53 protein-coding genes and 1 pseudogene (2 of these 54 cut by a window edge) are annotated in these 56,000 nt (G+C 67.1%); 39 read left to right on the top strand and 15 right to left on the bottom strand.

Annotation, left to right across the window (positions count from 1 at the left end; genetic code table 11):
* The 7 genes and pseudogenes from JI75_RS05370 to JI75_RS05340 all read left to right on the top strand — a co-directional run.
* Positions 1–12 carry the 3' end of an LCP family protein gene (locus tag JI75_RS05370; protein WP_240993135.1) on the top strand. 1,161 nt of this gene lie to the left of the window's left edge, so the window shows 12 of its 1,173 coding nt (coding positions 1,162–1,173); its start codon lies off the left edge, out of view; the stop codon is at positions 10–12.
* Between the two features lie 131 nt (positions 13–143).
* Positions 144–1,709: an amidohydrolase gene (locus JI75_RS05365; protein WP_039689354.1), complete on the top strand. Its 1,566-nt coding sequence runs from the start codon at positions 144–146 to the stop codon at positions 1,707–1,709.
* Positions 1,710–1,809: 100 nt separating this feature from the next.
* Positions 1,810–3,576 carry a phosphotransferase gene (locus tag JI75_RS05360; RefSeq protein ID WP_039689352.1) on the top strand — a complete coding sequence of 589 codons (1,767 nt, stop codon included), beginning with the start codon at positions 1,810–1,812 and terminating at the stop codon, positions 3,574–3,576.
* A gap of 244 nt (positions 3,577–3,820) precedes the next feature.
* Positions 3,821–5,062 (top strand): annotated as a pseudogene (locus JI75_RS05355) (amino acid permease); the annotation flags it as partial.
* A gap of 64 nt (positions 5,063–5,126) precedes the next feature.
* Positions 5,127–5,915 (top strand): NTP transferase domain-containing protein, encoded by a 789-nt coding sequence (locus JI75_RS05350; protein ID WP_052241630.1) that lies wholly within the window; start codon positions 5,127–5,129, stop codon positions 5,913–5,915.
* Positions 5,916–6,009: 94 nt separating this feature from the next.
* Complete coding sequence (locus JI75_RS05345; RefSeq protein ID WP_052241629.1) at positions 6,010–6,648, top strand: class I SAM-dependent methyltransferase; 639 nt, start codon at positions 6,010–6,012, stop codon at positions 6,646–6,648.
* Between the two features lie 60 nt (positions 6,649–6,708).
* Positions 6,709–7,137 (top strand): FKBP-type peptidyl-prolyl cis-trans isomerase, encoded by a 429-nt coding sequence (locus JI75_RS05340; RefSeq protein ID WP_039689348.1) that lies wholly within the window; start codon positions 6,709–6,711, stop codon positions 7,135–7,137.
* Between the two features lie 96 nt (positions 7,138–7,233).
* Here JI75_RS05340 and JI75_RS05335 read toward each other — a convergent pair whose 3' ends face one another.
* A complete protein-coding gene (locus tag JI75_RS05335) occupies positions 7,234–8,679 on the bottom strand; it encodes a dicarboxylate/amino acid:cation symporter (protein ID WP_082019770.1) in 1,446 nt (481 codons plus the stop codon).
* 337 nt (positions 8,680–9,016) lie between these two features.
* On the opposite strand from JI75_RS05335, the gene JI75_RS05330 reads away from it, so the two are divergent.
* From JI75_RS05330 to JI75_RS05315, 4 genes are read left to right on the top strand one after another with little or no spacing between them, the layout of a single operon-like run.
* Entirely contained in the window at positions 9,017–10,621 is a 1,605-nt protein-coding gene (locus JI75_RS05330; RefSeq protein ID WP_052241628.1) for a lipopolysaccharide biosynthesis protein, read from the top strand.
* A 42-nt stretch (positions 10,622–10,663) separates the two neighbouring features.
* Positions 10,664–11,098: a zinc ribbon domain-containing protein gene (locus JI75_RS05325; protein ID WP_052241627.1), complete on the top strand. Its 435-nt coding sequence runs from the start codon at positions 10,664–10,666 to the stop codon at positions 11,096–11,098.
* Between the two features lie 59 nt (positions 11,099–11,157).
* Complete coding sequence (locus JI75_RS05320; protein ID WP_052241626.1) at positions 11,158–12,078, top strand: DUF5685 family protein; 921 nt, start codon at positions 11,158–11,160, stop codon at positions 12,076–12,078.
* On the top strand, positions 12,075–12,914 hold the full coding sequence (locus tag JI75_RS05315; RefSeq protein WP_039689346.1) for a J domain-containing protein: 840 nt from the start codon (positions 12,075–12,077) through the stop codon (positions 12,912–12,914). The genes JI75_RS05320 and JI75_RS05315 overlap by 4 nt, the downstream gene beginning before the upstream one ends.
* 20 nt (positions 12,915–12,934) lie before the next feature.
* Here JI75_RS05315 and sdaAA read toward each other — a convergent pair whose 3' ends face one another.
* On the bottom strand, positions 12,935–14,545 hold the full coding sequence (sdaAA, locus tag JI75_RS05310) for an L-serine ammonia-lyase, iron-sulfur-dependent, subunit alpha (protein ID WP_039689344.1): 1,611 nt from the start codon (positions 14,543–14,545) through the stop codon (positions 12,935–12,937).
* A 284-nt stretch (positions 14,546–14,829) separates the two neighbouring features.
* Between sdaAA and JI75_RS09315 the strand changes: the two genes are divergently transcribed.
* The 4 genes from JI75_RS09315 (at position 14,830) to JI75_RS05290 (ending at position 19,750) form a co-directional block, all read left to right on the top strand.
* Positions 14,830–16,572 carry an ABC transporter ATP-binding protein/permease gene (locus JI75_RS09315; RefSeq protein WP_240993134.1) on the top strand — a complete coding sequence of 581 codons (1,743 nt, stop codon included), beginning with the start codon at positions 14,830–14,832 and terminating at the stop codon, positions 16,570–16,572.
* Positions 16,550–18,208 carry an amino acid ABC transporter ATP-binding/permease protein gene (locus tag JI75_RS09310; RefSeq protein WP_039689340.1) on the top strand — a complete coding sequence of 553 codons (1,659 nt, stop codon included), beginning with the start codon at positions 16,550–16,552 and terminating at the stop codon, positions 18,206–18,208. The genes JI75_RS09315 and JI75_RS09310 overlap by 23 nt, the downstream gene beginning before the upstream one ends.
* A gap of 30 nt (positions 18,209–18,238) precedes the next feature.
* Positions 18,239–18,664, top strand: coding sequence for a nitrous oxide-stimulated promoter family protein (locus JI75_RS05295; protein WP_082019769.1), 426 nt, complete (start codon positions 18,239–18,241; stop codon positions 18,662–18,664).
* A gap of 132 nt (positions 18,665–18,796) precedes the next feature.
* Positions 18,797–19,750 (top strand): magnesium transporter CorA family protein, encoded by a 954-nt coding sequence (locus JI75_RS05290; protein ID WP_039689338.1) that lies wholly within the window; start codon positions 18,797–18,799, stop codon positions 19,748–19,750.
* Here JI75_RS05290 and JI75_RS05285 read toward each other — a convergent pair.
* Genes JI75_RS05285 through JI75_RS05265 form a run of 5 tightly spaced genes read right to left on the bottom strand, consistent with a single transcriptional unit; the run spans position 19,743 to position 23,122 of the window.
* Positions 19,743–20,387, bottom strand: coding sequence for a histidine phosphatase family protein (locus JI75_RS05285; protein WP_052241625.1), 645 nt, complete (start codon positions 20,385–20,387; stop codon positions 19,743–19,745). The two genes, JI75_RS05290 and JI75_RS05285, sit on opposite strands and share 8 nt — an antisense overlap.
* Complete coding sequence (locus tag JI75_RS05280) at positions 20,378–20,725, bottom strand: hypothetical protein (RefSeq protein ID WP_039689336.1); 348 nt, start codon at positions 20,723–20,725, stop codon at positions 20,378–20,380. Before JI75_RS05280 ends, JI75_RS05285 begins: the two co-directional genes overlap by 10 nt.
* Entirely contained in the window at positions 20,722–21,492 is a 771-nt protein-coding gene (locus tag JI75_RS05275) for an adenosylcobinamide-GDP ribazoletransferase (RefSeq protein WP_039689334.1), read from the bottom strand. Before JI75_RS05275 ends, JI75_RS05280 begins: the two co-directional genes overlap by 4 nt.
* Positions 21,489–22,040 carry a bifunctional adenosylcobinamide kinase/adenosylcobinamide-phosphate guanylyltransferase gene (locus tag JI75_RS05270; RefSeq protein ID WP_039689332.1) on the bottom strand — a complete coding sequence of 184 codons (552 nt, stop codon included), beginning with the start codon at positions 22,038–22,040 and terminating at the stop codon, positions 21,489–21,491. The genes JI75_RS05275 and JI75_RS05270 overlap by 4 nt, the downstream gene beginning before the upstream one ends.
* A complete protein-coding gene (locus JI75_RS05265) occupies positions 22,034–23,122 on the bottom strand; it encodes a nicotinate-nucleotide--dimethylbenzimidazole phosphoribosyltransferase (protein WP_039689330.1) in 1,089 nt (362 codons plus the stop codon). The genes JI75_RS05270 and JI75_RS05265 overlap by 7 nt, the downstream gene beginning before the upstream one ends.
* Before the next feature lie 148 nt (positions 23,123–23,270).
* On the opposite strand from JI75_RS05265, the gene cbiD reads away from it, so the two are divergent.
* The 14 genes from cbiD to JI75_RS05195 are packed head-to-tail and all read left to right on the top strand — an operon-like array spanning position 23,271 to position 37,904.
* Positions 23,271–24,824, top strand: a complete 1,554-nt coding sequence (gene cbiD, locus JI75_RS05260; RefSeq protein ID WP_240993133.1) for a cobalt-precorrin-5B (C(1))-methyltransferase CbiD — start codon at positions 23,271–23,273, stop codon at positions 24,822–24,824.
* Positions 24,821–25,642 (top strand): precorrin-4 C(11)-methyltransferase, encoded by an 822-nt coding sequence (gene cobM, locus JI75_RS05255; RefSeq protein WP_082019767.1) that lies wholly within the window; start codon positions 24,821–24,823, stop codon positions 25,640–25,642. The genes cbiD and cobM overlap by 4 nt, the downstream gene beginning before the upstream one ends.
* Positions 25,639–26,682, top strand: coding sequence for a cobalt-precorrin 5A hydrolase (locus JI75_RS05250; RefSeq protein WP_039689328.1), 1,044 nt, complete (start codon positions 25,639–25,641; stop codon positions 26,680–26,682). The genes cobM and JI75_RS05250 overlap by 4 nt, the downstream gene beginning before the upstream one ends.
* A 28-nt stretch (positions 26,683–26,710) precedes the next feature.
* Entirely contained in the window at positions 26,711–27,448 is a 738-nt protein-coding gene (gene cobJ / locus JI75_RS05245) for a precorrin-3B C(17)-methyltransferase (protein ID WP_039689326.1), read from the top strand.
* Entirely contained in the window at positions 27,445–28,245 is an 801-nt protein-coding gene (gene cobK / locus JI75_RS05240) for a precorrin-6A reductase (protein ID WP_039689324.1), read from the top strand. The genes cobJ and cobK overlap by 4 nt, the downstream gene beginning before the upstream one ends.
* A complete protein-coding gene (cbiE, locus tag JI75_RS05235; protein ID WP_039689322.1) occupies positions 28,242–29,471 on the top strand; it encodes a precorrin-6y C5,15-methyltransferase (decarboxylating) subunit CbiE in 1,230 nt (409 codons plus the stop codon). Before cobK ends, cbiE begins: the two co-directional genes overlap by 4 nt.
* Positions 29,465–30,883, top strand: a complete 1,419-nt coding sequence (locus tag JI75_RS05230; RefSeq protein WP_039689320.1) for a cobyrinic acid a,c-diamide synthase CobB — start codon at positions 29,465–29,467, stop codon at positions 30,881–30,883. Before cbiE ends, JI75_RS05230 begins: the two co-directional genes overlap by 7 nt.
* Before the next feature lie 2 nt (positions 30,884–30,885).
* Positions 30,886–31,872, top strand: a complete 987-nt coding sequence (gene cbiB, locus JI75_RS05225) for an adenosylcobinamide-phosphate synthase CbiB (RefSeq protein WP_039689318.1) — start codon at positions 30,886–30,888, stop codon at positions 31,870–31,872.
* A 52-nt stretch (positions 31,873–31,924) separates the two neighbouring features.
* Positions 31,925–33,442, top strand: a complete 1,518-nt coding sequence (locus JI75_RS05220; RefSeq protein ID WP_039689316.1) for a cobyric acid synthase — start codon at positions 31,925–31,927, stop codon at positions 33,440–33,442.
* Positions 33,439–34,092: a precorrin-8X methylmutase gene (locus JI75_RS05215; protein WP_039689314.1), complete on the top strand. Its 654-nt coding sequence runs from the start codon at positions 33,439–33,441 to the stop codon at positions 34,090–34,092. The genes JI75_RS05220 and JI75_RS05215 overlap by 4 nt, the downstream gene beginning before the upstream one ends.
* On the top strand, positions 34,089–34,853 hold the full coding sequence (cobI, locus tag JI75_RS05210; RefSeq protein ID WP_082019766.1) for a precorrin-2 C(20)-methyltransferase: 765 nt from the start codon (positions 34,089–34,091) through the stop codon (positions 34,851–34,853). Before JI75_RS05215 ends, cobI begins: the two co-directional genes overlap by 4 nt.
* Positions 34,854–34,870: 17 nt before the next feature.
* Positions 34,871–36,130: an MFS transporter gene (locus JI75_RS05205; protein WP_052241624.1), complete on the top strand. Its 1,260-nt coding sequence runs from the start codon at positions 34,871–34,873 to the stop codon at positions 36,128–36,130.
* Positions 36,131–36,166: 36 nt separating this feature from the next.
* Positions 36,167–37,282 carry a GAF domain-containing sensor histidine kinase gene (locus tag JI75_RS08800; RefSeq protein WP_052241623.1) on the top strand — a complete coding sequence of 372 codons (1,116 nt, stop codon included), beginning with the start codon at positions 36,167–36,169 and terminating at the stop codon, positions 37,280–37,282.
* Complete coding sequence (locus tag JI75_RS05195; protein WP_052241622.1) at positions 37,275–37,904, top strand: response regulator transcription factor; 630 nt, start codon at positions 37,275–37,277, stop codon at positions 37,902–37,904. Before JI75_RS08800 ends, JI75_RS05195 begins: the two co-directional genes overlap by 8 nt.
* A 100-nt stretch (positions 37,905–38,004) precedes the next feature.
* On the opposite strand, the gene JI75_RS05190 is transcribed toward JI75_RS05195, so the two are convergent.
* The 7 genes from JI75_RS05190 to JI75_RS05160 all read right to left on the bottom strand — a co-directional run bounded on the left by JI75_RS05190 (position 38,005) and on the right by JI75_RS05160 (position 44,808).
* Positions 38,005–38,697: a cytochrome c3 family protein gene (locus JI75_RS05190; RefSeq protein ID WP_052241621.1), complete on the bottom strand. Its 693-nt coding sequence runs from the start codon at positions 38,695–38,697 to the stop codon at positions 38,005–38,007.
* Positions 38,694–39,605, bottom strand: coding sequence for a 4Fe-4S binding protein (locus JI75_RS05185; RefSeq protein ID WP_082019765.1), 912 nt, complete (start codon positions 39,603–39,605; stop codon positions 38,694–38,696). The genes JI75_RS05190 and JI75_RS05185 overlap by 4 nt, the downstream gene beginning before the upstream one ends.
* Positions 39,602–39,871, bottom strand: coding sequence for a chaperone NapD (locus JI75_RS05180; protein ID WP_039689310.1), 270 nt, complete (start codon positions 39,869–39,871; stop codon positions 39,602–39,604). Before JI75_RS05180 ends, JI75_RS05185 begins: the two co-directional genes overlap by 4 nt.
* An 8-nt stretch (positions 39,872–39,879) precedes the next feature.
* A complete protein-coding gene (locus tag JI75_RS05175) occupies positions 39,880–40,209 on the bottom strand; it encodes a hypothetical protein (protein WP_039689308.1) in 330 nt (109 codons plus the stop codon).
* Positions 40,206–42,743 (bottom strand): molybdopterin-dependent oxidoreductase, encoded by a 2,538-nt coding sequence (locus tag JI75_RS05170; protein WP_039689306.1) that lies wholly within the window; start codon positions 42,741–42,743, stop codon positions 40,206–40,208. The genes JI75_RS05175 and JI75_RS05170 overlap by 4 nt, the downstream gene beginning before the upstream one ends.
* A gap of 65 nt (positions 42,744–42,808) precedes the next feature.
* Complete coding sequence (locus tag JI75_RS05165; RefSeq protein ID WP_039689305.1) at positions 42,809–43,399, bottom strand: 4Fe-4S dicluster domain-containing protein; 591 nt, start codon at positions 43,397–43,399, stop codon at positions 42,809–42,811.
* A 251-nt stretch (positions 43,400–43,650) separates the two neighbouring features.
* Entirely contained in the window at positions 43,651–44,808 is a 1,158-nt protein-coding gene (locus JI75_RS05160; RefSeq protein ID WP_039689303.1) for a beta-ketoacyl-ACP synthase 3, read from the bottom strand.
* Between the two features lie 176 nt (positions 44,809–44,984).
* Between JI75_RS05160 and JI75_RS05155 the strand changes: the two genes are divergently transcribed.
* From JI75_RS05155 to JI75_RS05110, 10 genes are all read left to right on the top strand, one after another.
* On the top strand, positions 44,985–45,446 hold the full coding sequence (locus JI75_RS05155) for a MarR family winged helix-turn-helix transcriptional regulator (protein WP_052241620.1): 462 nt from the start codon (positions 44,985–44,987) through the stop codon (positions 45,444–45,446).
* Positions 45,447–45,560: 114 nt separating this feature from the next.
* Entirely contained in the window at positions 45,561–45,779 is a 219-nt protein-coding gene (locus JI75_RS05150; RefSeq protein WP_039689301.1) for an acyl carrier protein, read from the top strand.
* Between the two features lie 12 nt (positions 45,780–45,791).
* The gene (locus JI75_RS05145) at positions 45,792–46,760 is read left to right on the top strand and encodes a nitronate monooxygenase (protein WP_039689299.1); all 969 of its coding nucleotides are present in this window, start codon (positions 45,792–45,794) and stop codon (positions 46,758–46,760) included.
* Positions 46,761–46,775: 15 nt separating this feature from the next.
* Positions 46,776–47,774 carry an ACP S-malonyltransferase gene (locus JI75_RS05140; protein ID WP_052241619.1) on the top strand — a complete coding sequence of 333 codons (999 nt, stop codon included), beginning with the start codon at positions 46,776–46,778 and terminating at the stop codon, positions 47,772–47,774.
* A gap of 30 nt (positions 47,775–47,804) precedes the next feature.
* Entirely contained in the window at positions 47,805–48,572 is a 768-nt protein-coding gene (gene fabG / locus JI75_RS05135) for a 3-oxoacyl-[acyl-carrier-protein] reductase (RefSeq protein ID WP_039689295.1), read from the top strand.
* Positions 48,569–49,858 (top strand): beta-ketoacyl-ACP synthase II, encoded by a 1,290-nt coding sequence (gene fabF, locus JI75_RS05130; protein ID WP_039689293.1) that lies wholly within the window; start codon positions 48,569–48,571, stop codon positions 49,856–49,858. Before fabG ends, fabF begins: the two co-directional genes overlap by 4 nt.
* Positions 49,859–49,867: 9 nt before the next feature.
* On the top strand, positions 49,868–50,341 hold the full coding sequence (gene fabZ, locus JI75_RS05125) for a 3-hydroxyacyl-ACP dehydratase FabZ (RefSeq protein ID WP_039689291.1): 474 nt from the start codon (positions 49,868–49,870) through the stop codon (positions 50,339–50,341).
* Between the two features lie 28 nt (positions 50,342–50,369).
* The gene (locus JI75_RS08940) at positions 50,370–52,868 is read left to right on the top strand and encodes an acetyl-CoA carboxylase carboxyl transferase subunit (RefSeq protein WP_039689289.1); all 2,499 of its coding nucleotides are present in this window, start codon (positions 50,370–50,372) and stop codon (positions 52,866–52,868) included.
* 213 nt (positions 52,869–53,081) lie between these two features.
* Complete coding sequence (locus JI75_RS05115; RefSeq protein ID WP_039689287.1) at positions 53,082–53,999, top strand: serine O-acetyltransferase; 918 nt, start codon at positions 53,082–53,084, stop codon at positions 53,997–53,999.
* A gap of 119 nt (positions 54,000–54,118) precedes the next feature.
* On the top strand, positions 54,119–55,615 hold the full coding sequence (locus JI75_RS05110; RefSeq protein WP_039689285.1) for an alanine/glycine:cation symporter family protein: 1,497 nt from the start codon (positions 54,119–54,121) through the stop codon (positions 55,613–55,615).
* Between the two features lie 126 nt (positions 55,616–55,741).
* Here the strand turns inward: JI75_RS05110 and JI75_RS05105 are convergent, their stop codons facing one another.
* Positions 55,742–56,000, bottom strand: partial view of a 6-pyruvoyl trahydropterin synthase family protein gene (locus JI75_RS05105; RefSeq protein ID WP_039689283.1) — the 3' portion only. It continues 161 nt past the right edge of the window; the window shows 259 of its 420 coding nt (coding positions 162–420); its start codon lies beyond the right edge, outside the window; its stop codon occupies positions 55,742–55,744.

Genomic DNA, 56,000 nt, shown 5'->3' with positions numbered 1-56,000 from the left:
CCCGGCAAGTAGCCCTTCAGGTCCGCCGACCCCCGGCATCGGGGGCCGGCGCGCTTCCGACGCGCGCGATACGGGTGGCTTTGCCGCCGCATAGGCCCGGAGTCTTTCCGGCTTGGCGGCCCTTTCAGGGAAGGGATGGCTGTATGAAGGTCTACGAAGGCGCGATCCTCACGGTCGATGCGAACGACACGGTCGCACGCTACCTGGTGGAAGAGGGCGGCACGATCCGCTACGTGGGAGACGAGCTCCCCGAACGGTACGCGGGCGCGCCCCGCGAGCGTCTGGGCGAGCGCGCCCTTTGCCCCTCGTTCGTCGATACGCACCAGCACTTCGCGAGCCTTGCGACGTTCAACGCGGGGCTCAACGTCATGGAGGCGCGATCGAACGACGAGATCAAGCGCATGGTGGCCGAATTCTCCCGCACGTATGAGGGCAAGATCCTGATCGCGTTCGGGGCTTCGCCGTACTCGGTTGCCGAAGGCCGCCTCCTGTCGCGGTCCGAACTCGACGAGGCGTGCCCCGACAAGCCGGTGATGATGGTCAAATACGACGGGCATGCCTGCGTGGTGAATTCGATGCTGCTCGGCCTGATCGAGAAGGACGTGAGAGGTCAGCGCGGGTACCATCCCGACACCGGGGAGATGAACCAGGAGGCGTTCTTCAAGGCGCTCGACCGCATTACCGGGTCGATCTCGATTCCCCAGCTGGTCGGGAACATGCAGCGCGCGATGGACTACCTCGCCGCGCGCGGGATCGGCATGGTGCACACCGTCAGCGGGGTCGGGTTCCCGGGCGATATGGACATCTCGATCGAGAAATGGGTGGGCCGCAGCGCCCAGAGCGGTTTCCAGGTGCGCGTGTTTCCCCAGTCGCTCGAGGTGAAAACGGCTCTGAAGCGGGGGCTTCCGCGCATCGGGGGCTGTTTCGCCTGCGCCTTGGACGGTTGCTTCGGCAGTCGCGACGCGGCTTTGAGGGAGCCCTACGAGGGCGCAGACGATGCGGGCGTGCTGTACTACACCGACGAGCAGCTGATCGGCTTTTGCTGCGAGGCGAACCGGGCCGGGCTCCAGATCGAGATGCACGCCATCGGGGATGCGGCCTTCGACCAGGCGACCCGGGTGCTGAAAGCCGCGCTGGACGACTTTCCCCGCCAAGACCATCGGCACGGCATCATCCACGCGTGCCTTCCCACCGAATCGGGCATGCGGATCTGCGCGGACTACGGCATCCACCTTCCCATGCAGACGAGCTTCATCGATTGGCCCCAAGAGCCCGATTCGTACCTGGCTTCGATCATGGGGGAGCGGCGGGCCTCTCGCCTCAACCCGCTGCGCACGCTGTGGGATGCGGGCATCACGATGTCGGCCGGCTCCGATGCGCCCTGCACCGATCCCGACCCCATCCTGTGGATGCAGCGCGCCTGCAACCACAGCGTCGAGGGCCAGTCCCTCACGCCGCGCGAGGCCCTGCGCATGTGCACGTACAACGGGGCGTGGACGACGTTCGACGAGGATCTGCGCGGCTCCCTCGAGGTGGGAAAGGTCGCGGACATGGTGGTGCTGTCGGAGAATCCCTACGAGATTCGCGCTTCTGAGCTGGGCAGGATCAAGGTCGAGCGGCTTTTGCTGGGCGGGCTTGCCTACCGTTGCCAATCGCAAGGCTTCCTCTCGGCCGTGGTGAAGGGGATCGCCGGTAAAAGCAGGATCTAACTTCATGCGGTAGAATGCGGCCTCTTCGCGTATAATGTTCAAAAATGTTTCAAGATATTGTTTTATGAACTAACTGAACGCTATACCGAACGAGGACGTTATGCTCAACCGCAACCAGTTCAAAGTGCTTGTCTGCTTCAAGCTTTCCGACCGGCCCACCCAGCGCGACGTTTCCATCGAAACGGGGCTTTCCCTGGGCACGGTGAACCATGCCTGCCTCTACCTGCGCGAGGAGGGTCTGCTCGACCATGATTCCCATGTCACGCCCGCGGGGGAGGAACTGCTCGAGCGGTACCGCGTGGGCAACGCGGTGATCCTGGCGGCCGGGGCCTCGACCCGTTTCACGCCGCTTTCCTTCGAGAAGCCCAAGGCCATGTTCGAGGTGCGCGGAGAGGTCCTGATCGAGCGGCTGGTGCGCCAGCTGCGCGAGGCGGGCATCGACGAGGTCGTGGTCGTGGCGGGCTACATGAAGGAGTGCTTCTTCTACCTCGAGGAAGAGCTGGGCGTGAAGCTCCTGTTCACCGACGAGTACGTCCATCGCAACAACCATTCCTCGCTCTTCGCCGCACGCGCGCACCTCGGCCGCACCTACGTTCTCAGCTCCGACGAGTACTACGAGCGCAACATCTTTTGCCCCTATGCGTTCGACACCTACCTCTCGGCCGCACCCAGCACGGGGCGCGCCGAGCGGTTGATCCCGCGTCTGAACACGAAGTCCCGCATCTCGTCGATCCAGATGGGCAAGGAGAGGGGAATCGCCCTGCAGGGCCCCGCCTGCTTCTCGCCCGAGTTCTCGCGGCGCTTCATGCAGATCATCGCCGACGAGTACGACCTGCCCGAAACCGCCGACAAGCTGTGGGAGGAAGTGCTGTCCGATCATCTGGGCGAACTCACCGCCTATATCGAGCCTTACGGGGAGGGCGTCATCTACGAGTTCGACTACGTGACCGACCTCACTGCGTTCGACGAGGACTTCTTCGTCAACGTCGATTCGCGCATCCTCGATAACATCTGCCGCACGCTCGCATGCGAGCGCACCGACATCACCGACGTCGAGCCCATCAAAGCGGGCCTGTCGAACCTGTCGGTGCTGTTCGGCGTCCGTGGGAAGAAGTACGTCTACCGCCATCCGGGCAACGGAACCGAAGAGATCATCAGCCGCGCCTCCGAGGCCCATTCGCTTGCGGTGGCCAAGAAGCTGGGGCTCGACGACACGTTCGTGTTCGAAGATCCTGCCGAGGGCTGGAAGATATCCGAGTTCATCGAGGGATGCTCCGAGTTCGACGCCTCCGATCCCAAGCAGGTCGAGCGCGCTATGGAAATGATCAGGACGCTTCACGAAAGCGGCGAGGAATCCCAGTGGAGCTTCGATTTCTACGAGAACGGGAAGGGCCTGAAGCGCCTCTTGGCCGAACGGGCCTACCCGCTGCCGCGCGGCTTTCACGAGCTGGAGGTGCGCATCGACGAGCTGCGGGGGCTCATGGAGCGAGACGAGGTGCGCCGCGTCCTTTGCCACAACGACTTCTACGCGCCCAACATCCTCGTGCGGGGCGACGACATGTGGCTCATCGACTGGGAGTACTCCGGTATGAGCGACCCGGTGTGCGACATCGCCAACTTCGTGGCCCAGGGCCCCGCCTGCGGCATCGATGCGGCGCTTGGCACCTACGGCGTCTACCTCGGGCGCACGCCGAACGACGACGAAGCCCGCCATTTTCTCGGCTGCGTGGCCGTGGTCGGCTGGTACTGGTACGTCTGGGCCATCTACAAGGAGGCCCGGGGCCATCCCGTCGGCGACTGGCTCTATCTATGGTACAAGGCGGCCTCTAAATTCGCCGCCGCCGCTTGCGACAGGTATGCGAGGTAATTCGATATGAACGACAATCAGATGGGGGTGTCCGCCGCGGCCGAGGGCCGGGCGGCCAAGGGTTTCGCGGCCCGCGAGGCGCTATCGGCTGCGGGAAGCGTGCAGGGCGACGAGTACTTCGCCAAGCGGTCCTTGAAGAAGGGATCGGTCGGCTGGATCCTGCTGGTGAGCCTGGGCGTGTCCTACACGATCTCGGGCGACTTCTCGGGATGGAACTACGGTATGCAGAACGGCGGCTGGTGGGGCATGGTGGGGCATGCTGTTCGCCTTCACCGTCATGGGGCTCATGTACCTGTGCACGGTGTTCGGTCTGGCCGAGCTGTCCAGCGCCATTCCCACGACGGGCGCCGGGTTCGGGTTCGCGCGCGCGGCCATGGGACGGGTGGGCGGTTTCGTCACCGGGTTGGCCCTGGTCATCGAATACGTATGCGCCCCCGCCGCCATCGCGACCTTCATCGCGAACTACATCCTGGAGCTGGGGCTTTTGCCGGGCGTGGAGCCTTTCGCGCTGGTCGTGGCCGCCTACGTGGTGTTCACGGGCCTGCATATGTTCGGGGTGGGCGAGGCGCTGCGCCTCATGCTGATGATCAGCGGCATCGCGATCGTCGCCCTCATCCTGTTCGCCATCGGCGTCGCTCCGACGTTCGACTTCTCCAACATCGCCTACGGGGCGGGCGGCGGCAACCTCACGCTTCAAGGGGCGCTCATGTGCCTTCCGTACGGCATCTGGTTCTTCCTCGGCGTCGAAGGCGTTCCCCTGGCAGCCGAGGAGTCGAGCGATCCGCGCCGCGACATGCCGCGCGGCCTTATCGGGGCCCTGACGGTTCTGGCCCTCACCGGGTTCTCGGTGCTTCTTTTGGCGGCCGGTTCGGCGGGCGTGGCGGCCATCGGGCCGAGCGATGCGCCCTTGGTCGACGCGCTGCGCCTGGCGGGCAACCCCTTCCTGGCCACCGTGCTGAACTGGGCGGCCCTGGCCGGACTCGTGGCTTCGTTCTTCAGCCTGATGTACGCCGGGTCGCGCCAGGTGTTCGCGCTCGCCCGCTCGGGCTATCTTCCCAGCTTCCTGGCGCTTACCGGCAAGCGCCACACGCCCTGGGTCGCGCTGCTCGCATCGGCGGGGCTGGGCCTTGCCATCGTGTCGGTCATGCACGACGGCGCGCTCATCCTCAACGTCGCGGTGTTCGGAGCCTGCGTGTCGTACGCGCTGATGAATCTGTCGCATCTCATCCTGCGCCGCAACTCGCCCGATATGGAGCGCGGGTACCGCACGCCCGGGGGCACGGCCACCACGCTCGTCGGCCTCGTCCTCTCGTGCGTGGCGGTGGTATCGACGTTTTTCGTCGACATGTTCGCCGCCGCATGCGCCGTCGCCGTGATCGTGGCGGGGCTGGGTTATTTCCGCCTGTACGCCTGCCGGCACCTGGTGGCGAATTCTCCCGAGGAGGAGTTCGCCCGTCTTGCTGCCGCCGAAGCGGAACTTCGCTAGAATAGCGGACGTGATTGCGCGACGGGCCGAGTCCGCATCGATCGGGCTCGGCGAAGGGAGAGACATGGCTGGATTATCGCCTCGGCAGTTCGAGCTTTTGGAGGAGAAGTACGAGAAGGGCCTTGCGACCGAGGAGGATCTGGCCGCGCTCGAGCCGTACCGGGCCCGGCGGGCGGTTCTGTTCGCATCGGGGTTCGGGAGCCGCATGCTGCCCATAACGATCAACACGCCCAAGCCGCTGGTGCGCGTGAAGGGACGCCGCATCATCGAGAGCCTGCTCGACGCCCTGGCCGCCATCGACGTCGAGGAGATCTACATCGTCGTGGGGTATCTGGCCGACGAGTTCGAGCTTCTGAGGAAGGACTACCCGAACATCACCCTTATCAGGAACGATCTGTACGACACCACGAACAACATCTCGTCGGCCGTGTGCGCAAGCGGGCATTTCCGCAACGCGTACGCCTTCGAAAGCGATCTCATGCTGTCGAAGCCGGGGCTGCTGAAGAAGTACAACTACGAAAGCTGGTATCTGGGCGTTCCGGTCGAATCGACCGAGGACTGGTGCCTGGACACCGAGGACGGCTACGTGGTAGACCTGCATAAGGGCGGCCGAGACTGCCACCACATGTACGGCGTGTCGTACTGGACGGCCGAGGCGGGCGAGCGCTTGGCCGAGGACCTGCCGCGCGAGTTCTCCCGCGACGAGAACCGCCAGCGCTTTTGGGACGACGTGCCTTGCGTCATCTGCCGCGATCGGTATCGCGTGCGGGTGAGGGAGTGCGCGTTCGGAGACATCGACGAGATCGACTCGTTCGCCGAGCTTCAGCAGATCGATCCCGCCTACCGCATCTAGGGCCCAGTTCGCCCCCAAGCGCGGAGCCCTCCGATCCGGAGGGCTTCGGCGCAGCTTGACCCCGCATCGTCGAACAGACCGAGGAGGCATCGGCATGGAACCGATCGTACCTGCGCATCCCGAGGGAAACCCCGCCTGCCCGGACGGGGAGGGCGGGCGCGCCATGCTTTCCCGCATGAACGCGGGAAAGCACGAGCAGCTGGCTAACTGGGGGCTCGACCACCTGTCGCTTTCGGGCGCGCGGCGCGCGCTCGATCTGGGCTGCGGAGGGGGAGCGAACCTGGGCCGCCTGCTCGCGCGCATGGCTTTCGGCGGCTTCGCGGCGGGTCTGGACTATTCCGAATTGAGCGTCGAGGTCTCGCGTGAGACGAATGCGACGGCTATCGCCGAAGGCCGCTGCGAGGTGGTTCTGGGCGACGTGTCGCGGCTGCCCTTCGAGGATGGGTCGTTCGACGTGGTCACGGGGTTCGAGACCGTGTACTTCTGGCCCGACGTCGAAGGCGCGCTTTCCGAGGCGCTTCGCGTCCTCAAGCCGGGCGGCGTGCTTCTCATCTGCAACGAGGTCGATGGGGAGGACCCTGCGATGGTCGAGTTCGCGCGCACCGTCGAAGGGATGAGCGTCTACACCGCCTCCGAGCTGGAGTCCTTCATGTCGAAGGCCGGTTTCTCGGACGTGCGGGCCGATCGCGATCCCCAGACGGGGCACATGTGCGCAATCGGTATGCGCCCGTAGCCCGCAGCCTCGTTTCCTGTACACTGGGCGAATCTGTTTTTCAAACGAAAGGGGCTCTTCATGGGCAACGAGGGCAAGAAGGTCAAGGCGCACTACATCGGGACGCTCGACGACGGCACCCAGTTCGACTCGTCGTATTCGCGCAACGAGCCGATCGAGTTCACGGTCGGCGCGGGGATGATGATCCCGGGGTTCGACAAGGCCGTGGCCGAGATGGAGGTGGGGCAGACCACATCCGTCCACATCCCGGCAGCCGAGGCGTACGGCGAGGTCGATCCCAACGCCGTGCAGACCATCCCGGTCGCCCAGCTTCCCGGAGCGGAGAACTGCACGGTGGGGCAGCGCGTCATGCTGAGCGGCCCGGGCGGGATGCCCATGCCCGCGATGGTGGCTGCGCTTGAAAACGACACCATCACGTTCGACTTCAACCACGAGCTCGCAGGCAAGGACCTCAACTTCGAGATCACCCTGGTCGAGGTCGTCGAATAACCCGATCGACTTCGGGTGAGGGCAGGCGCTTTTCCTGCAAATGAAAACCCCCGGTAGCTTGGGTGCTATCGGGGGTTTTTCGCGTTGTGCGGACCTCTATTTTCCGTGGGGCAGAGGGTCGTCCACGTCGGCGAAGCGGTCGAGGTCGCCCGAGGCTCCGATCTCGGATCCGGCGGGCGCTTCCACGTACGCTTCGGCGGTATGGGGGTCTTCGGACAGCGGCAACGCCCCCATGTCGACGGCCTCGATCTGGTCGTTTCTGAACACGTCGCGATCGAGCATGCCCGCGGCGTTGGCGACGCAGGTGGTGACCACGCCGTCGCCGGTGACGTTGATGGCGGTGCGGCCCATGTCGAGGATGCGGTCGATGCCCATGATCATGGCGACGCCCTCGGCGGGAAGCCCGATGCTCGAGAACACCATGGCCAGCATGATGGTTCCCGAACCGGGGACGCCGGCGGTGCCGATGGAGGCCGCCGTGGCCGTCACGATGACGGACAGGAGCGCTGAGGTGGCCAGGTCGATGCCGAAGGCCTGGGCGCAGAAGATGACGGCGGCTCCCTGCATGATGGCGGTGCCGTCCATGTTGATGGTCGCGCCCAGGGGGATGGTGAACGAGGCCACCTTGGGGTTGACGCCGATGCGCTTCTCGAGCGTCTCCATGTTCAGGGGGATGGTGGCGTTCGAGGAGCTGGTGGTGAACGCGAACAGCATGACCGGCCAGAACTTCTTCAGGAAGTGGACGGGGTTCAGGCGCGTGAACAGGAACAGGATCAGCATGTACACGATGAACAGCTGAAGTAGCAGGCCGCCGTAGACGGTGAGGACGAACTTCAGCATGGGGACGATGCCCGAGATGCCGAGGTTGGTGAACGTACGGGTGATGAGGAAGAAGATGCCGACGGGGGCGATCTTCAGCAGCAGGGCGATCATCTTCATCATGATCGCGTTGAACTGCGTGAAGAAGCGGTTGACCGTGCCGACCTTATGGCCGACGCCGCCCAGGATGAAGCCCAGCAGCAGCGCGAAGAAGATGATCTGCAGCATGGTTCCCTTGGCCAGGGCGTCGAAGACGTTGGTGGGGATGATGTTCAGAAGGACGTCCTGGAAGGGCTGTGCCTCGACCGCCTTGGGCTCGACCGTGACGATGGAGCCCATGTCCAGCCCCAGGCCGGGGTTGGTGAACGAGGCCAGCACCATGGCGATGAGGATGGCGATGGCCGTGGTCACGAGGTACATGGCGATGGTCCCGCCGCCGATCTTGCCCAGCATCTTGGGATCGGCCATGGATGCGGCGCCCACGACGATCGAGCAGAACACCAGGGGCGCGACGAGCATCTGCATCATGCGCACGAATCCCTGCCCGATGACGTAGCAGACGCCTTCGATGAAGTACGTGCTGACGAAATCGCCCTTGACGACGACCCCGTTCAGAATGATTCCCAAAGCCGCACCGGCGAGAAGCGCAAGCAGAATCCAGGTCGTGTCGTTGAGCTTTTTCTTCTGCTTGGGCTCTTGGGTGCTTGATGTCGCAGCTGACATGCTGTAACCGTCCTTTCCGGAAGAACCGTGGCCGCTTCTCCGGTCACGCGTCGCCCTTGTTGTGCAAACGCAACCATTCTAAGGTACGAATAGCGCTCCAAGGCAGGTGAATCGGATTTTTCGGCGTGGAAGGCGCGGCTTTGCCCCTGCGCGCCGCATCCGGGCCCCTTGCCGTCGGGTCCGCGGCGCTTTCGGGCCCTCGGGGGCTTTCTCGGGCTCGCGCGCGGCACCGCGCGGTTCCGGTCGCGCGTTTGGTGGTTCTGCGGGGGTTTCCGGCGCCCGCGCGGCTCCCTATATAATGGAGGGGAACGAATCAGCACGGCATATCTCGAAGGGCATGGCTTTGACCGAAGATTTCCCCCGCACCAGGAACCGCCGGACCGCGCGCCGCCGCATAAGGCGGCCCAATCCGGTCGTCGCCTTGATGAATGCCTGGTGGGATCGTCTTCTGGGCGCCGCTTCGGGAGGCGGGTTCTCGGATGCGGCCGAAGAGTACGAAGCCCACAGCACCTCGCGCGACTACGTGTGGAACACCGTCGGCCTCATATCCTGGGGTGCGCTGTTCCCGGTGCTCACCATCGTGGTGACCCAGATTTCCGGCGCCGAGCGGGCCGGCATGTTCTCCATCGCCTTCGTCACGGCCAACCTGCTGTACTTCCTGGGCAACTACGGTGTGCGCACCTACCAGATCTCCGATCTCGAAGGGCGCCACTCGTTCAAGGACTACCAGGTGAACCGCGTCATCACTTGCATTCTGATGGTGGTCGCCGGCGCGGCGTGGTGCGCATGGCGCGGCTACGACCAGGCGATGACGGATCTGTGCGCGGCGGTCATCCTGTTCAAGATGGTCGATGCCCTGGCCGATGTGTACGAGGGGCGTCTCCAACAGGCCGACAAATTGTATCTGGGGGGCATCTCGCAGACCATCCGCTCGCTTCTGGCCCTCGTGGTGTTCGTCGTGCTGCTCGTCATCACGGGCAACCTCACGGCAGCGTCCATGGGCATGTTCGCAGCCGCCGCCCTGACGTTTCTGTTCGTGACGTTTCCCCTGGCCCTGCTGGAGACCCCGAAATCGGAGCCTCTGCGGGCCAAGGGCGTGTCCGACCTGTTCAGGGCCTGCGCGCCCTTGTTCTTCGCGCTGTTCATGTATGCGCTGGTGGACAATATGCCCAAGTTCGTGATGGACGGCGTGCTCGCCTACGACAACCAGCTGTACTTCAACGCGCTGTACTTCCCGGCGCAGGCGGTCCTGCTCACGGTCGGCTTCATATACAAACCGCAGCTCGTGCGCATGGCCGAGCTGTGGGCCGACGTGTCGCACCGCCGGCGGTTCGACATCATGATCTTGGCGATGGTCCTCGTTATCGTGGCCGTCACGCTTCTGGGCGTCGGGGCTATGAACTGGTTCGGCATCACGCTGCTCAGCCTCATGTACGGCCTGGATTTCTCCCAGTACGCCGACCTGGCCTTCATCATGCTGGCCGCCGGCGGGGTGACGGCGGGGATCGATTTCCTCTACCAGGTCATCGTCATCCTGCGCCGTCAGCGCGTGGTGACCGAGCTGTACTTCATCACGTTCGGCTTCTCGCTTCTGGTGCTGCTGCTGATGGTGAACATCACGGGCCTGGAAGGGGCGGTGATCGGGTACCTCGTCATCATGAGCATCCTGTTCGTGCTCCTGGTCCGCGAATACGTGTCGGTGCGCATCGCGTACGAGCGCGAACCCGAGTTCGAGGCGCTCGACGTGAAGCACGCGCCCGAGGCGAACTCGCATGCGCTTTCGGCCAGCGTGGTGGGCGATGCGCTGCTCTCCGACGACCGCGAGCGCGCCCGCCGCAAGCTGAGGGCGCGGCAGGAGGGCCTGGACGCGTCCGACCCGCGCTTCAACGAACGGGAAGATGCGCGCATGAGGCTCACCAAGCGCGGAAGGCATGCGAACTGACGGATCCGCCCTTGAAGGCGGCTGAATGCGAGGTGGTTTGACATGGCAGGGAACAATCAGCGGTTCGACTCGTTCGCGCGGCGGATGAGAGACGGCCTCATCGCCCTCAACCAAGGGCGCTACGGCATCGACGAGCTGGGCAAGTTCCTGCTGGGTGTGGCGATCGTGTGCATGATCGCCTCGCTTTCGCGCATCAGGCTGTTCTGGTTTCTGTCCACCGCCCTTCTGCTGTGGCAGCTGTTCCGCATGTACTCGCGCAACTATCCGGCCCGTGCGCGCGAGAACTCCTGGTTTATGGGCAAGACCGAGCGGCAGCGGGCCTGGTTCTCGCTTCTCGACAAACGTTGGACCAACCGCCGCACCACGCGCTACATCAGATGCCCGCACTGCAAGAAGGTGTTCTCGCTGCCGAAGGGGAAGGGCAAGATCCGCGCGACCTGCCCGCATTGCCACGAGCAGTCCATCCACACGACGTAACCGGCCCGCGCCGTCTTCGCGGCGGGGCCCCTTTCCCTATAGAAGGCAGGTCGAAAGCAGTGTTCGGCATCGTCATCCCCAGCAACGACGCCCTGTCCGAGGACGAGCGGGCCCGGTACCGGCAGGTGTACTGCGGTGTGTGCCATGCGCTGAAGGACCGATCGGGGCAGATGAGCCGCCTGTCGCTTAGCAACGACCTGACGTTTCTGGCGCTCGTGCTCTCGTCGCTGTACGAAGACGACGAGGTCTCCGATAAGGCGGCATGCGCGTTTCACCCCCGCGAGGGCCGCCCGCTTGCGCGATCGGCCTGCATCGACTACGCGGCCGATATGAACGTGGTCATGGCCTACCGCAAATCGCTCGACGATTGGGCCGACGACGCAAGCAGGGCCGCGCTTCTGTACGCGAAGACGCTCGAGCGGCGCTATCGGGACATCGAGGCCCGTTGGCCCGTCCAGTGCCGCGTGGTCGAGCTGGGGTTGGAGCGCATCGCGCGCATCGAGCGGGAATGCCCGGTGGGAGGGGAGGCCTTCGGCGGCGACGAAGCGGCCCGCTGCTTCGGAGCGGTGCTGGGAGAGCTGTTCGCCTACCGCGAGGACCGCTGGGCGCCGCTTCTGCGGGAGATGGGATTTTGGCTGGGGCAGTTCGTGTACGTGATGGATGCCGCCCTCGACCGCGAGCGCGACGAGCGCACCGGGTCGTACAACCCGCTTCTGCAAACAGAGTTGTCGGTCGAAGAGCTGCGCAGCATCCTGTCGGGCTTTGCCTCCGCGGCCGCCGCGGCGTTCGAGAAGCTGCCTTTGGTAAAGGATGCTCATCTCATGAGAAGCGTGCTTTATTCGGGCATTTGGGCTACATTCAACGAGACGTACGAAGCGGCACCCCCGCGCGACGGGGCGCCTGCGCAGCAGCGCGGCGCGGACGTCGGCGGGGGCGGCGAGGCGCGTTCGCGCGCGACGAGGCAAAAGGTGGATCCGTGAGCAAGACCCCGTATGAGATTCTGGGCGTGTCCCCCTCGGCAAGCCCTGACGAGATAAAGAAGGCGTACCGGAAGAAGGCGCGCGAGAACCATCCCGACCTCAATCCGGGCGACGAGGGCGCCGCGGCGCGCATGAACGAGATCAACGAAGCCTACGATCGGCTGATGAACCCCGACAAGTACGCGCGGGAAGACGCCCGCCGGCGCGCCCAGGAGGCCTATGCGCGCGGCGGCGCTGCGGGCCCGACGCAGGGCGCGGGCTACTACGGCAACCCCTTTGCAGGGGGCTATACGTACACGCCGGGCGCAAACGGGCAGGGCCCGCGCACCTACCAGGGGCAGAACGGCTGGGTGTACACCACGTTCACCTGGGAGGACATTTTCGGCGACTACACCTATGCGGGAGCGGGCCCGCGCGGCATCCACCCCGAGGCCTCGGCGGGCGACTCCGCGGCGATGCGCTCGGCCATCGACGACATCAACGCCGAGAACTACGCCCGCGCGAAGGCAACGCTCGACGGCATCGCCCCCAAGGAGCGCACGGCGCGCTGGCTGTACCTGGCTTCGCTGGCAAACTACGGCGCCGGTCACACCGTTTTGGCCTACGAGCAGATCAGACGCGCGGTTCAGAACGATCCGGGCAACGTCGACTACCGCCGCGTGCTCGCGTCGTTCCAGACGGCGGGGCGCGCCTACGAGCAGGAGGCCCAGACGCGCGGGTTCAGCCTGGGGACGACGGGATGCCTCCAGTGCTGCTGCGGATTGGTGGCCCTCAACCTGTGCATCGGCTCGTGCTCGCGCATCGGGGCGTTCTCCAGCCTGAACGGGTGCCAGTAAGCCGGAGGGCCGCAGGCCGGCTAGCCGATGCCTTTGAATTTCGCGCAGGACGGGCAGGCCGCCATCCCTCCGAGGGCCGTTTCGCGCAGTTCCATGGGAAGGGCGCGCCCGACGCGGTACATCGCGTCTACGGTCTCGTCGAACGGCACGATGTGCTCGATTCCGGCAAGCGCGCATTGGGCTGCGATGAGGGCTCCCGCCGCAGCCGAGGCGTTGCGCATCTGGCAGGGGGCCTCCACCAGGCCCGCGATGGGGTCGCACACCAGCCCCAGCGTGTTGGAGATGGCGGTGCTCGCGGCATCGAGGCACATGCGGGGCGTTCCGCCCATCAGCTCGACCGCAGCGCTGGCCGCCATGCCCGCTGCCGAGCCGATCTCGGCCTGGCATCCTCCCTCGGCTCCGGCGACCGTGGCGTTGCGCGCGATGAGGTACCCGATCGCACCGGCGTTCATCAGCGCCTTCTTCATCTGTTCGTCGTCGAATCCGTAGGCCTCCTGCAGGGATAGCAAAACGGCGGGGATGACGCCCGAGGACCCGGCGGTCGGGGCGGCCACGATGCGGCCCATCGACGCGTTCGTCTCCAAGACGGCCAGCGCGTAGGCGGTGAGCTTCGCGAAGGCGCCCCGAGCGACGCCCCGCTCGCCCAAGGCGGCCACGCGCGCCGCCTCGCCGCCGATAAGGCCCCCCATCGACTTGCCGGGGCGCGCGAGGGGCCTGCGGGCCGATTCGCGCATCGCATCGAGCGCGTGGGCGAGGTACCGGCCGGTGGCGCGTTCGTCGGCGGGACGGGCGTCCATCAGCGCCTCCTCGCGCTGCGAGAAGGCCTCGCTGATCGAGGCCCCGTTCCGATCGCAGTACGCGAGGAGCTCGGCGGCGCTCGAGAAGTCCAGCTCTTTGAACCGCGCCTGGGCGTCGGCCGGGTAGAGGGTGGGCACCACGGCGTCGGCGGGCTTCGATGCGGAGGCGGCGGGGATGAAGCGCACCGACTTAACGGCGTCGAAGGCCAGTATGCAGTCGATGGTCGACGGATCCACCTCGTCGTCGATCTCCAGGACGGTGAAGGCGTCCCCGCCCTTTTCGGTGCGGTGCATGGTGACCGTGCCGATGTTTATGGAACGGGACCCGAGGCAGCTGGCTATGTGCGCGAGCACGCCGGGGGCGTCGTTCTGATAGACGATCATGTTGTTGAATTCGCCCGTGACCTCGACGTCGATCCCGTCGATGCGGGTGAGTTGGGCGGCCCCGCCCCCGATCGAGACGCCCCGCACCTCGATGCGCGAGCCGTTTACGTCGGTCACGCGGATATCGACCGTGTTGGGGTGCGGCGTCTCGGAAGCGGTGTCGGGGGTGACGACGATGTTCACGCCGCGCTCGCGCGCGAGGTCGAACGAGGTGCGCAGGCGCAGGTCGTCGGGCAGAAGGCCCAATATGCCGGCGACGAGGGCGCGGTCGGTTCCGTGTCCTCGGTACGTATGGGAGAACGACCCGTACAAGACGAATTCGACCTCGACGGGCTCTGCCGCGAGCAGGTTGCGCGTCATGAGCGCGATGCGGCAGGCCCCGGCGGTGTGGGAAGACGAGGGGCCGATCATGATGGGGCCGATGATATCGCGGATTCCCAGGGGGTTCATAGCGGCTCCTTTGCTGGATGGGTGAGGTTGCCGGCTCGCCGGCCGGCGTTTCAGCGCCATCATACCGTCTGCGCGCAAGGGCCCCCTCCCTTTGTCGCTGGGCGGTAGGCAGCCCTCCATCGGAGGAGGGACGCGCTCGGCAAGGTAACGGCTGCGTGTCGTGACGATCCGATGTAACCTTATCTAACTTTGATCGTGAGTATACTTTCGATGCTAAAACATTAAGCATCTTGCAGAAATCCGCGGCCCCGTGCCGCGCTAGCTTGAGCGAGGTTCGTTTCGTGATGGATAGAAGACTCCTGTCGCTTGTTCCGCAGGCGATGGGCCATATTCTCGCAACCGTGGGGTGGCAATGGGTCGGCTTGGTGTCGAACATCGCCCTGGTCTGGGGGATCGTATCTGTTCTAGCGGCTTTGGCCGCAGGAGGGGAGCTGCCCCTCGCAACCGCGGCGTCGCTGTGCGCCGCGGCGTGCGCGGGCAAGGTGGCTTCGTCGGCCCTGTCTCAGAAGTCGAGCTTCAGGGCGTCGGAGGACATCAAGTTCGTGCTGCGCGAGAAGATCTACCGCAAGCTTCTGCGCCTCGGCCCCGCTTATTCCGAGAAGCTGACGACGGCCGAGGTCGTGCAGGTGTCCGTCGAGGGCACCGAGCAGCTCGAGACCTATTTCGGCCAATTTCTGCCCCAGCTGCTCTACGCGGTCCTCGCGCCGCTCACCCTGTTCGCCGTGCTGTTCCCGTTCAGCTGGCAGGCGGCCGTCGTGCTGCTTGCGTTCGTGCCGCTCATACCCCTCACCATCATGGTCGTCCAGCGTATCGCCAAGCGGCTGCTGTCCCGGTACTGGGATCAGTACACCCAGTTGGGCGACGGGTTTCTCGAAAACCTCCAGGGGCTTGCCACGCTTAAGATCTACCAGGCCGACGCCGCTCGCCACGAGCGCATGAACGCCGAAGCCGAGCGCTTCCGCATCATCACCATGAAGGTTCTGCGCATGCAGCTGAACTCGATCATCGTCATGGACATCGTGGCGCTCGGGGGCGCGGCGGCCGGGATCGGCGTGGCGCTGTCCCAGTTGGCGGCCGGCACGATCGACCTGTTCTCGTTTTTGTTCATCGTCCTTCTCTCGGCCGAGTTCTTCCTGCCGATGCGCCTTCTGGGGTCGTTCTTCCACATCGCCATGAACGGGATGGCGGCCAGCGGCAAGATCTTCGCGCTGCTCGACCTCGACGAGCCGGCCGAAAAGCCCTTGCGCGCCTCTGCGGGAGACGCGATCTCGCTTGCCGACGTGACGTTTGGCTACGAGGAGGGCCGCACGGTTCTCGAGGGGGTTTCCCTCGACGTCCCCGCAGTCGGCATGACCGCGATCGTGGGGGCGTCGGGGTCGGGCAAGTCGACTGTCGCCCACCTCATGGCCGGGGGGTCCGACGCGTATGCGGGCGATATCCTCGTGGGCGGCAAGCCGATCCGTTCGGTGTCGGTCGAAAGCCTGGCCAGACACGTCGTCACGGTCCGCATCGGAAGCTACCTGTTCGGCGGCACCGTCCGCTCGAACCTCGCGGTAGCCAACCGGCAGGCGTCCGACGACGAGATGTGGCGGGCGCTGGAATCGGCCGCCCTCGCCGACTACCTTCGCGGGCAAAACGGCCTCGAAACCGCGATAGACGAGGGGGGATCGAACCTCTCGGGAGGCCAGCGCCAGCGCCTCGCGGTGGCGCGCGCCCTCCTGAGCGGCGCCGACGTGTACGTGTTCGACGAAGCGACCAGCAACATCGACGTCGAGTCCGAGGAGCGCATCATGGATGTGGTGCGGGCGCTTTCCCAGGTGAAATCCGTCGTCGTGATATCGCATCGCCTCGCCAACGTGGTGCGGGCGGACAGGATCTACGTGTTGGACCGGGGGCGCGTGACCGGTTGCGGTACGCACGAGGGGCTTTTGGAGGGCTGCTCCGCGTACGCCGATCTATGGAACAGCCAATGCGAACTGGAGTCGTATCGAGGAGGCGGGGCCCATGAAGCGCGCATCGAGCTTTGAGACCGTACGGAAGATGCTGGGGCTGGTCGACTCGATGACGGGCATCGTCGCGCTTGCCTGCGTGCTGGGGATCCTCGGGTTTCTGTGCGCCATCTTCATTCCCGTGCTGGCCGTCTACGGAGGGTTCGCCGCGCTGGGCGGGAGCGCCTTCCCGGGAGTGAGGGAGACGATCGCGCTCCTGGCGGTCCTGGCCGTCTTGCGCGGGGTGCTGCACTACCTCGAGCAGCTGTGCAACCACTACATAGCCTTCAAGCTGCTGGCCAATATCCGCGACCGCGTGTTCTCGGCGCTGAGGCGCCTTGCGCCCGCCAAGCTGGCCGGGGCCGATCGCGGCAACCTCGTGTCCATGATCACCTCGGACGTCGAGCTCCTCGAGGTGTTCTACGCCCATACCATCTCGCCCGTCGTCATCGCCGTGGTCACGAGCGCGATCATGGTGGGCTTCGCGGGGAGCATCCACGTGCTGTTCGCGGCGGTGGCCCTGTGCGCCTATCTGGCCGTCGGGCTGTTCGTTCCCGTATGGATCTACAGGAGCGCGGGGGATGTCGGCCTCGAGATACGCACCCGGTCGGGGCAGCTGTCGGGCTCTGTGCTGGGCAGCCTGCGCGGTTTGCGCGAGGTGCTTCAGTTCTCGGCGGGCGATCGCCGCATTGCGGATGTGAAGGAGCAGTCAGACCGCCTGCTTGTCGCCCAGCGCGCGCTGCGCGGGAAGACCGGTGCGGCCATGGCCTGCACGAATGCGCTCATCTTGATGTTCAGCCTCGGGCAGCTGGCCGTGGGCGCGGCGCTGTACGGGACGGGGGCCGTGTCCGGTGAGGGCGTCATCGTCGCAACGACGGCCCTGTTCAGCTCGTTCGGTCCGGTGGTGGCCCTGGCCAACCTGGGCACCACCTTGCAGGGAACCCTCGCGTCGGGCCAGCGCGTGATCGGGATCTTGGAGGAAGAGCCCCTGGTCGAAGAGAACGAGACCGGAGCCGACATCGAGTTCGACGGCGCGTCGGTCGAGCGCGTCGGCTTCTCGTACGGGGGCGAGCGCGTTCTTCGCGATATGTCGATCGACATCCCGCGCGGGCGGGTCGTGGGCATCTCGGGGAAGAGCGGGTCGGGCAAGTCCACCCTGTGCCGCCTGCTCATGCGCTTTTGGGATGTCGACGAGGGCCGCGTCGCGCTGTCGGGCCGATCGGTGCGCGATATACGAACCGCCAGCCTGCGCGACGCCGAGGCGTTCGTCGAGCAGGACACCCACCTGTTCCACGATTCCATCCGCGACAACCTGCTGATAGCCCGCCCCGATGCGACCCAGGACCAGATCGAAGCCGCCTGCAGGGCCGCCTCGGTCCACGATTTCATCATGTCTTTGCCCGACGGGTACGATACGATGGTGGGCGAGCTGGGCGATACGCTTTCGGGCGGCGAGTGCCAGCGCTTGGGGTTGGCGCGGGCGTTTCTCCACGACGCTCCGTTCCTGCTGCTTGACGAGCCCACCAGCAACCTCGACTCCCTGAACGAGGCCGCCATCCTCAAGAGCATCGACGAGCAGCGCGGCAAGCGCACGGTCGTTTTGATCTCCCACCGGGCCTCGACGATGGGCGTCGCCGACCGGGTGGTGTCCATGGACAGCGGCCGTGTCAGCTGAGAGCCCGTCCGGTTGCGGAAAGGAGCGCCGATGAAACGGTCCCACTGCGACGAGCGCACCGGTTCTGCAGCCGGCTCGCGCGGCGGCGGGGTGCCGGAGGGCGCGTCCGATCCGGGGCTCACCGAAAAGCAGAGGCGCGAACTCGAGGTCGTGCGGTGCATGATCGGCATCTACTGTCGGGGCCATCACGGCTCCAAGCGCGCGGAGCTGTGCGCGGAGTGCCGCGAGCTGGCCGACTACGTGGCCCAGCGCGTCGCGCGCTGCCCGATGGCCGATTCGAAGACCTTCTGCTCGTCGTGCCCGATCCACTGCTACCGGCCTGCGATGCGCGAGCGCATCCGCGCGGTCATGCGCTATGCGGGACCGCGCATGCTGCTGGTAAGCCCAATCAAGGCCCTCGCTCATGCCGTCGACACGCTGCGCGAGCGTACCCGCGGCGGGAAGGGGAGGGCCTGAAGCGGGCGGGGCGGTTCCCGGCCGCTTGTGTTCAATGACGTCTGTGCATCGGGATTTCTGCTCTAGGGGGTATACTTCCTAATGCTGTCCTGCTAATCGGTCGAAACGGCCCTGGCATCTAAGGAGGGGTACATGATCGAGTGCTTCAAGACCGGCCCGGAAGGAACGGTGCAGATACCCAGTCCCGTGCCCGGATGCTGGATCAGCGTAGTCGCTCCCGACCAGCAGGAACGCACGTGGCTGCAGGAAGAGGTCGGCATCGTCCCCGAGTTCGTGCGCTCCGCGTTCGACGAAGAGGAGAGCTCGCATACCGACTTCGACGACGACACGCGCCAGGCGCTCATCATCATCGACTGCCCTGCGATCGAAGACGATCAGGAAAGCGACGACCCTTCCGCCGTGCAGTACGAGACCCAGCCGCTGTCGGTGCTGTTCATCCCCGATCGGGACATCATCGTCACGGTCAGCCTGCGCCGCAACGAGACCATCGAGATGTTCGCGTCGGGCCGTATGCGCAACGTGAACACCAATCAGCGCGCGCGGCTTTTGCTGCGCATGCTGCTGCACATCTCCCAGCGCTACCTGCAGTGCCTGCGCAACATCGAGCGCCAGTTCAACCGCAACGAGAAGCTTTTGCGCGAGACGCTTCAGGACGAAGAGCTGGTCAAGATGCTGGGTTTCCAGAAGTCGCTCGTCTACTTCTCGACGTCGCTCAAGGCCGACGAGGCGACGCTGCTGCGTATCAAGAGCCGCCATATCATCCGGCTCTACGAGGAGGACGAGGACCTGCTCGACGACGTGTTCATCGAGATCCGCCAGGCCATCGAGATGACCAGCATCTACACCAACATTCTGGAAAGCACGATGGACACCTTCGGCACCATCATCAACAACAACGTGAACCAGGTCATGCGCACGCTGACCGTGGTCACGCTGGTGTTCTCGGTGCCGACGATCGTGTTCAGCTTCTACGGCATGAACGTGCCCGAACTGCCGTTCGGCGCGCTGTGGCTCGGCCCGATCGCCGTGGCGTTCCTGCTGGTGTTCGTGGCGCTGTACACACTGCGCCGCAAGAGGATCATCTAGCGCGCCGGGGTGCTCGCGGCGTTTCCCCGAACGGGAAATCGACGCTTACGGACTCGCAGAACCCCAGATGGAAGCCGAAGTAATCGCGCACGTCGGGCTTTTCGGCGAACCGTGCGGCCAGGGCTGTTCCCGCGTGGGCCACGATGACGGCCTGCGCATCCGACCGGGTGCGCGCAGCGAACTCGACGGCTGCCAGGCCGGACACGATGCGCTCGACGAACTCCGAGCGGCTCTCTCCCGCAGGGCAGCGCCCGACGCATCCCCCCTCCACCCAGGATCGGTAGTCCGCATCCGACTCGAGGTCGAAGCAGTTCTTCCCCTCGAAGGCACCGAAATCCATCTCGGCCAGCCCGTCGACGGTCACGATGCGCGCGCGGGGGAACAGGATGCGGGCGGTTTGCAGGCAGCGTTTCCGCGGGCTCGCGTAGACGACCTCGGGCTCGGAGGCGGGCGCGGCGGTTTTCGCCGAGCCCCCCTCCGCATCCGGCTCTCGGCGCTCCCAGGCCGCCCTCAGCTCATCGGCGCGCAGCCGGGCGGTTTCAAGGCCCGCGCGGCATAGGGGCTCGTCGGTGGTGCCGATGTAGCGCCGTTCCAGGTTGCCGGCGGTTTGCGCATGGCGGAAGATCGTCAGGCGCATGGGGGCCCCTTCAAGACGACGGGGATGCCGCAGACCGTCTCGATGACGGTGTCGGCCCGCGCGGCCAGAAGCGCGACGCCGCGCTCGATGCGCTCGCGCTCGCGCCGCTTTTCGGGGCTGCACGGGACGATGCCGCCTCCCACCAGGCGGCAGGCGACGGCGAACCGGCAGGCGAGGTCGTCTGCTATCGCGGGCGCCTCGGCCTCGGCGGCGTCGGCGAACAGGAGCTCGGCGTCGTCGACGACCGAAAGGCCCTTCGCATCGCCCCCGTGCGATTGCGCAAGGGAGTCGAGCAGCGTGGTCTTCCCCGAGTGGGCGCCTCCGACGATGAGGATCATGCTGCACCTGCCAACTGGGAAAACGCGATGCAAGCGAGGTAGGCGAGCTCGCAGAGGCACAGATGGAAGCCCGCGATGTCGCCGCTCATGCCCCCGAAGTTCTTCTCGGCGAAACGCTTGGTGCGCGCGAGCAGGAGAAGCGATGCGGCGGTCGCGAGCGATCCTGCGACGGGGGACAGCGCGATCGCCGAGGCCGCCGCTGCGGCGATGAGCGCCGCGAGGATCGGTTTGGAAGACGGTGCGGCGAAGTCCCGTTCGCGGGCGAGCATGCCCTGCTCGGGCGAGCGCGGAAACGACGCCACGGCGAATCCGGCGGTCGCGCGGCTCATGACGTAGACCAGGCCCGCAAGCGCGCTCGTGCGCGCGTCGAAGGCGATCTGGCCGGCGAAGGCGAACGAGGCCAGAAGGTAGGCTGCCACCCCCATGACCGCGAACGCCCCGATATGGGGGTCCTTCAGGATCTCGCGCTTGCGCGTTTGGTCGGCGCAGCTCGATTGCGCGTCGATCACGTCGGCGAACCCGTCGAGGTGGATCCCGCCGCTGAAGGCGACCGGGATGAGCGCCGGGCCCAGCGCGATGAGGAAGGGCGAGGCCCCCGCATGCGCGAGGATGCCGCACCATGCGGCCACGAGCGCGCCGAGCGGGACGCCGACGAGCGGCATGCAGGCCGCAACGAAGCGCATGTTGCGGGGCTCCCAGGCGACGGGCGGCATGGGAATGCGGGAGAACAGGGAGAACGCGACGGCAAGCGATCTGAGGAAGCTCATCGGGTGCCCCCTTTGATGCAGACGGGGATGCCGGCGGTGCATACGTGCACCTCGTCTGCCCGCGCGGCGACGAGGCATCCGGCGCGCCCCAGCGCCTGCAGGTATCGCTCGGTTTCCGGCGAGGGCGCGGGCGCGCCCAGCCCCGACTCGATGGTGACGGCGATGAGCTGCGCGCACTGGCCGGCCAGGTGAAACACGCCGTCTGCGGCGCGCTGCGCGGCGAAGAAGGCGTCCTCTTCGGTCGGGCATGAGCGCACCTCGGGGGAAAACAGCTCGTTGGCGACGAGGTTTCCCAGGTCCTCGACGAGAACGGTGCCGGTGCGGGCGTCGGCGGGCAGTTCGAGCGACGACAGGTCGCGCTCCCTCTCGATCACGCGGAAGCCGCGCCCGGCCCTTAGGGAGCGGTGGCGCTCGATCTTCTCCTGCGCGGCTGTGCCCTCGGGCGACATGGTCGCGAGGTAGTAGCGCGGATGCGGGCGGTGCGCGGCGAGCTTTTCGGCGAACGCGCTTTTGCCGCTGGCCGCGCCGCCGGTTACGAGTATCAGCATAGGCGGTGGTCCCGGTAGGCTTCCATATCCAGCTCTCCGAACGTGGTCCCGCGGGAGAACAGCTCGAAGGCGGCGTCGAGCAGCCCCAGCATGCAGACTGCACCGGCGCCCTCTCCGAGATGCATGCCCGCGCAGATCGCGGGCGCGTCTCCGATACGCTGTCCCAGCGCGTCGCACAAAGAGCGGCTGGCGGGCTCGCTCGATACGTGCGAGAGGACGAGCGCGTCGGCGGTTGCGGGGTCCATGAGCAGGGCCGCAAGCGCGGAGGCCTGCCCGACCATCCCGTCGACGACGACGGGTACGCGCAGCCTGCGGGCCTCGATCGCGGCTCCCGCCATGGCGACGAGGTCGAATCCGCCCAGGCACCGCAGCGCCCGCTGCGCGTTTCGGCCCTCGTCGCCGCGCGCGTCCGACCCGACGCTCTGCCCGACGGGAAAGCCGTTGGCCGCAAGCGCGCGCCTCACCGCGTCGGCCTTGCGCGCGAGGGCATCTTGCGGCAGCCCGGCCCCCGGCCCCGTGGCGTGATCGGGGTCGAGCCCCAGCAGGGCGCAGGCCACGGCTGTGGCCGTGGTGGTGTTGCCGATGCCCATCTCGCCCAAGCAGACGATGTCGCAGCCCTGCCGCGCGACGCGGGCCATGATGCGCCCGCCCGCCTCGAGCGCGCGGGAGAACTCGGCTTCGGTCATCGCGGGGCCTTCGGCGATGTTGTGCGTTCCGCGTGCGACGGCGGCTGAGACGAGTCGCTCGTCGTCGACGGGGATCGCCATCCCCACGTCGGCGGCGACGACGCGGGCTCGGGCGCTTCTGGCCAGAAGGCACACCGACGAGGTTCCCGCTGCCAGGGCTTGCGCGATGACGGAGGTCGTTTCACAGCCCGACTGGCTGACGCCTTCGGCCACCACGCCGTTGTCGGCGCACATGACGACGACGGCGCGGCGATCCAGCCGAAAGTCGGTCGTGCGCTTCAGCCGGGCGATGCGCGCGATGGTCTCCTCGAGCGTCCCCAGGCCGCCCAGGGGGTGCGCTATGGAGGCCCAGCGCTCGTGGGCGGCTCGGTATGCGGATGCTTCGTCGGCGATCATGCGGCTCCTTGCGGAATCGGTTCTGCATCCATGATAGCCAATGAGCCGCCCCGGTATGAGCGGGTCGTGGTATCGACGGGAAATAAGGCGAATCCGCCCGGCGCTTGCTATGATGGGAGGGTGGCTGCAAGCGTATCGAAGGGGTTTCGTGACGGATCGCATCGGAAAAGACAACGGCGTGTCTCGCGCCTCGCGCGCGGATTCTCCCGCCTCGGCCTATCCCTTCTTCGCGCATACGGCATGTCCGTACTTCCCCTGCCACGAGGGGCTGGCCCCCGAGGATTTCAACTGCCTGTTCTGCTACTGCCCGCTCTATGCGCTGGGAGACGCGTGCGGCGGTCGGTTCAGGTACAACGACAAGGGCGTGAAGGTCTGCACCGACTGCTTCTTGCCCCATGTGCGCGACGAGGGCACGCGCATGGTGTACGACCGCTTCTCCGACCTGAAGGACCTCGCCCGCCCGCGCGGCCGCTCAAAGCCCGAGGGGCTTGCGGCCGAGGACGCCCGCGCGGTGTGGGAGCACTACATCGATGTGGGGCAGAAGCGCCTGCGCTGCGGCTACACGACGGGGACCTGCGCCGCCGCCGCTACCCGCGCAGCTGCCGAGGCGCTGTTCACGGGGGTGTTTCCCGCCGCCGTCACCATCGAGGTCCCAGCCGGCTTCGACATACGGGTCGAAGTCGAATGCGCGGAGTCGGGTCCGGGATGGGCGCGCTGCGCCGTGAGGAAGTTCTCGGGCGACGACCCCGACGCGACCGACGGCGCGCTGGTGTTCGCCCGCGTGGAGCGCTCCGAAACGCCGGGCGTGGCGGTGGAGGGCGGCGAAGGGGTGGGCCGCGTGACGCGCCCCGGGCTCGACCAGCCGGTCGGCCAGGCCGCCATCAACCGGGTCCCGCGCGAGATGATCGCCCGCGAGGCGCGCGCCGCGCAGCGATCGGCGGGGGCGACGGGCGGCGTCTCGGTGCTCGTGTCGGTTCCCGAGGGAAGGCGCATCGCGCTCAAGACCTTCAACCCCCGTCTGGGAATCGAGGGCGGCATATCCATCCTGGGGACGACGGGCGTGGTGAGGCCCATGAGCGAGGAGGCCCTCGTGGCGTCCATCCAGCTGGAGATGCGGGTGCGGCGAGCGGCGGGAAAGCGCTCCTTGCTGCTGGTCCCCGGGAACTACGGACGCGATTTCGCGCGCAGCGGTTTGGGCATCGACTTTTCCGAATGCGTTCAGTGCTCGAACTACCTGGGTGCGGCGCTCGACTACGCGGTGCAGGTCGGGTTCGAGTCGGTTCTGCTGGTGGGCCATGCGGGAAAGCTCGTGAAACTCGCAGCGGGGGCGATGAACACGCATTCCAGATGCGTGGACGGGCGCGGCGAGGTGCTGGCCGCCCATGCGGCCCTCGCCGAAGCGCCGTCCGAGGCCGTCGCGCGCATCATGGACTGCGTCACGGTCGACGAGGCGATCGGAATCCTCGACGAGCTGGGCATCCGCGCGCAGGTCATGGCGTCTATCACTGCGCGCATGACCTACCACCTGCGCAAGCGGGTCGGTTCCCGCGTTCGCGCGGAGCTGATGTTCTTCTCGTCGGCGCAGGGGCTGCTGGGAGAGTCGGACGGTGCGCGCGATCTGGCGGCTGCGGCATTTCCGCGCACGGGAGCGGACGGCGCCGCCGAGGCGGATGCCGGGGATTCGGGAAAGGAAGGCGCATGATTCGTTTCGTGGGAGCGGGGCCGGGCGCGGCCGATCTGGTGACGGTGCGCGGTGCGCGGCTCCTTGCCGAGGCCGATCTGGTGATCTATGCCGGGTCCCTGGTCAATCCCGAGCTGCTCGATCTGACGGGCCCGTCGTGCACGGTGATGGACTCGGCGTCGATGACCCTCGAAGAGGTCGTTTCCGCCATGGAGGACGCCGAGGAGAAGGGGTGGTCCACGGTGCGGCTGCACACGGGCGACCCCGCGCTGTACGGCGCCATCCGCGAGCAGATGGACGAGCTCGATCGCCGGGGGATCCCCTACGACGTGACGCCGGGGGTGTCGTCGCTGTTCGGGGCCGCTGCCGCCCTGGGGGCCGAGTTCACCCTTCCGGGCGTCTCCCAATCGCTCATCGTCACGCGTGCCGAGGGGCGCACGCCGGTACCCGAGGGCGAACGGCTCTCCTCGATGGCGAAGCACGGGTGCACGCTGGCCCTGTTCCTGTCGGCGGGCCTGCTTTCCAACGTCGAGGCCGATCTGAGGGAAGGCGGTGTCGACCCCTCGACGCCCGCCGCCATCGTTTACAAAGCGACCTGGCCCGATGAGATCGTCTTGCGCTGCACGGCGGGCACGCTTGCGGAAACGGCTCGCGATGCCGGCGTCTCGAAGACGGCGCTCGTGCTGGTGGGGCGCTTTCTGGGAGACGAATACGACCGGTCGCTTCTGTACCATCCCGGGTTTTCCCACGGGTTCCGAACGGCCGAGAAGGGCGCAGGCGGTGCCTTGCCGCTGGCCGACGCCTCCGCGCAGCCTTCGTCCGAGGCGGGCGGCCGATGAGGAAGGCTGCGTTCGTCGGATTCACGCGCGCGGGGTGCGACCTGGCCCGATCGCTGGCCCGTGCGGTCGAGGCGCAGGGCGTCGCTGACGAGGTTTCGGTGTCGGGCCCTGTGCGGTTCGCGCGCGAGGCGGGCGTTGAGCCGTTCGAGTCCCTGGCCGCGTGGGCCTCGGAGCGATTCCGCTCATGCGATGCGCTGGTGTTCGTATCCGCCTGCGGCATCGCGGTCCGCGCCATCGCGCCGCTGGTCGCCGACAAGCTGACCGATCCCGCGGTGGTCGTGCTCGACGAGCGGGGCTCGTTCTGCATCCCGCTGCTGTCCGGCCATGTGGGCGGCGCGAACGACCTCGCGCGGTTTTTGGCGCAGGAGACGGGGGGATGCGCCGTCGTATCGACCGCGACCGATGTGAACGGCGTGTTCGCGATCGACGAATGGGCGGCCCGGGAGGGGTTCTCCATCATGGAGCGCGCGCGGGCCAAAGAAGTTTCGGCCGCGCTGCTCGAAGGCGCGCCGGTTGGCCTTTCGTCGGCCTTCCCGCTTATCGGCGACGTGCCCGCGGGGTTTTCCCTCGCAGACGGCGCGGCTGCGGACGTGGGGGTGCGCCTCGACTGGCACACGGGGCGGCGTCCCTTTCCCCGCACGCTCCATCTGGTGCCGCGCTGCATCACGCTGGGCGTGGGCTGCCGGCGGGGGGTTGGCGCCGAGGTGCTGCGCGATCAGGTGGAAGGCGTTTTGAGCGAGGCGCGCTGCCCGCGCGCGGCCCTAAGCGGGATCGCCACCATCGACGTGAAGCGGGGCGAGCCCGCCATCGACGATTTGGCTGCGCGCTGGGGGCTCGACGTCGCTTACTTCAGCGCCGACGAGCTGCGGGCGGTGCCGGGCGATTTCCCCTCGTCGGAGTTCGTCGAGCGAGCCGTGGGCGTGGGAAACGTCTGCGAGCGCGCGGCGACGGCGCGGGGGGAGTCCCTGGTGCTTGCCAAGCGGGCTGCGCAGGGTTGCACCGTTGCGCTGGGTTTGGCGCGCATGACGGCGGCGTTTTAGAACCATTCGTTGCGAAGGAGTTTTCCCTATGGCTTTGCGTATCGTCGGTCTCGGACCCGGATCCGGGCTGGATATGACCGAGCGGGCCCGCAGGGCGCTCGAGGCGAGCGACCTCATCGTCGGCTACACGGTGTACGTGGACCTTATCCGCGACCGGTTCCCCGAAAAGGAGCTGGTGAGCACCCCCATGCGCTCGGAAGTCGAGCGCTGCCGCGCCGCGCTTGCCCAGGCTGCGGCGGGTCGCGAGGTGGCCATGGTGTGCTCGGGCGACGCGGGCGTCTACGGGATGGCGGGCCTGTGCTTCGAGCTGGCCCGGGATTTCGATCCGATGGAGATCGAAGTGGTGGCCGGCGTGACGGCGGCTGTCGCCGGCGCGGCCGTCCTGGGCGCGCCGCTCATGCACGATTTTGCGGTCGTATCGCTATCCGACCTGCTCACGCCTTGGGATACCATCGCTTCGCGCCTCGATGCGGCAGCTCGTGCCGACTTCGCGCTGTGCCTGTACAACCCCTCGTCGCGCAAGCGCTCCGACTACCTGCGCCGCGCCTGCGACATCCTGCTGGAGTCGAAGGACCCCGCCACCGTGTGCGGCTATGTGCGCAACATCGCCCGGGCGGGCGAGGAGTCGCGGGTGCTGACCCTGGAGGAGCTGCGCGACCAGCCGGTCGATATGTTCACCACCGTGTTCATTGGGAACTCGCAGACGCGCTTGGTCGCAGGGCGCATGGTCACGCCGCGCGGGTACGATACGGGGCTCGTCCGATGAGGGTGCTGGTGTTCGCGGGAACGACCGAGGGCCGCCAGCTGGTCGAGCGCTACGCCGGCGCGCCCGGCATCGAGCTTGCGGCCAGCTGCGCGACGGAATACGGCGCGTCGCTTCTGCCGACGGCGGAAAACGTCTCGGCGCTCTTCGCGCGCCTGGACGTCGAAGGCATGGTCGGCCTCATGCAGGGCTGCGCCTGCGATGCGCCGGGAGGGCCCTTCGACGCGGTCGTGGACTGCACGCATCCCTACGCCGCCGAGGCGACGGCCAACATCAGGGAGGCCTCGTCGATCGCGGGCGTGCCGTATATGCGCGTGGAGAGGCGAGACGTGCCGTCCGACTCGCAGATAGCGGTCCCCTCGGCCGAGGCGGCCGCCGAAGCGGTGAACCGCCTAAATCGCATAGGGGGAAACGTGCTGCTGACGACGGGCTCCAAGGATCTCGGCGTCTATGCGCGCCACATACGGGGTTTCGCCGAGCGGGTGTGGGCGCGCGTGCTTCCCGTGGGCGAGTCGCTGTCCGCCGCGCGGGCGGCCGGATTGCCGGCAAGCCACGTCATCGCCGTCCAGGGGCCGTTTTCCCAGCAGCTCAACGAGGCTATTCTGCGCGAGTACGACATCGCGGCGATGGTCACCAAATCGGCCGGCGTCCACGGCGGATTCCAAGAGAAGGTCGACGCCGCGCGCAGCTGCGGCGTCGCGTGCGTGGTGGTGAGCCGTCCCCGCAGCGAGGGGGGCGTGACGCTGGCCGAGGTGTTTCGCCGTATCGACGGCATGATCGAAGGGGAGGAAGCGAGATGAGGGTTTTCATCATCGGCGCCGGCATGGGCGATTCCGGTACGCTCACCGCTGCCGGCTCGCGTGCGCTGCGCGAAAGCGACCTGGTCATCGGAGCGCGGCGTCTGCTCGATCTCGTTCCGCCCGATTCGGGCGCCCGATGCATGGCGCTGATTGGGATGGATCGGATCGTCGAAGAGCTCGAGGCGGCCGCGTGTCGCGGAGAGGCGAGCGCGGCGGCGATCCTCATGTCGGGCGACGTCGGCTTCTACAGCGGCGCCCGCCTGCTTTCCTCCCGGCTCGCGCGCATCGAGAGCTGCTCGGTCGAGTTGGTTCCCGGCGTGTCGTCGGTTCAGGCGTTCTTCGCCAAGCTGGGCATGCCGTGGCACGACGCGCATCTGGTGTCTGCGCACGGTAGGGCCTGCAACGCGCCGGGCGCGGTGAGGACCCATGCGAAGACCTTCTTTCTGACCGGGGGGGATACGCGCGTGCACGATCTGTGCGCATCGCTGGTCGAGGCGGGGCTGGGGGATGTGGCGGTGCATGCGGGCGAGAACCTCGGCGCCCGGGGCGAGCGCATCGTGTCCGGTCCCGCCCATCGGGTGGCGCAGGAGCGCTTCGGCGACCTGGCGGTCATGGTGGCGCTGAACGAGCGCCCTCTTTCCCGGCCGTTCGGGGCACCGTGTTTGTCCGACGGCGATTTCGAGCGCGCAGAGGTGCCCATGACCAAGGAGGAGGTGCGCGTGCTGGCCGTGTCTAAGCTGCGCATTTCCGCCGACGCGACGGTATGGGATGTGGGTGCGGGCACCGGATCGGTGTCCGTCGAGTGCGCGCTTGCCGCGCCCGAAGGCCGGGTGTTCGCCATCGAGCGCAACCCCGAGGCCTGCGGGCTTATCGCGCGCAACGCCGAGCGGTTCGGAGCGTCGAACGTTTCTGTGGTCGAGGGGCGGGCACCCGTTGCCCTGGCGGGCCTGCCTGCTCCCGACTGCGTGTTCGTCGGCGGGTCGGCGGGTCGCATCGCCGAGATCATCGATGCCGCGCTCGAAGCGAACCCGCGGGCCCGCATCGTGGTGTCGGCTATCGTGATCGAGACGCTGTCGGGGACCCTGGATGCGCTTCGCGCACGCGGGATAGAGGGCGCCGACGTCGTCAGCGTGTCGGTCGCCCGGGCCCGGCAGGTGGGGTCGTCCCACATGATGATGGCGAACAACCCGGTGTACCTGATTGCGGTCGGGGGCGGCCCATGCTAGTGGGAATTTCGCGGCTGCTGGTGGCATCGACAGGGTCGAACGTCGGGAAAACATCTTTGACCTGCGGCATCATCCGGGCGCTTCAGCGCCGCGGGCTGTCGGTCGCCGCATTCAAGAACGGTCCCGACTACGTCGACCCGCTGTTCCTCGAGCGGGTGACGGGTGCTGCGGGCCGCAATCTCGATCTGTTCTTGCTGGGGCGCGACGGCGTTCGCGCATCGCTTGCGCGCAACGCGCGCGGATGCGACATCGCTGTCATCGAAGGCGCGATGGGCTATTACGACGGGATAGCGACGAGCGACGAGGCGTCGTCGTGGGATCTGGCGGTCGCGACTTCGACGCCGACGGTCCTCGTCGTCGACGGACGGGGCCGCGCGCTGTCGGCGGCGGCCGAGGTTCGGGGGTTTTTGGGGCTGCGCGCGCCGTCCAACATCGCAAGCGTGATCGTGAACCGCTGTTCGGATGCGTTTTTCCCCCGCATGAAGCAGCTGATCGAAGACGAGTGCGGCGTTGCGGTCGCGGGGTATCTCCCCCCGCTCGAAGACGTCGGGTTCGACAGCAGGCACCTGGGCCTGGTCCCCGCATCCGAGATCGCCGGGATCGATGCGAAGATCGACCGGCTGGCCGATGCGGTCGAGGCCCATGTGGATGTGGAGGGGCTGATAGCGCTTGCAAACGGGGCGGGTGCGCTCGATGTTTCAGGCGACGGGCTGCCGGAGGGGGGCCGCGTCGCCGGCGGATCGACCGTGCGATCGGATGCGCCCCGCTTCGAGGGGGTGTCGGTCGCCGTGGCGTCCGACGAGGCGTTCTGCTTCTATTACGCCGATGCGCTCTTCGCGCTCGAACAGCGGGGATGCACGATACGGAGGTTTTCCCCGCTGTCGGATCCCTGCCTTCCGGCGGACGCGTCCGGGCTGTATTTGGGCGGGGGGTATCCCGAACTGCACGCCGCGCGGCTGGAAGCGAACGCCTCGATGCGCCGCAGCGTGCGCGAGGCGGCATCGGCGGGGATGCCCGTCATCGCCGAGTGCGGCGGGTTCATGTACCTGCACGAGTTCATCGAGGACGCGCAGCGCAACCGGTTTTCCGGCGCGGGCGTCATCGAGGGCACCGCGTTTCCCGCCGGGCGATCGAGGCGCTTCGGATACGCGAACCTGCACCCCCATGGCGACTCGCTGCTGTTCAGGGAAGGGGAGGCCGTCCGAGCGCACGAGTTCCACTACTGGGACAGCGATTGCGCGGGTGCCGACCTGACGGCGCGCAAGCCCCGCAGCGACCGCTCGTGGGAGTGCGGGCATGCGACGCCGACGATGTACGCCGGCTTTCCCCACGTGAACCTATGCTCCGATCCCCGGTTGGCGAACCGGTTCGTCGAAGCGTGCGCGCGGTTCTCGCGACGGATCGGGGCCTAGGTATGGCGCTTCACCTTGTCGCCTTGCTCATCGGGGCGGTCCTCGATCTGGCGATCGGGGACCCGCACGGCTTCGTCCATCCGGTCAGGTGGATGGGATCGTTCATCGAGCGGTTCCAGAGGGTGCTCGCGCGCGCGGGCTTCATCGGCGCGGGCCCCCGCCGCGAGCGCATCGCGGGGTTTCTCCTGGTTTCGGCCACGCTGGGGCTGTTCGGAGGGGCGACGGCCGCGCTCGTGGTTGCGGCGGGCGCGGTTTCGTGGCAGCTGCAGCTCGCGGTCGAAGCGGTCGCGAGCTACTACTGCCTGGCCGCCCGGTCGCTGTTCGACGAGTCCATGCGCGTGTTCCGCGCGCTGCGGGAGGGCAGCCTCGAGGACGCCCGCCGAGCCGTGTCGATGATCGTCGGGCGCGACACCGCCTCGCTCGATCGGGCGGGCGTGTGCCGCGCGGCGGTCGAGACGGTGGCGGAAAACGCGTGCGACGGCGTGGTCGCGCCCCTGTTCTACCTGGCTCTGCTGGGTCCGGTGGGGGGCGTGTGCTACAAGGCGGTCAACACCCTCGATTCGATGGTCGGCTACAGAAACGAGCGGTTCGTGCATCTGGGGCGCGCCGCGGCGAAGCTCGACGATGCGGCCAACTTCGTCCCCGCGCGGATCACCGGCGCCCTGATGTGCGCGGCGGCCTCCCTGCCGGGTTTCGACGCCGCGCGGGCCCGGCGCGTGTTCGCGCGCGATCGGCTCCTGCACGCTTCGCCGAACAGCGCTCACGGCGAGTCGGCCTGCGCAGGTGCCCTCGGCGTGCGCCTGGCGGGAGATGCGGTGTATGCGGGCGTGCGGGTCGAAAAGCCCTTCATCGGAGACGACGTCCGGCCGATCGAACCCGAGGATATCCGCCGCGCGAACGTGCTGATGCTCGCGACGGCGGCCCAGGCGCTCGCGCTGTTCGCCGGCGCCGTCGAGGTTTTGCGGGTGCTGGGATGTTACCCGGGCTAGCCGCGCGGTGCGCTACCATGGGTTGGGACGGCGCGTTTTCGAAAGGGAAGGGATGGCTGCTGTGACCGCGCGGGCGATCATGATCCAGGGAACCATGTCGGGTGCGGGCAAGAGCCTGCTCGTGGCCGGGCTGTGCCGGATATTCGCGCAAGACGGGTACCGCGTGGCGCCCTTCAAGTCCCAGAACATGGCTTTGAACTCGGCGATCTGCGCCGACGGTGCGGAGATCGGGCGCGCTCAGGCCATGCAGGCCGAGGCGGCCGGGATCGAGCCGGAATCGGCGATGAACCCCGTGCTGCTGAAACCGACGAGCGATACGGGCTCGCAGGTGATCGTGAAGGGCCGGCCCATCGGCACGATGGCGGCGCGGGAGTACTTCGCCTACAAGCGCAACCTGGTTCCCGCCATCATGGAGTGCTATCGCGATCTGGCGAGCAGGTTCGACGTGATCGTCATCGAGGGCGCGGGAAGCCCCGCCGAGATCAACCTGAAGTCGGACGACATCGTGAACATGGGTGTCGCCAAACGGGTGGGCGCTCCGGTCCTTTTGGTGGGCGACATCGACAGAGGTGGCGTGTTTGCCCAGTTGGCGGGGACCATGATGCTGCTCGACGACGACGAGCGGGCGCTGGTGAAGGCGACGGTGGTGAACAAGTTCCGCGGCGACCCCGAGATCCTCGCCCCAGGCCTGCGGCAGCTGGAATCCCTCACGGGCGTTCCGGTGGCGGGCGTGGTCCCGTACACGGACGCAGACATCGACGAGGAGGACAGCCAATCGGAGCGCCTCGAGCGGCGGCGCGCCGACGTTCTCGTCGATGCGGCGGTCGTGCGGCTTCCCCATCTGTCGAACTACACCGATTTTTCGGCCCTCGACGCCATCGAGGGCGTGGGGGTGCGCTACGTGCGCAACCCGCGGGATCTGGGATCTCCCGACCTCCTCATCGTCCCCGGGACCAAAAGCACGCTGTCCGATCTGCGCTGGATGCGCGAAAGCGGGATGGAGGCGCTGGTGAAGCGCCTCGCTGAGCGGGGCACCTCGCTGATCGGGGTGTGCGGGGGGTATCAGATGCTCGGGCGCGAGGTGTCGGATCCCGACGGGGTTGAAGGCGCGGGCTCGCTTGCGGGCCTGGGACTGCTCCCCGTGAGGACGCGTTTCGCCTCTGACAAGCGGCAGGTGCGCGCGTGCGGGCGCGTGACCGCGCGCTCGGGGATCGCCGCTGGCGTGTCGGGTGCGCGCATCGAGGGCTACGAGATCCATATGGGGGAAACCTTTCTGGACGATCCCGCCGCCGAGCCCTTCTGCATGCTGCGATCCTCGGAGGGGGAGCGCGCCGACGGGTGCGTGGCGGGAAACGTGTGCGGAACCTACCTGCACGGCCTGTTCGATTCCCCCGAGTTCACCGAACGGCTCGTGCGCGGCCTGTTTAGGGCGAAGGGGCTTTCCGCCGAAGCGGTGCGGGCGTTCGATATGGGGGCGTACCGGGCCCGGCAGTACGACGAGCTGGCGTGCGCAGTGCGGTCGGGGTTGGATATGGGCCTGGTGGGGCGGATTCTGGAGGAGGGCGTATGAGTGCGTTGGAAAGGCTGGTCAGCGTCGAGCCGGCCGATATCGAGCGCCGCAGCTTCGAGATCATAGGGCGCGAGCTGGGGGATCGGGTGCTCGATCCGGAAAACGAGCCGGTCATCAAGCGCTGCATCCACACGGCGGCCGATTTCGACTATGCGGACAACCTGGCGTTTTCCCCCCATGCCACCGCCATCGGCGCCGCGGCCCTGGGGCGGGGCGCGTCGATCGTCACCGACACCTCCATGGCCGCCTCCGGGGTGAACAAGCGCGTGCTGGGGCGCTTCGGCGGCGAGGTGCTGAACTTCATCGCCGACCCGCAGGTGGCTGCCGAGGCGCGCGAGCGGGGGCTGACGCGCTCGGCGGTGAGCATGGAGTTCGCCGCCCGGCTGTCGCGCCCGTTCGTCTTCGCCATCGGCAACGCCCCGACGGCGCTCGTGAGCCTGTACGAGCTGATCGAGGCGGGGCGGATGGTGCGCCCCCACCTGATCGTCGGGGTCCCGGTGGGGTTCGTGAACGTGGTGGAGTCCAAGGAGCTGATCATGGAGCTCGACGTGCCCTACATCGTGGCGCGCGGGAGGAAGGGCGGCAGCAACGTCGCCGCCGCGATCTGCAACGCGCTGCTCTACATCGCATCGGGAGGGGAGAGGCAATGACGCATCCGGAAGGCTCTCGCACCAAAGCGGGAGAAGGCGCGCGCCGGGGGGTGGATCCGTCCGCATGCGCGAAAGGCGTGCTCTACGGCGTGAGCGTGGGGCCGGGAGACCCCGAGCTGCTTACCCTGAAGGCGGTGCGCGTCATAGGGGAGTGCCCGGTCGTGGCGGTTCCCGATATCGGAAGCGGGAGGCAGACGGCGTATTCCATCGTGCGCTCGCTTCTCGAGGGAAAGCGCGTCATAGATTGCAGCACGCCGATGTCCCGCGATCGTGCGCGGGCCGCCGAATCGTACGACCGCATCGCCGATGACATCTGCGCCGTGCTCGATGCCGGGGAGTCGGTGGCGTACGCGACGCTGGGAGATGCGAGCGTGTACTCGACCTTCTCCTACATCCGCGACCGGGTTGCGGGGCGCGGGTATGCGACCGAGGTCGTTCCCGGCGTCACCTCGTTTTGCGCGAGCGCGGCGAAGCTGGGCGTGTCGCTGTGCGACGGGGCCGAGCGGCTGGTCGTGGAACCGGGAACGGCGGCCGGCGGCGGTTTTTCCCCCGACGCGACGCGCGTGTACCTGAAGTCGGGAAGCCGTCTTGAAAAGCTGCGAGCCGACCTGGCCGAGCGTGGAGAGCTGGACGACGCGTCCATGGTGAGCGACTGCGGGCTTCCCACCGAGGCGGTGTTTCCTCGCTTCGCTGAGGCCGACCTGTCGCAGGGTGCCTCGTATTTCAGCACCGTCATCGTGAAGCGGCGCGGTCGGAGATGAGGCCGAAGGGTATGCCGGTGCCGAGGATCGTCGGAGGGTGGGATCCGGAGGACGCGTCGATGTGGCGCGCGTCGGGCCGCTCGATCGCGCTGAGGAACCTCGCGGTTTCCACGTTCGCGCTGTTCCTCTCGTTTTCGGTGAGCACGCTGGGGGCTCTCGTGGCGGTGCGGCTGAACCAGGCGGGGTTCGACTTCAGCCGCCAGGAGCTGTTTTTCCTCGCGGCCCTGCCCGGGCTCGTCGGGGCGACGGGGCGCCTGGTCTACACCTACCTTCCCGCTCTCATGGGAGGGCGCGCCTTCACGCTTTCGAGCCTGGCGCTCATGATGGTCCCCCTGGCGGGCCTGGGCTTCGCGCTTCAGGATCCCGCAACCCCCTTTTGGCAGATGGCGCTATGGTTCTCCTTGCTCGGCCCCGCGCTTTCCCACTTCTCGGGGTCGATGGCCAACATCGGGGAGTTCTTCCCGAAGCGCAACAGGGGCACGGCCAACGGGATCAACGCGGGCGTGGGCAACCTCGGGGTCGCCGCCGCCTACCTCGTAGCGCCGCTCGCGATGGGCGCCTCGCTCTCGCCGATGCTGGACTCCGCACCGCTTGCGCTGCATCGAGCCTGCTTTCTGCTGATACCGTCCCTTGCGGTCGCGTTCATCCTGGTTGCGCTGTTCATGGACGACGTGCCCGTCGAGCGGCAGTCGCCCTCGCAGGCGCTGGCTCCGTTCAAGCGCGTGAACCTGTGGCTCATGGCGGTGGTCTACTCGTGCGGGTTCGGGTCGTTCATCGGATACTCGATGGCGTTTCCCCTCATCGTGTCGATGGTCTTCCCCCAATCCGGCTCCGACTGGTTCATCTTCCTGGGGCCGCTCGTGGGCGCGGGGATCCGCCCGGTGGGAGGGTGGCTGTCCGATCGCATCCAGTCGGGCGCCCGGGTGGCGCTCGCCTCGCTCGTCGTGATGCTGCTGGCCACGATCGGCGTCGCATGCGGCGTCGCGCGGGGCGACTTCACCCTGTTCTTCTGGTGCATGATGGCCCTGTTTTCGGGAACGGGCCTGGTGAACGGGGCATCGTTTCGCATGATCCCGCACCTGTTCGAGTCGCGCACGACGGCGGGGCAGGTCACGGGCATCGTGTCGGCGTTCGCGGCGTACGGGGCGTTCTTCGTCCCCATGCTGTTCCGCCTCGATTACCTGCAGGCGCTTGCGGCCCTCGCGGTTTTCACGGCGGCGACGGCGGTGCTCGCCTGGTTCGCCTACGCCCGGCGGCGCGCTCCGTTTCCGTGTTAGGATGCAGGCTCGGACCTTCGACTCGATAGGACGGTTATGGATAGGCAGGATCTCGCGTTCGCGCTGAAACGGGAGTTCGGATTCGACTTCGTGGGCGTTTCCCGCGTGCCGCGCGGCAGCTGGCAGTCGCTGTCGTGGGATTATGTGGCGGGCAATATATCCGATCGCTATCTGCGGGTCCACCTGCCCGAAGGGGTGGGGGCGCTCGGCATGGTGGCGAACTCCCGCCGCGCGCTTCTGGTGGGCAGCGTTGAGCGCGACATGCAGCAGGATATCTGGTACCAGTTCCCCATCGTGGCGGCCGAGCTGCTGGAGAGCTTCCTGTGCTTTCCCCTGTTCGACGACGATCGGCTCTCATCTATCGTGATCTGCGCGTTCAGGACGCCGTTCAACTTCGGCCAGGATCTGGTCGACCGGGTTCAGGAATCGGCGGCGCGCATGACGGATCGCGGGGTCTCGGCGCGCTCGGCCCTCACGCTGAGCGGCGAGAGCCTCACTCCCCGTTATGCCGAGATCACGCATCGGATCATCCAGGCGCAGGAAGACGAGCGCAAGCGGATCGCCCGCGAGCTGCATGACGGTTTGGCCCAAGAGCTGCTGTTGGTCCAAATCGGCCTGCGCCGCGCCCGAACGCTCGACGCGGGTGCGAAAGACGCCGCGCTCGACCGCGCGTGCGACCAGCTGCGCGACGCGATGGCCCACATCAGCTCGCTGGCCCGCAACCTCCGTCCCGCCGAGTTGGACGAGCTGGGCCTCGGCGCCGCCGTTTCGGCCGAATGCAAGGAGTACGACCATTACTTCGGCGTGCGCTCTTCGGTCGACATCTGCGAATGCGAGAGCCTCAATCCCGACTGCGAAGTGGCGCTGTACCGGATATTCCAGGAAGCGAGCCTGAACGCCTGCAAGTATTCGGGGACCGAGCGCATCGAGGTGGCCCTGAGGCGCGCCGCGGGGAGCCTGGTCCTGTCGGTCAGGGACTTCGGATCGGGGTTCGACGTGGGCAATCCCGAGGCGAAAGGCGGTGGTTTGGGCATCGCCGGGATGAGGGAGCGCGCGGCGGCGTTCGGAGGCGAGCTGGTCGTCCGCTCGACGATGGGGGAAGGGACGCTCGTCGAGGCGATCATGCCCCTGGACGGGGGCGGCCATGATTAGGATCGTGCTCGCCGACGACCATTCGATGGTGGCCGAGGGCTTTCGGATGATTCTCGACCAGCAGCCCGACTTCGAGGTGGTCGGGGTGGCATCTTCTCCCGCGCAAGCGATGGACATGCTGGTCGAGCTCGCGCCCGACGTCCTCGTGTCCGACGTGTCGATGGGAGGTCAGAAATCGGGGCTTTTGCTGGCCGAGCGCATCGAGGGATCGTCGGTGCGCTGCGGGGTCGTGCTGCTCACCATGCACGACGAGCTGGAGTTCGCCCGCCAGGCCTTCCAGCACGGGGCGAAGGGCTACGTGCTGAAAAGCTCGTCGGACGACGATCTCTTCAGCGCCGTGCGCGAGGCGGCGGCGGGGGAATGCTACCTGTGCCGCGAGCTCATATCGCCGTTCATCAAGGATTCGATGCGCCGCATCGACGACGTTCCCAGCATACTGACCCCGCACGAGTCCGAGATCGCCGTGCTGTCGGTGAAGGGGTTCTCGAACGCCGACATCGCCGATGCCCTTTCGGTGTCGGTGAAGACGGTCGAGAGCCGCAAATCGAAGATCATGGCGAAGCTGGGGCTGAAATCCAAGCCCGAGCTGTTCGATTACGTGGTGCGCCACCGCCTTTTCTAGGGCTGCAACGGGTTTCGGCCCCGCAGCCCCTCCGCGGAAGCGGGCGGGGGCTGCGGGGCCGGGCGGTCGATATGCGCTTTCCTTATCGGAGCGCGGAAGATCAGCGCCCGTTGTGCGGTGCGAGCGCCGTTGCCTGGGCGACGGTGAGCCACCCTTCGGGGATCTTCGCGTCCTCGTGGCAACCCGAGCAGGCGTTGACCGACTGGCGGTGGGACTTATGGCAGTCGCTGCACTCGAACAGGGGGTGCCCCTCGACCTCGGCGTGAGGGTTGCGCGCAAGCGCCGAGGTGGCGCGGGCCAGGTCGTCTTTCCCGACGTTGTGGCACGCTTCGTTCATGCACAGCGCATTCGCGTCGGCTCGCGCGCCGTAGGCGTTCAGATCGGCGATGGAGCGCTCGGTAAGGGGGTCGTAGTAGTTGCCCGTCGTCCATTCGGCCACTTCCTTGACCTGTTCTTGGATGGTGGGGATATGGCAGGTCAAGCAGTCGGCCCCTGCTTTTTCCTTATGGACGACGACCAGCATGTCGCTTCCGTCGGGCACCGGGTTTCCCCATTTGTCGGTCGCGGGCGATCCCGAGGAGAAGTTGTAGGTGCCCACCGTGGCGTCCATGGGGGAGTGGCAGATGGCGTTGCAGAAGCCGGGTGTTTCGTGCCACACCCAAAACGCGCTGCCCAATCCGATGACGGCCAGGGCGATGATCCCGTAGATGAAGGGCTTCTTGGTCTTTCGGCGCGGTTTCTCGGGGCGCTCGCCCGCGTTATCGGGCTGGGCGACGGGTGTCTGGTCGCTCATCGCGACACCTCCTTGTCGTTTGCGGCGGATAGGGTGGAAGAGTCGAACAGGTTGGATCCCGGCACGGTCGCGGTGTAGCGCAGCGCACGTTCTGGGCAGGCGTCGATGCAGGCCCCGCAGACCATGCAGTCTCCCGCATCGACCGTGCGCCTACCCTGGTAAATAGCCGGATCGAGGATCTCGGGATCGGCGAGGCACGCCTTTTTGCAGCGCCCGCAGCGCGTGCAGGCGCGCTCGTCGATGGCGATGCGCACGACGCCGACGCGCCCGAGCGCCTGGTAGAACCCCCCGAGCGGGCACAGCGACCGGCACCACACGCGATGTCCCCACAAAAGCTCGGCGGCGACGATGAGCGCGAGCGCGATCGTGCCGACGAAACTGCCCACCACGACGAGCTTATTGAGGGCGCTGAGGGGCGACACCGCCTCGAACAGCGGGATGCCGACAAGAGCCGAACCTACGACGACGCCCAGGGCCGCGCCCATCTTCGTTCGGCGGGCTACAACGCGCTCGGCCACTTCGATGCGGAGCTTTCGGCGCAGCGCGTCAACGAGCTCCAGCACGAGGTTCACCGGGCACACCCATCCGCAAAACGAGCGCGCCCGCACGAGCCCGTAGAAGGCGACGACAGGAGCCGCCGCAACCAGCCAGGCCGGGTCGAAGGACAGCGAGGCGGCCATCGCCTGGACAGCGGCGAACGGGTCGAGCAGGGTGACGGGTCCCACCTGCGAGGACGAAAGCGTTCCCCAGAAGGGCAGGTCGGCCGGGACGCCCGTCGGTGCTTCGGAGCCCCTCGCCGCGCCGAACAGAGCCCGGCCCGCCGCGAGGGGGCTCGCGACGAACAGGGCGGCGACCAGGATCTGGACCGCACGGCGGACCCGGGTGCAGTTCGCGTTCGCGCGTTTCATCGCTGCGATCCCTTTGCGACGGCGGGGTCGTCCTCGAAGTTCACGTAGACCAGATCGACGCCGATGACGCCGGGGATCTCGGAAAACGATGCCGCCGTGTCATGGGAGGAGTCCACGGTGGGCGCCTCGATGGTCACGACGATCTTGCCTTCGAGCTTTTCGTGGACCTCAACCCCCTCGATCGAGGCGAGCCGCGCCGCCGCGCTTTCCCCGTGGTCGGGAAGAACGCGGACGATCAGGCTCGATATGACGGTATGGTCTTGCATGGGGATCCTCATTCCTGTCCGTGGCAGGTGTCGCATTGCGTTCTGACCGGGTCGATCTCGCGCGAGTCGACCGCGCCGCCGAGGTAGTGGTCGGCGGGCATCTTGGGGGCGGAGGCGAGCAGCGGATCCGCCCGCTCGCTCGATCCGTGGCAGCCGTAGCATCCCTGCGCCCCCAGCTCGGCGAAGCGCCCTTCATGGCTTGCGGGCATGAGCGCCGGGGCGTGGGGCGGGGTGTCCGACGCCTTCGGCGAACCTGACGGCGCCGCGCATCCCGCAGCGCCGGCTCCGAGCGCGAGGACGAGCCCTGCGCTAAGCGCGATCACGATGGGCTTTCTCATGCTCCCTTCGCCACCTTTTCGATGGACACGCAGGTCTTCTTGTAGTCGGGCTCCTTGGACAGGGGGCAGTAGGTGTCCTGGACGGCCAGGTTGATCAGGTTCTCCTCGGCGAAGAAGGGTGCGAAGGCGACGCCTGCGGGCGGCTCCATGCGCCCCGCCGTCGAGACGTTGATCTCGAATTCGCCCCAGCGGGACCTCACCTTGACGCGGTCGCCGCTCGCGATGCCCAGCCGCTCGCAGTCCTCGCGGTTCATTTCGAGCAGCGCCTCGGGAAGGGCCTTGTCCAGCTCGGGCACGCGCCGCGTCATCGACCCGGTGTGCCAGTGCTCCAGAAGGCGTCCTGTGCAGAAGTAGAAGGGGAACTGCTCGTCGGGCGTCTCGGCGGGCGGCTCGTAGGGCCTGAACACCACCGAGGGCTTGCGGTTGGCGCTCTTGTAGAACGATATGCCGCCGGCAAGGTCCCTCTCGCCGTACTTCTCCACCCCGTACTGGTCGAAGCCGTCTTCCTGGGGGCCGTCGCAGAAGCGCCACAGCGTGGGTTTCCACTCGCCGTCCACCTCGCGCGCGGGCCAGGTGAGCCCGTGCCCCGCGATGATGGCGTCGTAGGGAGCGAGCTGCTTGGCCTCCATCTTCAGCTTGGCCGATTCGTTGATGGCCGCCGCGCGCGGATTGAGCCCGGGGTTCGAGAACGTGCGGTACTCTTCCCACAGGGCGGCGTTGGTCGCGCGCATGTCGGCCTTGAAGTCGGCGGCGTCCTTGTCGTAGACGGACCCGAACAGCCTGTCGAAGGCGTCTTCCCCGTCGATCAGCTCGCCGTCGAGGACCCGCTTGGCCACCTCCATGAGCATCCACAGGTCCCAGCGCGCCTCGCCGGGGGCGTCAGCGGCTTTCTCGAACACCGCGGTGCGGCGCTCGCCGTTGCCGAACTGGCCCTCGCGCTCGACCCACATGGCCGAGGGCAGCACGACGTCGGCGTACTGGGTGGACAGGGTGGGGTAGACCTCGCTCACCACGATGAAGCTGTCCATGATGCCCTTCTGGTCCCCGCGTCCGAGCGTGCGGGTGAGGTTGGGCATCGAGACCGCCCAGTTGTTATGTGCGCTCCACAAAAAGTCGATGTTGCCCTTCGACAGCTCGCGGAAGATCTTGACGGTGTGGAAGCCGGGTTTGGATATGGGGTCGAGGTACCCTTCGGGCAGGTTCCACACCGCCTCGCTGTAGCGCCGATGCGCGTCGTTGTTCACCACGAGGTCGGCCGGGAGGCGGTGGCTGAACGTGCCCACCTCGCGCGCGGTCCCGCAGGCGCTGGGCTGCCCGGTGAGCGAGAACGGGCCGTTGCCGGGTTGGGCGATCTTGCCCGTGAGCAGGTGGATGTTGTAGATGTTGTGGTTCATCCAGGTGCCGCGGTTGTGCTGGTTCACGCCCATGGTCCACAGCGACATGATGCGGGTGCCCGGCTCGGCGAACACGGCGGCGAGCTCCTTGAGATCCTCGATCGCCACGCCGGAAAGCTCGGAGGTGTATTCGAACGTGTAGGGCTTGAGGCGCTCGGCGTATTCCTCGAAGGTGATGCCCGAGACGTTTCCCGCAGCCTTGCCCGCATCGCTTGCGTCGTATCCGTCGTCCTGGGCGTTGCCGATGTTTTCGGCGCCCTGCTTGAACTGCAGGTGGTCGGCGACGAACTTCTCGTCGTAGAGCTTGTTCTCAACCAGGTAGTTCGCAATGCAGTTGGCGATGGCCAGGTCGGTTCCCGGTTTGAACAAAAGCAGCTTGTCGGCGCTCGCCGAGGTGCGCGTGCGCATGGTTCCCAGATCGAAGTGGCGCACGTTCTTACCCGAGAGCTTGCGGGCGGTGAGGCGCGAGTACAGCATGGGGTGCGCCTCTGCCATATTGGCACCCCAGGTCACGAACACGTCGGCCTCGTCGATGTCGGCGTAGCACCCCGCGGGCTCGTCGGTTTGGAACACGTTCATGAAGGCCACGACGGCGCTTGCCATGCACAGGCGCGCGTTGGGGTCGATGTTGTTCGACAGCAGCCCGGCCTTCCAGAATTTCGCCGTGCAGTACCCTTCGAGGATGGGCTGCTGACCCGACCCCCAAAACGCCAGGCGGCTCTTGTCGTTCTTCCAGGTTTCGCGCAGCTTGCCGGACACCAGCTCGAGCGCTTCGGTCCAAGTCGCCTCGCGCAGGCCCTCGTCGGTTCCCTTGGTGGAGGCGTCGTCGCGGATGAGCGGTTTGACGATGCGGTCTTTCCCGTAGAGGATCTTGGCGAGGTAGTATCCCTTGATGCAGTTGAGCCCCCGGTTCGATCCGTTGTCCGGGTCGCCCGTGACCGAGATGAGCTTGCCGTTCCTCGATTCGCACAGAACGCCGCAGCCGCAGCCGCAGAAACGGCAGACCGCCTGGTGCATCTTGGTCTCTTCGGAAAGCGAGCGGGGTGCGCACCCGGAAAGGGCGGCGCTGCTGCCCCCGGCGGCAGCGCTGGCGAGGGCGACGGCCGTCGCCTTGACGAATGAACGTCGTGTCAGATCCATGGTTATCCCTCCGTTTACGTGTTCCTGACGCGGGCGAGCCGCGGAAAAACCTGATCGAGCGCGGCTCAGCGTTCGGCGCGCGGTTTGACGGCGATGGCGGGCCCTCCGTCGTCTACGGGGCAGCGCTCCACGCACAGCCCGCATCCGACGCAGTTCTCCTCGTTGATCACGGGTGCGAACGTCGCGTGGATCGCATCGCCTTCCCGCATCGAGTACTCGATGGATATGGCCGAATCGATGAGGGGGCAGGTGCGGTAGCACACCTCGCATCGCAGGCTTCGATAGGAAAGGCAGCGGTCCTCGTCGATGACGGCGGTCCCCATGCGGATGTCGGCGACCTCGTCGATATCGCGCAGCGCCCCGGTGGGGCAGGCCCTGACGCAGGGAGTGTCGGCGCACAGCCGGCATGCCTGCTCCCGCGCGTCGATGCAGGGCGTTCCCTGGGACATGCCCGCGTCGAACCCCGCGGCGACGATGGCGGTGTAGGGGCAGGCGAGCATACATTTGCCGCAGCGCACGCAGCGGGCCGCGAAGTCGCGCTCTCCCTGGGCCCCGGGAGGCCTGAGCAGCGCGTGTCCGCTACCCCATGCGGCAAGCGCCCCTTGGACAGCGCAGGCTGCGCCCGCGAGAACCGCGACGATCGTCCGCCCCCTCATGAACCATCCTTTTCGTCCGTCTCCCGAAGCGCTTCGGCTCGTCTGCCGCGCCCCGGATCCCCCTTTTCGTTGCCATTCTGTTGGCAATGCGGTCATAGTAATGACAAAAAGCCTGGTTATCAACGTGGCGAGCTGATAACCAGGCGGTTTTGAAGGGGGAATCGTAGGGTTTAGGGGAAGGGCGTTTCCGTTGCCGTTTCGTAAAAGTGCGGCTCTCGTTTATTCTCGAAAAGGATTACGTAGGGTTTTCCCTAAAGATGGAAAAGAACCGATCCGGCGGTCAGGCCGCCGCCGAAACCGACCATGACCGCCGTGTCCCCGACGCGGAGCCTCTCCTGCACCAAAGCGTCGGTCAGGGCCATGAGAGCGCTCGCGGCCGAGGTGTTGGCGGACGATTCGATGGAAAGCTGGAAGCGCTCCATCGGAAGCCCCAGCTTCTTCGCGGCGTAGCGGATGATGCGCTCGTTGGCCTGGTGGGGGACGATCAGGTCCACCTCGTCGACGTCTGCGCCCGCCCGCGCGCAGGCCTCTTCGATGGCCTCGACGACCGCGGCGGTGGCGAAGCGGAACACGGCCTGGCCGCTCATCGCGATGTGCGGGGGGAACCCTTGCGGGTCGAGCGCGCTTTCGGGCGCTTGATCAGCGCTCTTTTCGAAACCGGGCGCCGCTTTGGCGGGGCCTGCGCTCTGTCGAGCGGATGCCTGCTCGGCGGCCAGCGCCGCGAACAGCGGGGGGAGGTCGTCTTTGCGCCCGGCCCCGAGCGTCAGCACCCCGTCGATATCGTCGGTGTTTCTGAGGAACGTCGAGCGGATGCCCGTTTCGGCGTCGGACCATTCCAGAAGGACGGCGCCGGCTCCGTCGCCGAACAGGATGCAGGTCGACCGGTCGGACCAATCCACCACGCGGCTGAGCCGCTCGACGCCGATCACCAGCGCCCGCCTCAAAGGGTTGCGCGCGCTGCCGGGCGCGTTGGCGGCGGCCATCATGCTCTCGGCCACGCTCAGGCCGTACACGCAGCCCGAGCAGGCCGCGTTCAGGTCGAAGCACACGGCGCGCTGGGCGCCCAGGCGCCGGCGCACGAGGGCGGCTTGCGAGGGCATGGCTGCATCGGGGCTGATGGTCATGCAGATAACGAGGTCGATCGACGCGGGGTCGACGGCCTTGGAGCCCGACGCGGGGCGTCTCCATCCGCTTCGCTCCACCGCGCTGTCGGATTCGATTCCCAAGGCGGCTTCGGCTGCGGCAACCGCGAGGTCGGTAGCGGATTCGCCCTGCGCGATGCGCCGTGCGCGGATGCCCGTGCGCTGCACGATCCATTCGTCGTCGGTGTCTACCAGGTGTGCGAGGTCGTCGTTCGTCACGACCAGCTTCGGCGCGGCCTTTCCGCAGCCCGTGATGGTGCAGCCCACGTGCCCCCCTCGGTCGAATTGCGTAAAAAATGTCGATATGCGTCGACGGGTCTAGATTTACTTTGATTATCTAACTAATCTGTGCGTGTCGGGAGGAGCGGGGCAAAATCCACGCTACTTCCACTCGCGTTCGGCAGAGCGCGCCGCAAAGGCCGTCGAAGATTCCGGGAGGGTCCGTGTCCGAGAACTACCAGCATCTGCTCGATCGGAACCTCGACTTGGACGAGCTTTTGTCGGGGACCTTCAATTCGATCCTGCGCGTCGAAGAGCAGGCCCTTCAGAACCGCTTCACCGAGGGGCTGTCCATCACCGACGTCCATACGATCGTGGCGGTGGGCATGTACGAGCGCAACCCCATGAACGTCGCCGCGAACCGGCTGGGCATCACGCTGGCCACGCTCACGTCGGCGGTGAAGAAGCTGGAGGCCCAGGGCTTCGTGCGGCGCGAGCGCGACGAGGCCGATCGGCGCAAGGTGCTGCTCTCGCTCACGGCGCGCGGGCGCAAGGTCTATCGCGCGCATCGCATCTTCCACGAGGAGATGCTTTCGGCCGCGCTGTCCGAGCTGGACGATCGGGAGGCGAAGGTGCTGGCAGAAGCGCTGAGCAAGCTGAAGGAGTTCTTCGACTCCCGCGCGTAGGCGCCCCGCTGTTCGCGAGAAATGATGGAGGTTCTTGCGGCGGCCCGTTTGCGCCCCTACTATGGCATTGGTTAGATCATCTAACTATTTATCACGAACGAAAGGAAAACGAACATGGCAACCCTCGACGTCATCAAGTCCACCCTCGCCGAGAACCTCGACATCGACGAGGCGGCCGTCACCGCCGACGCGACGCTCGACTCGCTGGGCATCGACTCGCTGGACATGGTCGAGCTCATCTGCGACATCGAAGAGAAGCTCGACATCGAGTTCGGCGAGCCCGAGGGCATCGAAACCATCGGCGACATGGTTTCCTACATCGACTCCCTGTAAGCGGTCGGTCGCATGAGGACGCGCGTTACCGACATCCTGGGGATCGAGAAGCCCGTCGTGCAGGGGGCCATGGCCCGCATCGCCGATGCGAGCCTCGCCGCTGCGGTCAGCGAAGCCGGCGGCCTGGGCATCATCGCGTGCGGGGGCGCGCCCCTCGAATGGGTCGCTCAGCAGGTCGGGCTGGCTCGCGAGAAGACGTCGAAGCCCCTGGGCGCCAACGTCATGCTGATGGATCCCAACGCCGCCGAACTCGCGCGGCTTCTGTGCGACCTGCGCATCGACGTGGTGACCACGGGTGCGGGAAGCCCGTCGGCCTTCATGGGCATGTGGAAGGAAGCGGGCATCAAGGTGGTCCCCGTCGTCGCCTCCGCGGCGCTTGCCCGCCGCATGGAGCGCCTCGGCGCCGATGCGGTGGTCGCCGAAGGCACCGAGGCGGGCGGCCATGTGGGCGAGCTGACCACGATGGCGCTCATCCCCTCGGTCGTGCGAGCCGTGTCCATCCCCGTGATCGGGGCGGGCGGCATCGCCGACGGGCGCGGCATGCTGGCGGCGTTCGCGCTGGGGGCCGAGGGCGTCCAGGTGGGCACGCGCTTCCTCACGGTAAGCGAATGCTCGGTGGACGACGCGTACAAGCAGCGCGTCCTCGATGCGAAGGATTCCGACACCATCGTCACCGGCCGCGGATCGGGCCATCCCGTCCGCTGCCTGAAGAACCGCTTCTCGCGCCGCGTCCGCCAACTCGAGCTCGACGCCTCGTGCGCAGACGAGCTCGAGGGGCTCTACGTGGGCTCGCTCAAGCGCGCCGTCGAAGGCGACGTCGACGGGGGATCGGTTATGGCGGGCCAGGTGGCCGGATTGGTTTCCGAGTGCGGATCGGCCGCAGAGGTCGTGGACCGCATGGTCGACGAGGCTCGGAGGCTGGGAGGAGGGCACCTCGAGGCGCTCGCTGCGCTGAATGCGGAAAGGGCGCAGCTAACCTAGGCGAGAAAGGGTCCCATGACATCCAATCAAGCAGTACAACCCGCATGTGAACCCCTTCGGTTGGCGGCGGGCCCGGTCTTCGCATGCTCGGGACAGGGTTCCCAGCGCCCCGGCATGGGCGCGGATCTGATGGACATTCCCGAGGTCGCAGTCGTATTCGAGTGCGCCTCCGACGTGTTTGGCCTCGATGTGGCGGCCCTGTGCTCTGCGCAGGGGGATCCGTCGGCGCTGAACGACACGCGCAGTGCCCAGGCGGCGATCGCGACGCTGTCGATTGCGGTCGGGCGCGCGCTGCGGTCCCGCGGCGTCGAGCCCTCGGCGCTCGTGGGGTTTTCGCTCGGGCAGGTTTCGGCGCTGGCGCTTTCCGACATGCTCACCGACGAGCAGGCGCTGTCCCTCGCATCGGTGCGCGCGCGGCTCATGGGAGAGGCGGCCGACGCGAACCCCGGCGCCATGTCGGCGCTCCTGAAAGCCGACGAGGACGCGGTCGAGGCCCTCGTATCGCAGTGCGCGCAGGGCGAGGTTCTGGTCGCGGCTAACTTCAACTGCCCGGGTCAGATCGTTGTTTCGGGATCGGTCGGCGCCATCGGGCGGGCGGAGGAGGCATGGGCCGCTCGCGGCGGGCGCTTCTCGCGCCTTCCGACCTCGGGGGCCTTCCACAGCCCCCTGATGGGCGATGCGCTCGAGCCGTTCTCGGCGTATCTGGAAAGCGTGGCGTTCTGCGAGCCGCGCATGCCCTTGATCTGCAACGTCGACGCCCGTCCGCTGTCCGCTTCGACGGTGCGCGACCACCTGGCCCGCCATCTGGTGAGCGCGGTGAGGTTCTCCCAGAGCATCGACCTGCTGTCCGCCTCGGGGGCGTCTTCGTACGTCGAGGTCGGCTTCGGCGGGGTGCTGACAGGTTTGATCAGGCGCATCGATAAGGATGCGGCGCGCATGTGCGTTCAGGACCGCGCGTCGTTCGACGATTGCCTCGCGCTGGCGGCGCAGGGCGCGTTTGCGGGACGCGGATAGCGTCGGCCCGCAGACAGGAAAGGAGCTCTCATGGTGGATACCGAAACGACCGAGACGAGGCGCAGCGCGCTGGTCACGGGCTCTGCGCGCGGGATCGGGCGCGAGGTGGCCGTCCAGCTCGCCCGCGCGGGATACGATGTGTGCGTGAACTGCTCGTCGGATAAGGGCCTGGCGGATGCGACCGCGTTTTCCGACAGCCTCGCCGCCGACTACGGCGTGCGGTCGATCGCCGTCGCGGCCAACGTGGCGCTCGCCGACGAGGCCCGCGAGCTCGTCGAGCGCGCCTGCGAGGCGTTCGGGCGGCTCGACGTGGTGGTGAACAACGCGGGCATCACGCGCGACAAGCTGGTGGCCCGCATGAAGGAAGAGGACTTCGACGCGGTTATCGACGTGAACCTCAAGGGGACGTTCAACTGCTGCAAGGCGGCCGCCAAGGTGATGGCCAAGCAGCGCTACGGCCGCCTCATCCAGATGAGCAGCGTCGTGGGGCTGCACGGCAACGCGGGGCAGGCCAACTACGCCGCCTCGAAGGCGGGCGTGGTGGGCCTCACGCTGTCGCTTGCCAAAGAGCTCGCGTCGCGCAACGTCACGGCCAACGCGATCGCGCCCGGCTTCATCGAAACCGACATGACCGACGCCCTTTCCGACGCCCAGAAAGAGGCGATCGCCAAGGAGATCCCCGTCGGCCGCTTCGGGCACGTCTCCGACATCGCGCGCGCGGTCGTGTTCCTCGCGAGCGAAGAGGCCGGCTACATCACCGGCCAGGTGCTGACCGTCGATGGGGGGTTGTCGCTATGATCGAGGGCATCGACAAGAGCGCTTTGCGCCGCGCCGACGGGACCCGTCGCGTCGTCATAACCGGAACCGGGGCGGTGTCGGCGGCCGGCGTGGGCACGGCGGCGCTGTGGGACGCCGTGTCTGCGGGCCGTACCTGCATCGCGCCCATATCGTCGTTCGACACGGAAGGCTACGAGGTGTCGCTTGCCGCCGAGGTGCGCGGGTTCGACGCGACCGAGCACGGGCTGAGCAAGAAGGAGGCGCGCCGCCTGGATCGGTTCGTCCAGTACGCCATGGTGGCCTGCGACGAGGCGATGGCCCAGGCCGGCCTCGACATGGCTGCCGAGGACCCGTATCGGGCCGCCGTCTCGTTCGGTACGGGCATCGGGGGCATCGACGAGCTGGAGCGCGGGTACGAAACGCTGTTCGACAAGGGCCCCAAGCGCGTGAGCCCGCTGTTCATACCCACGATGATCGGCAACATCGCCGCGGGCAGCCTCGCGATACGCTACGGGATGAAAGGCTCGTGCCTCGACATCGTCACCGCGTGCGCGACCGGCACGAACTGCATCGGGCACGCCGTGCGCGACATCCGCCACGGCTATGCCGACATCGCGCTTGCCGGCGGAACCGAAGAGGCTGTGAGCCCCATATGCATCGCGGGCTTCTCGAACCTCGGTGCGCTGTCGAAATCGTCCGACCCCCGGGCCGCCTCGCTTCCGTTCGACGCCCGCCGCGCGGGGTTCGTCGCCGGCGAGGGCGCCGGGGCCTTGGTGATCGAGTCGCTCGAGCACGCGCTGGAGCGCGGCGCGACCGTCATCGCCGAGATCACGGGGTACGGATGCACGGGCGACGCCTACCACATGACCGCTCCCGACCCCGAGGGGAAGGCCATCGAGCGCGCGATGAGGATGGCGCTCGAGGAGGGCGGGTTTTCACCTGACGACCTGGGGCACCTGAACGCACACGGAACCGGCACCCTCGCCAACGATTCGACCGAGGCGCGCGCGCTCGTCAGCCTGTGCGGCGGGGACGCCTCGAGCGTTCCCGTGACCTCGATCAAGGGGACGGTGGGCCATGCCCTGGGAGCCGCCGGCGCCCTCGAGGCCATTGTGTGCGCCCTGTCGGTCGCCTCCGACACGGTGCCGCCGACCGCCGGCTACGCCCAGCCCGACCCCGAATGCCCGGTGTCGGTGGTGGCGGGCAGCGCGATCCGCGGCGTCAGGCAGAAGGTGGCCCTGTCGAACTCGCTGGGATTCGGCGGGCACAACGCCTGCCTCGCGTTCTCCCCGTACGAAGCGCGATAGGGGGCGGGTATGCAGACCGAATCCGCTTTCCCGGCCGTCGAGCCCCCCTTCGGGCGCGACCTGATCGAATCGATCCTGCCGCACCGCGACCCGTTCCTCTGGGTATCGCGCGTGGTCGCGTGCGACCCGGGCGCGTCGATCGTCGCCGAGCTCGATGTTGACGAATCCCTCGCGCTGTTCCAGGGGCATTTCCCCGCCCATCCGGTGCTTCCCGGCGTCATCATCATGGAGGCGCTCGCCCAGGCGGCGTCGATCTCCATCCTGCTGGGACGCTCCTCGCAGGGAGCCATAGGGTTCCTCACGGGGATAGACGGGGCGAAGTTCCGCCGCCAGGTGGTTCCGGGCGACGTGCTGCGCCTCGAGGCGACGATCGTGAAGTCGTCGTCGCGCCTGTGCGTCGCCGAAACGACCGCGCTCGTGAACGGCGAGGTGTGCGCCACGGCGACGCAGAAATACGTGCTTGCTGCGCCCGAGCGGGCATAGCGGGATATCGAGGAGGGTATCGGTCACCATGGCCAAACGCAGTTACGTCACCTACGCGCCCGACGGAGGGGTCCGGCGATTGAAGGGCGAGCCCGCGGCGAAGGGCTGCGACGTCGTCTACCGCCTCAACCGCATCGGCGAGGAGCTGGTCTGCCCCGACGCGCTGTCCGCTCCCAACGCCGTGCGCTCGGCGGGCCTTTCCGCCTACACGTCGGTCGAGGCTCGGCCGCACTCGGCGTCTTCGGTCGAACTCGACGGCCCCCCGGTTCTGGTGATGGTGCGCGGGCGCGACGCCCGCGAGGTGATCTCGGCCGTGGCGTCGTCGGGCATGGCCCCGTTCGCGCCGTTCACGGCCGATCATGGCAACCAGTCCCACCTGCGCTTCGCCAAGGGCACGGTGTGCATCGGCGACCGTTACTCCAGCCAGCTGTTCTCCAATGCCCACGCCGTCCTCACCGCCGCCGAGGCGTGCGGGGCCACGGCGGTCTTCCTGTGCGGCGAGGCGATAGCCCTCGCATCGGTCGATCTGTTCCTGTTCAGGGCGGCCCAGCGGGGCTTGAAGGTGTACGCTCCGCTCGACGGGCGCCACCCGCTTCTGGGCTGGACCGAGTGCTCGACCGAGAAAACCTACGACCAGCCCGAGTCGTGGCGCGCCTGCCCCCACTGCGGCCTGTCGTTCGAAGAGGTCCGCATTGCCTCGAGCCACTACACCTGCCCGCATTGCGGGGGCCCGATGCGCATGACGTCCCAGCAGCGCATCGACGACTTGCTGGACATGGGCAGCTTCGAGGAGTGGTTTTGCGGCGTCGAGCAGACCGACCCGCTGGATTTCCCGGGGTATCGGGACAAGTTGGCCGCGCAGCGTGCGAAAACCGGCCTCGAAGAGGCGGTTCGCTGCGGGGTGGGCAGCATCGCGGGGATACGGGCGGCGCTCGCCGTGATGGATTCGACCTTCTTCATGGGATCGATGGGCTCGGTCGTGGGCGAGAAGGTCGCGCGCACGTTCGACCGCGCGACCGAAGAGGGCCTGCCCGTGATCGTGTTCTGCGCTTCGGGCGGAGCCCGCATGCAGGAGGGGCTCGTCTCGCTCATGCAGATGGCGAAGGTGTCGTGCGCCGTCGAGCGCCACAGCCGCGCGCGCCTGCTCTACATCTCGGTCGTCACCGATCCGACCACCGGGGGAGTGACCGCGTCGTTCGCGCTGCAGGGAGACATCGTCGTGGCCGAGCCGCGGGCGCTCATCGGGTTCGCCGGCAAGCGCGTCATCCAGGACACGATACGCCAGGAGCTGCCCGAAGGGTTCCAGACCGCCGAATTCGCCCTCGAGCACGGCCTGATCGACGCCGTGGTCCCGCGTGAGCGGATGCGCAGCTCCCTGGCCCACCTCCTGGCCGTTCACGCGGCTTCCTGCCTGGACGCTTCCGTCGCTCCGGGCGCGGTCGACGGGAGCGGTGCGCGCTGCACCAAGGCCATCGTCAGCTACGAGGGCGTGTGCCAGGCCCTCGAGTCGGGCCAGGGGACCTTCAACTACGTGACCTACGGACGGATCCCGGTCGTGGTGGATGCGGCGGACCTCACGGTGCGCAGCGTCATAGGCTCGATCGCGGGTTTGGTTGGGCGCGGGGTGGGGGCGATGCGGTTCGCGGCCTCTCCCGTCACCGCATGGGCCCGCGCCCGAGCGGAGCGCGAGCGGCACGCACCCGAGCGCGTCGCGCTTCCCCGCGAGAAGGCCGCGGCGGCCGATGCGAGCGCGGCGTGGGAGAGCGTTCAGCTGGCCCGCAACGTGAACCGTCCCACGGCGATGCGCTACATCGAGCGCATCTTCGACGGTTTCCAAGAGCTGCACGGCGACCGCATGTTCGGCGACGACGGGGCCATCGTGGGCGGCGTGGCCTGGTTGGCCGGATGCCCGGTCACGGTGATCGCGCAGGAGAAGGGGGCCGACGTCCGCGAGCGCGTGGCGCGCAACTTCGGGTGCCCGCAGCCCGAGGGCTACCGCAAGAGCCTGCGCCTGATGCGCCAGGCCGAGAAGTTCGGCCGTCCCATCGTGTGCCTGGTTGACACCCAGGGGGCCTTCTGCGGGGCGGAGGCCGAGATGCGCGGCCAGGGAAACGCCATCGCCGAGAACCTGGTGGCCATGGCCGGCCTGAAGGTTCCCGTGGTCAGCGTGCTCATCGGCGAAGGCGGCTCGGGCGGGGCGCTTGCCCTGGCCGTCTCGAACCGCGTCGCCATGCAGAAGCACGCCGTCTACTCGGTGCTGTCGCCCGAAGGGTTCGCCTCGATCCTGTGGAAGGACCGCACGCGGGCGCCCGAAGCGGCGGCCGTGATGCGCATGAGCGCCGATGAGGTCGCGCGCATGGGCCTTGTCGAGCGCGTGCTGTCGGAGGGGGAGGGTCCTGCGCACCTCGACCCGGACAGGGCGGCGGCCGAGGTCCGCTCGTTTCTGATCGAGCAGATCGAGGAGCTGTCCGTTCTGACTCCCGACGAGCTCATCGAGCAGCGCCACCGCCGTTTCGCCGCCTTCTAGCGGCTTTCCCGAAGGGCCGGGCGCGCATCCGCCTTTCCCGCCCCTTCTCGCCGCTGCCAAGGGAGGGTGCGGGATGGCCTCGCTGCACAGGCGGGCCCCTGGGGCCGTTCGGGGCCTGGGGGCGCGTTGTTCGGGTGTAAAAGCTCGGCCATCGCGCGCAAACCTGATAGGATGGCAGCGTTATCCGACGGCTTTTTGAAACGAGGGTGTCCCATGCATCGCGAGGATCTAGAGGGAACGGTTCGCGGCATTATGGAGAACTACGAGGCGGGCGACGTGTTCTTCACGCGTCCCGATCGGCATTTCCCCAGCCGCAAGAAGGTCATCGAAATCGTCAAGGACGTGCGCACCATCATGTTCCCCCGGTACTTCATCGACGACATGGCCGCGTGCTCGAACCTGGAGTACTTCGCCGGCAGCATGCTCGACCGCGTGGGGGACGCCCTGTTCGTCCAGGTGCGCGAGGCGCTTCTGTTCCGCGACTCCGAAACGCTGTCGTTCCATGCGGCCGAAGGCGAGGCGAGGCGCATCACCAAGACCTTCCTCGCACGCATCCCGTACCTGCAGTCGATGCTGCTCAAAGACGTGCAGGCCGCGTTCGACGGCGATCCGGCCGCCCAGAGCAAGGAAGAGATCATCTTCTGCTACCCGGGCTTCTTCGCCATCACGGTGTACCGCATCGCCCATGAGCTGTACCTTCTGCGGGTGCCGCTCATCCCCCGCATCATGACCGAGTACGCCCATCAGGGAACGGGCGTGGATCTGAACGCGGGCGCCCAGGTGGGCGAGTACTTCTTCATCGACCACGCGACGGGCGTGGTGATCGGGGAGACCACGCGCATCGGCGACCACGTCAAGATCTACCAGGGCGTGACCTTGGGGGCGCTTTCCACCCGCGGCGGTCAGAAGCTCTCGGGCGTCAAGCGCCATCCCACGATCGAGGACAACGTCACCATCTACTCCAACGCCTCGGTTCTCGGCGGCGAGACGGTGGTGGGGGCGGGTTCCATCATCGCGGGCAGCGCGTTTGTGACCGAGTCGGTGCCCCCCAACTCGCGCGTGTCGGTGCGCGGCCAGGAAGTGAACGTGCGCCAGTCCGCCAAGAAGCACTCCACCAGCTACGAGATCTAGCCCCTCGCCATCGGCCGGGGTCGCGGTGCGCGGCCCCGTTGCGAACTGCTCGCTTCCCAAATCATGAAGAAACGATACAATGTGCGTCATTGTTTCGTTACTTTGAGAAGGGGAGGCGTATGGAGTTCTGGGTTAGCCTGACCGATCAGATCGACACCGTCATGTACACGTACCTGCTGGTGTTCCTGCTGATCATCGCCGGTGCGTATTTCTCGGTCAGGACGAAGTTCGTCCAGTTCCGCTACTTCAAGGACATGTTCACGGTCCTCACCGAGAAAAAGCACGTGGACGGCCACGACGCCGTGTCGTCGTTCCAGGCGCTGATGGTGTCCACCGCAAGCCGCGTGGGGACCGGCAACATCGCCGGCGTGGCCACGGCGATCGCCACGGGAGGTCCCGGTGCGGTGTTCTGGATGTGGGTCATGTCCATGATCGGCGCCGCTTCCGCATTCGTCGAGTCCACGCTCGCCCAGATCTGGAAGGTGCGCGGCGAGGACGGCGAGTTCCGCGGCGGCCCTGCGTACTACATCGAGCAGGCGCTGGGCATGCGGTGGCTGGGAGTCGTGTTCGCCGTGTCGCTCATCCTGTGCTTCGCCGTGGGATTCAACGGGCTGCAGGCCTACAACCTCGCCTCGTCGTTCGAGTACTTCGTTCCCAACTTCGCGACCTCGGGCGTTCCCTTCGTCATCGCCACGCTGGTCACGGTGTTCACCGCCATGATCATCTTCGGCGGCGTGAAGCGCATCGGCGTTCTCACCTCGTTCATCGTCCCGGTCATGGCGCTCACCTACCTGGGTTTCGGCCTCGTGCTCACCGTCACGCACCTGTCCGACGTCCCCGCGGTGTTCGCGCTCATCTTCGCATCGGCCTTCGACTTCAACTCGATCTTCGGCGGGTTCGCCGGGTCGGTCGTGGTCATTGGCATCAAGCGCGGTCTGTTCTCGAACGAGGCCGGCATGGGCTCGGCCCCCAACGCGGCGGCTTCGGCTTCGGTGTCCCACCCCGCCAAGCAGGGCCTGGCCCAGACGCTGTCGGTGTTCATCGATACGGCCGTCATCTGCACCTGCTCGGCCATGATCATCCTGCTGTTCTACGTGAACGGCGCCCCGGGCGATCTTAACGGCATGCCCCTCGTGCAGGCCGCCGTCCAAAACGCGGTCGGCGAAGCGGGCATCTACGTGATCACGTTCGCCATCGTGGCGTTCGCGTTCTCCAGCATCATCGGCAACTACTTCTACGCCGAGAGCAACCTCAAGTTCATCAAGAACAACCGGATCCTGCTGCTGGTGTTCAGGTGCTGCTGCTGCGTCGCGGTGTTCTTCGGCGCGACGTCGAGCTTCAACCTGGCCTGGAACCTCGCCGACATCTTCATGGGCATCGAGGCCATCATCAACATCTTCGTGATCCTCATCCTGGGCAAATGGGCCTTCGCGGCGCTGGAGGATTACTCCGCGCAGAAGAAGAAGGGCCTCGACCCGGTGTTCGAGGCGTCGCGCATCGAGGGCCTGCCCGAGACGCAGTGCTGGGCCACCCCGCGCGAGAAGCTCGACCACATGGAGCACGTGGGGGCCTCCGAGGCCGCCAAGAAGGTCGCCGACGGGTTCCTGAGGGAATAGATCGCGCTTGTGCGATCGAAGGCCGCGCCCGCGCGTTGTCGCGGGCGCGGCCTTTTCGCTTTCGGGCGCGGTTCATGCCGCTTGAAGCTGCGGCCCGGCGTGCCGTCCGCTTTGCCGGCAGGATCGCTAGGGCCGGTAGATCGCGCAGTTGTTGGGGGTCTCGTACACCTCGACGCAGGTGGCGGGCAGCCCGGAGGCGGCTATGCGCTCGAACAGGTAGGTCGCCAGGTTCTCGGCGGTTGTGCGGAAGGGCAGGACGGTCAGGTCGAACCCTTCCGATTCGAGGCAGGCGATCGTTTCGGGTCTGAGCGAGCCCTCTTCCACGAGGAAGGTGTGGTCGAGCTCTTCGGCGACCGCGCGCACCGTGCGCTTGAACACGCTGAAG

Origin of the sequence: Berryella intestinalis (genome assembly GCF_000814825.1) — a bacterium.
In the GTDB taxonomy this organism is placed as follows: domain Bacteria; phylum Actinomycetota; class Coriobacteriia; order Coriobacteriales; family Eggerthellaceae; genus Berryella; species Berryella intestinalis.
Note: the sequence above shows the minus strand (reverse complement) of the source record. Positions and strands in the feature narration are given on the sequence as shown.

What these genes read in the sequence shown, in the direction of transcription:
- JI75_RS05190 (WP_052241621.1), bottom strand. Translation starts at nt 38,697, where the DNA reads ATGAGCGACCAGACACCCGTCGCCCAGCCCGATAACGCGGGCGAGCGC.
- JI75_RS05165 (WP_039689305.1), bottom strand. Translation starts at nt 43,399, where the DNA reads ATGAGGGGGCGGACGATCGTCGCGGTTCTCGCGGGCGCAGCCTGCGCT.
- JI75_RS08800 (WP_052241623.1), top strand. Translation starts at nt 36,167, where the DNA reads ATGGATAGGCAGGATCTCGCGTTCGCGCTGAAACGGGAGTTCGGATTC.
- JI75_RS05360 (WP_039689352.1), top strand. Translation starts at nt 1,810, where the DNA reads ATGCTCAACCGCAACCAGTTCAAAGTGCTTGTCTGCTTCAAGCTTTCC.
- JI75_RS05340 (WP_039689348.1), top strand. Translation starts at nt 6,709, where the DNA reads ATGGGCAACGAGGGCAAGAAGGTCAAGGCGCACTACATCGGGACGCTC.
- JI75_RS05330 (WP_052241628.1), top strand. Translation starts at nt 9,017, where the DNA reads ATGGCTTTGACCGAAGATTTCCCCCGCACCAGGAACCGCCGGACCGCG.
- JI75_RS05265 (WP_039689330.1), bottom strand. Translation starts at nt 23,122, where the DNA reads ATGATCGCCGACGAAGCATCCGCATACCGAGCCGCCCACGAGCGCTGG.
- cbiB (WP_039689318.1), top strand. Translation starts at nt 30,886, where the DNA reads ATGGCGCTTCACCTTGTCGCCTTGCTCATCGGGGCGGTCCTCGATCTG.
- JI75_RS05145 (WP_039689299.1), top strand. Translation starts at nt 45,792, where the DNA reads ATGAGGACGCGCGTTACCGACATCCTGGGGATCGAGAAGCCCGTCGTG.
- JI75_RS05345 (WP_052241629.1), top strand. Translation starts at nt 6,010, where the DNA reads ATGGAACCGATCGTACCTGCGCATCCCGAGGGAAACCCCGCCTGCCCG.
- JI75_RS05220 (WP_039689316.1), top strand. Translation starts at nt 31,925, where the DNA reads ATGGCTGCTGTGACCGCGCGGGCGATCATGATCCAGGGAACCATGTCG.
- fabG (WP_039689295.1), top strand. Translation starts at nt 47,805, where the DNA reads ATGGTGGATACCGAAACGACCGAGACGAGGCGCAGCGCGCTGGTCACG.
- JI75_RS05275 (WP_039689334.1), bottom strand. Translation starts at nt 21,492, where the DNA reads ATGAGCTTCCTCAGATCGCTTGCCGTCGCGTTCTCCCTGTTCTCCCGC.
- cobK (WP_039689324.1), top strand. Translation starts at nt 27,445, where the DNA reads ATGAGGGTGCTGGTGTTCGCGGGAACGACCGAGGGCCGCCAGCTGGTC.
- JI75_RS09310 (WP_039689340.1), top strand. Translation starts at nt 16,550, where the DNA reads ATGAAGCGCGCATCGAGCTTTGAGACCGTACGGAAGATGCTGGGGCTG.
- cobM (WP_082019767.1), top strand. Translation starts at nt 24,821, where the DNA reads ATGATTCGTTTCGTGGGAGCGGGGCCGGGCGCGGCCGATCTGGTGACG.
- JI75_RS05180 (WP_039689310.1), bottom strand. Translation starts at nt 39,871, where the DNA reads ATGCAAGACCATACCGTCATATCGAGCCTGATCGTCCGCGTTCTTCCC.
- JI75_RS05250 (WP_039689328.1), top strand. Translation starts at nt 25,639, where the DNA reads ATGAGGAAGGCTGCGTTCGTCGGATTCACGCGCGCGGGGTGCGACCTG.
- JI75_RS09315 (WP_240993134.1), top strand. Translation starts at nt 14,830, where the DNA reads ATGGATAGAAGACTCCTGTCGCTTGTTCCGCAGGCGATGGGCCATATT.
- JI75_RS05365 (WP_039689354.1), top strand. Translation starts at nt 144, where the DNA reads ATGAAGGTCTACGAAGGCGCGATCCTCACGGTCGATGCGAACGACACG.
- JI75_RS05285 (WP_052241625.1), bottom strand. Translation starts at nt 20,387, where the DNA reads ATGCGCCTGACGATCTTCCGCCATGCGCAAACCGCCGGCAACCTGGAA.
- JI75_RS05230 (WP_039689320.1), top strand. Translation starts at nt 29,465, where the DNA reads ATGCTAGTGGGAATTTCGCGGCTGCTGGTGGCATCGACAGGGTCGAAC.
- cobJ (WP_039689326.1), top strand. Translation starts at nt 26,711, where the DNA reads ATGGCTTTGCGTATCGTCGGTCTCGGACCCGGATCCGGGCTGGATATG.
- JI75_RS05335 (WP_082019770.1), bottom strand. Translation starts at nt 8,679, where the DNA reads ATGTCAGCTGCGACATCAAGCACCCAAGAGCCCAAGCAGAAGAAAAAG.
- JI75_RS05195 (WP_052241622.1), top strand. Translation starts at nt 37,275, where the DNA reads ATGATTAGGATCGTGCTCGCCGACGACCATTCGATGGTGGCCGAGGGC.
- sdaAA (WP_039689344.1), bottom strand. Translation starts at nt 14,545, where the DNA reads ATGAACCCCCTGGGAATCCGCGATATCATCGGCCCCATCATGATCGGC.
- JI75_RS05110 (WP_039689285.1), top strand. Translation starts at nt 54,119, where the DNA reads ATGGAGTTCTGGGTTAGCCTGACCGATCAGATCGACACCGTCATGTAC.
- cobI (WP_082019766.1), top strand. Translation starts at nt 34,089, where the DNA reads ATGACGCATCCGGAAGGCTCTCGCACCAAAGCGGGAGAAGGCGCGCGC.
- JI75_RS05280 (WP_039689336.1), bottom strand. Translation starts at nt 20,725, where the DNA reads ATGATCCTCATCGTCGGAGGCGCCCACTCGGGGAAGACCACGCTGCTC.
- fabZ (WP_039689291.1), top strand. Translation starts at nt 49,868, where the DNA reads ATGCAGACCGAATCCGCTTTCCCGGCCGTCGAGCCCCCCTTCGGGCGC.
- JI75_RS05325 (WP_052241627.1), top strand. Translation starts at nt 10,664, where the DNA reads ATGGCAGGGAACAATCAGCGGTTCGACTCGTTCGCGCGGCGGATGAGA.
- JI75_RS05185 (WP_082019765.1), bottom strand. Translation starts at nt 39,605, where the DNA reads ATGAAACGCGCGAACGCGAACTGCACCCGGGTCCGCCGTGCGGTCCAG.
- JI75_RS05150 (WP_039689301.1), top strand. Translation starts at nt 45,561, where the DNA reads ATGGCAACCCTCGACGTCATCAAGTCCACCCTCGCCGAGAACCTCGAC.
- JI75_RS05115 (WP_039689287.1), top strand. Translation starts at nt 53,082, where the DNA reads ATGCATCGCGAGGATCTAGAGGGAACGGTTCGCGGCATTATGGAGAAC.
- fabF (WP_039689293.1), top strand. Translation starts at nt 48,569, where the DNA reads ATGATCGAGGGCATCGACAAGAGCGCTTTGCGCCGCGCCGACGGGACC.
- JI75_RS05295 (WP_082019769.1), top strand. Translation starts at nt 18,239, where the DNA reads ATGAAACGGTCCCACTGCGACGAGCGCACCGGTTCTGCAGCCGGCTCG.
- cbiE (WP_039689322.1), top strand. Translation starts at nt 28,242, where the DNA reads ATGAGGGTTTTCATCATCGGCGCCGGCATGGGCGATTCCGGTACGCTC.
- JI75_RS05290 (WP_039689338.1), top strand. Translation starts at nt 18,797, where the DNA reads ATGATCGAGTGCTTCAAGACCGGCCCGGAAGGAACGGTGCAGATACCC.
- JI75_RS08940 (WP_039689289.1), top strand. Translation starts at nt 50,370, where the DNA reads ATGGCCAAACGCAGTTACGTCACCTACGCGCCCGACGGAGGGGTCCGG.
- JI75_RS05215 (WP_039689314.1), top strand. Translation starts at nt 33,439, where the DNA reads ATGAGTGCGTTGGAAAGGCTGGTCAGCGTCGAGCCGGCCGATATCGAG.
- JI75_RS05350 (WP_052241630.1), top strand. Translation starts at nt 5,127, where the DNA reads ATGGCTGGATTATCGCCTCGGCAGTTCGAGCTTTTGGAGGAGAAGTAC.
- JI75_RS05170 (WP_039689306.1), bottom strand. Translation starts at nt 42,743, where the DNA reads ATGGATCTGACACGACGTTCATTCGTCAAGGCGACGGCCGTCGCCCTC.
- JI75_RS05270 (WP_039689332.1), bottom strand. Translation starts at nt 22,040, where the DNA reads ATGCTGATACTCGTAACCGGCGGCGCGGCCAGCGGCAAAAGCGCGTTC.
- JI75_RS05175 (WP_039689308.1), bottom strand. Translation starts at nt 40,209, where the DNA reads ATGAGAAAGCCCATCGTGATCGCGCTTAGCGCAGGGCTCGTCCTCGCG.
- JI75_RS05140 (WP_052241619.1), top strand. Translation starts at nt 46,776, where the DNA reads ATGACATCCAATCAAGCAGTACAACCCGCATGTGAACCCCTTCGGTTG.